The 43,034-nt window shown below is 63.9% G+C and carries 42 protein-coding genes and 1 pseudogene; 16 read left to right on the top strand and 27 right to left on the bottom strand.

What is annotated here, in order from left to right:
* The coding region (locus ASE52_RS25070) for a histone (protein ID WP_140426240.1) at positions 1–358 on the top strand (358 nt) is incomplete at its 5' end.
* Positions 359–496: 138 nt separating this feature from the next.
* Here ASE52_RS25070 and ASE52_RS11320 read toward each other — a convergent pair.
* The 8 genes and pseudogenes from ASE52_RS11320 to ASE52_RS11290 all read right to left on the bottom strand — a co-directional run bounded on the left by ASE52_RS11320 (position 497) and on the right by ASE52_RS11290 (position 7,244).
* Positions 497–1,393: a carbohydrate kinase family protein gene (locus ASE52_RS11320; protein ID WP_057226195.1), complete on the bottom strand. Its 897-nt coding sequence runs from the start codon at positions 1,391–1,393 to the stop codon at positions 497–499.
* A gap of 27 nt (positions 1,394–1,420) precedes the next feature.
* Positions 1,421–2,242, bottom strand: coding sequence for a DUF3426 domain-containing protein (locus ASE52_RS26285; protein ID WP_057226193.1), 822 nt, complete (start codon positions 2,240–2,242; stop codon positions 1,421–1,423).
* A gap of 645 nt (positions 2,243–2,887) precedes the next feature.
* Positions 2,888–2,992, bottom strand: a pseudogene (locus ASE52_RS26430) (zinc-ribbon domain-containing protein); the annotation flags it as partial.
* A gap of 56 nt (positions 2,993–3,048) precedes the next feature.
* On the bottom strand, positions 3,049–3,951 hold the full coding sequence (gene prmA / locus ASE52_RS11310; protein WP_057226191.1) for a 50S ribosomal protein L11 methyltransferase: 903 nt from the start codon (positions 3,949–3,951) through the stop codon (positions 3,049–3,051).
* 76 nt (positions 3,952–4,027) lie between these two features.
* On the bottom strand, positions 4,028–5,377 hold the full coding sequence (gene accC, locus ASE52_RS11305; protein ID WP_010466452.1) for an acetyl-CoA carboxylase biotin carboxylase subunit: 1,350 nt from the start codon (positions 5,375–5,377) through the stop codon (positions 4,028–4,030).
* Positions 5,378–5,384: 7 nt separating this feature from the next.
* On the bottom strand, positions 5,385–5,831 hold the full coding sequence (gene accB / locus ASE52_RS11300) for an acetyl-CoA carboxylase biotin carboxyl carrier protein (protein WP_010466453.1): 447 nt from the start codon (positions 5,829–5,831) through the stop codon (positions 5,385–5,387).
* Between the two features lie 235 nt (positions 5,832–6,066).
* The gene (locus ASE52_RS11295; protein ID WP_057226188.1) at positions 6,067–6,648 is read right to left on the bottom strand and encodes a TlpA disulfide reductase family protein; all 582 of its coding nucleotides are present in this window, start codon (positions 6,646–6,648) and stop codon (positions 6,067–6,069) included.
* Entirely contained in the window at positions 6,645–7,244 is a 600-nt protein-coding gene (locus tag ASE52_RS11290; RefSeq protein WP_029414336.1) for a hypothetical protein, read from the bottom strand. Before ASE52_RS11290 ends, ASE52_RS11295 begins: the two co-directional genes overlap by 4 nt.
* 174 nt (positions 7,245–7,418) lie before the next feature.
* Between ASE52_RS11290 and mpl the strand changes: the two genes are divergently transcribed.
* Positions 7,419–8,843 (top strand): UDP-N-acetylmuramate:L-alanyl-gamma-D-glutamyl-meso-diaminopimelate ligase, encoded by a 1,425-nt coding sequence (gene mpl / locus ASE52_RS11285; RefSeq protein ID WP_057226186.1) that lies wholly within the window; start codon positions 7,419–7,421, stop codon positions 8,841–8,843.
* A 48-nt stretch (positions 8,844–8,891) separates the two neighbouring features.
* Here the strand turns inward: mpl and ASE52_RS11280 are convergent, their stop codons facing one another.
* From ASE52_RS11280 to ASE52_RS11230, 12 genes are all read right to left on the bottom strand, one after another.
* Positions 8,892–9,203: a hypothetical protein gene (locus ASE52_RS11280; RefSeq protein WP_010466457.1), complete on the bottom strand. Its 312-nt coding sequence runs from the start codon at positions 9,201–9,203 to the stop codon at positions 8,892–8,894.
* A 101-nt stretch (positions 9,204–9,304) separates the two neighbouring features.
* Positions 9,305–10,426, bottom strand: coding sequence for a 3-deoxy-7-phosphoheptulonate synthase (locus ASE52_RS11275; protein WP_057226184.1), 1,122 nt, complete (start codon positions 10,424–10,426; stop codon positions 9,305–9,307).
* A 300-nt stretch (positions 10,427–10,726) separates the two neighbouring features.
* Positions 10,727–11,266, bottom strand: coding sequence for a hypothetical protein (locus ASE52_RS11270; RefSeq protein ID WP_057226182.1), 540 nt, complete (start codon positions 11,264–11,266; stop codon positions 10,727–10,729).
* A 125-nt stretch (positions 11,267–11,391) separates the two neighbouring features.
* Positions 11,392–12,531: an SGNH/GDSL hydrolase family protein gene (locus ASE52_RS25655; RefSeq protein WP_158004153.1), complete on the bottom strand. Its 1,140-nt coding sequence runs from the start codon at positions 12,529–12,531 to the stop codon at positions 11,392–11,394.
* A gap of 4 nt (positions 12,532–12,535) precedes the next feature.
* Positions 12,536–12,688: a DUF5989 family protein gene (locus ASE52_RS26030; protein ID WP_198928100.1), complete on the bottom strand. Its 153-nt coding sequence runs from the start codon at positions 12,686–12,688 to the stop codon at positions 12,536–12,538.
* A complete protein-coding gene (locus ASE52_RS11260; protein WP_057226178.1) occupies positions 12,688–13,107 on the bottom strand; it encodes an SxtJ family membrane protein in 420 nt (139 codons plus the stop codon). Before ASE52_RS11260 ends, ASE52_RS26030 begins: the two co-directional genes overlap by 1 nt.
* A complete protein-coding gene (locus tag ASE52_RS11255; RefSeq protein ID WP_057226176.1) occupies positions 13,107–14,936 on the bottom strand; it encodes a carbamoyltransferase in 1,830 nt (609 codons plus the stop codon). Before ASE52_RS11255 ends, ASE52_RS11260 begins: the two co-directional genes overlap by 1 nt.
* Before the next feature lie 95 nt (positions 14,937–15,031).
* Positions 15,032–16,021 carry a sialate O-acetylesterase gene (locus ASE52_RS11250; protein WP_082606841.1) on the bottom strand — a complete coding sequence of 330 codons (990 nt, stop codon included), beginning with the start codon at positions 16,019–16,021 and terminating at the stop codon, positions 15,032–15,034.
* Between the two features lie 24 nt (positions 16,022–16,045).
* On the bottom strand, positions 16,046–17,530 hold the full coding sequence (tldD, locus tag ASE52_RS11245) for a metalloprotease TldD (RefSeq protein ID WP_057226170.1): 1,485 nt from the start codon (positions 17,528–17,530) through the stop codon (positions 16,046–16,048).
* Positions 17,531–17,611: 81 nt separating this feature from the next.
* Positions 17,612–17,950, bottom strand: coding sequence for a YegP family protein (locus ASE52_RS11240; RefSeq protein WP_010466461.1), 339 nt, complete (start codon positions 17,948–17,950; stop codon positions 17,612–17,614).
* Between the two features lie 134 nt (positions 17,951–18,084).
* Positions 18,085–19,257, bottom strand: a complete 1,173-nt coding sequence (gene rodA / locus ASE52_RS11235) for a rod shape-determining protein RodA (RefSeq protein ID WP_057226168.1) — start codon at positions 19,255–19,257, stop codon at positions 18,085–18,087.
* A gap of 57 nt (positions 19,258–19,314) precedes the next feature.
* Positions 19,315–21,753 (bottom strand): serine/threonine protein kinase, encoded by a 2,439-nt coding sequence (locus ASE52_RS11230; RefSeq protein ID WP_057227177.1) that lies wholly within the window; start codon positions 21,751–21,753, stop codon positions 19,315–19,317.
* Between the two features lie 110 nt (positions 21,754–21,863).
* Between ASE52_RS11230 and ASE52_RS11225 the strand changes: the two genes are divergently transcribed.
* A complete protein-coding gene (locus tag ASE52_RS11225; protein WP_057226166.1) occupies positions 21,864–22,448 on the top strand; it encodes a YqiA/YcfP family alpha/beta fold hydrolase in 585 nt (194 codons plus the stop codon).
* Positions 22,449–22,489: 41 nt separating this feature from the next.
* Here the strand turns inward: ASE52_RS11225 and ASE52_RS11220 are convergent, their stop codons facing one another.
* Positions 22,490–24,070 carry a Wzy polymerase domain-containing protein gene (locus tag ASE52_RS11220; protein WP_057226164.1) on the bottom strand — a complete coding sequence of 527 codons (1,581 nt, stop codon included), beginning with the start codon at positions 24,068–24,070 and terminating at the stop codon, positions 22,490–22,492.
* 280 nt (positions 24,071–24,350) lie between these two features.
* On the opposite strand from ASE52_RS11220, the gene ASE52_RS11215 reads away from it, so the two are divergent.
* From ASE52_RS11215 to ASE52_RS25650, 5 genes are all read left to right on the top strand, one after another.
* On the top strand, positions 24,351–26,426 hold the full coding sequence (locus ASE52_RS11215) for an RNB domain-containing ribonuclease (RefSeq protein ID WP_057226162.1): 2,076 nt from the start codon (positions 24,351–24,353) through the stop codon (positions 26,424–26,426).
* A gap of 52 nt (positions 26,427–26,478) precedes the next feature.
* Complete coding sequence (locus ASE52_RS11210; RefSeq protein ID WP_010466467.1) at positions 26,479–27,339, top strand: TonB family protein; 861 nt, start codon at positions 26,479–26,481, stop codon at positions 27,337–27,339.
* 120 nt (positions 27,340–27,459) lie between these two features.
* The gene (gene aroE / locus ASE52_RS11205; RefSeq protein WP_057226160.1) at positions 27,460–28,308 is read left to right on the top strand and encodes a shikimate dehydrogenase; all 849 of its coding nucleotides are present in this window, start codon (positions 27,460–27,462) and stop codon (positions 28,306–28,308) included.
* Positions 28,309–28,341: 33 nt separating this feature from the next.
* Positions 28,342–29,076 carry a monofunctional biosynthetic peptidoglycan transglycosylase gene (gene mtgA, locus ASE52_RS11200; RefSeq protein WP_029414341.1) on the top strand — a complete coding sequence of 245 codons (735 nt, stop codon included), beginning with the start codon at positions 28,342–28,344 and terminating at the stop codon, positions 29,074–29,076.
* Positions 29,077–29,094: 18 nt separating this feature from the next.
* Positions 29,095–29,520, top strand: coding sequence for a hypothetical protein (locus ASE52_RS25650; RefSeq protein ID WP_140426216.1), 426 nt, complete (start codon positions 29,095–29,097; stop codon positions 29,518–29,520).
* Between the two features lie 29 nt (positions 29,521–29,549).
* Here ASE52_RS25650 and ASE52_RS11195 read toward each other — a convergent pair whose 3' ends face one another.
* On the bottom strand, positions 29,550–31,016 hold the full coding sequence (locus tag ASE52_RS11195; protein WP_241776981.1) for a cytochrome P450: 1,467 nt from the start codon (positions 31,014–31,016) through the stop codon (positions 29,550–29,552).
* Between the two features lie 76 nt (positions 31,017–31,092).
* Here ASE52_RS11195 and ASE52_RS11190 point away from each other — a divergent pair, with 76 nt between their 5' ends.
* The 4 genes from ASE52_RS11190 (at position 31,093) to ruvC (ending at position 34,546) form a co-directional block, all read left to right on the top strand.
* Positions 31,093–32,004 (top strand): helix-turn-helix domain-containing protein, encoded by a 912-nt coding sequence (locus ASE52_RS11190; protein ID WP_241776980.1) that lies wholly within the window; start codon positions 31,093–31,095, stop codon positions 32,002–32,004.
* 63 nt (positions 32,005–32,067) lie between these two features.
* Complete coding sequence (locus ASE52_RS11185; protein ID WP_057226156.1) at positions 32,068–32,841, top strand: lysophospholipid acyltransferase family protein; 774 nt, start codon at positions 32,068–32,070, stop codon at positions 32,839–32,841.
* 82 nt (positions 32,842–32,923) lie between these two features.
* The gene (locus ASE52_RS11180; RefSeq protein WP_057226153.1) at positions 32,924–33,916 is read left to right on the top strand and encodes a phosphatidate cytidylyltransferase; all 993 of its coding nucleotides are present in this window, start codon (positions 32,924–32,926) and stop codon (positions 33,914–33,916) included.
* Positions 33,917–33,997: 81 nt separating this feature from the next.
* Positions 33,998–34,546 (top strand): crossover junction endodeoxyribonuclease RuvC, encoded by a 549-nt coding sequence (ruvC, locus tag ASE52_RS11175; RefSeq protein WP_010466481.1) that lies wholly within the window; start codon positions 33,998–34,000, stop codon positions 34,544–34,546.
* A gap of 137 nt (positions 34,547–34,683) precedes the next feature.
* Here the strand turns inward: ruvC and ASE52_RS11170 are convergent, their stop codons facing one another.
* Together ASE52_RS11170 and ASE52_RS11165 are read right to left on the bottom strand one after the other, a co-directional pair.
* Positions 34,684–35,436: a M48 family metallopeptidase gene (locus ASE52_RS11170; RefSeq protein ID WP_029414342.1), complete on the bottom strand. Its 753-nt coding sequence runs from the start codon at positions 35,434–35,436 to the stop codon at positions 34,684–34,686.
* A 357-nt stretch (positions 35,437–35,793) separates the two neighbouring features.
* Positions 35,794–36,279 carry a CZB domain-containing protein gene (locus ASE52_RS11165; protein ID WP_010466485.1) on the bottom strand — a complete coding sequence of 162 codons (486 nt, stop codon included), beginning with the start codon at positions 36,277–36,279 and terminating at the stop codon, positions 35,794–35,796.
* Between the two features lie 202 nt (positions 36,280–36,481).
* On the opposite strand from ASE52_RS11165, the gene ASE52_RS11160 reads away from it, so the two are divergent.
* Positions 36,482–37,513, top strand: a complete 1,032-nt coding sequence (locus ASE52_RS11160; RefSeq protein WP_057227174.1) for an LLM class flavin-dependent oxidoreductase — start codon at positions 36,482–36,484, stop codon at positions 37,511–37,513.
* 4 nt (positions 37,514–37,517) lie between these two features.
* Here the strand turns inward: ASE52_RS11160 and ASE52_RS11155 are convergent, their stop codons facing one another.
* Positions 37,518–38,294 carry a hypothetical protein gene (locus ASE52_RS11155; RefSeq protein ID WP_140426215.1) on the bottom strand — a complete coding sequence of 259 codons (777 nt, stop codon included), beginning with the start codon at positions 38,292–38,294 and terminating at the stop codon, positions 37,518–37,520.
* A gap of 233 nt (positions 38,295–38,527) precedes the next feature.
* Positions 38,528–39,277: an SDR family oxidoreductase gene (locus ASE52_RS11150; protein ID WP_057226151.1), complete on the bottom strand. Its 750-nt coding sequence runs from the start codon at positions 39,275–39,277 to the stop codon at positions 38,528–38,530.
* Positions 39,278–39,507: 230 nt separating this feature from the next.
* On the opposite strand from ASE52_RS11150, the gene gspF reads away from it, so the two are divergent.
* The 3 genes from gspF (at position 39,508) to ASE52_RS11135 (ending at position 42,201) form a co-directional block, all read left to right on the top strand.
* The gene (gene gspF / locus ASE52_RS11145) at positions 39,508–40,740 is read left to right on the top strand and encodes a type II secretion system inner membrane protein GspF (protein ID WP_010466493.1); all 1,233 of its coding nucleotides are present in this window, start codon (positions 39,508–39,510) and stop codon (positions 40,738–40,740) included.
* A 4-nt stretch (positions 40,741–40,744) separates the two neighbouring features.
* Positions 40,745–41,677 (top strand): 5'-nucleotidase, encoded by a 933-nt coding sequence (locus tag ASE52_RS11140; RefSeq protein WP_010466494.1) that lies wholly within the window; start codon positions 40,745–40,747, stop codon positions 41,675–41,677.
* A gap of 146 nt (positions 41,678–41,823) precedes the next feature.
* Positions 41,824–42,201, top strand: coding sequence for an EF-hand domain-containing protein (locus ASE52_RS11135; RefSeq protein WP_082606838.1), 378 nt, complete (start codon positions 41,824–41,826; stop codon positions 42,199–42,201).
* Positions 42,202–42,289: 88 nt separating this feature from the next.
* Here ASE52_RS11135 and ASE52_RS11130 read toward each other — a convergent pair whose 3' ends face one another.
* Complete coding sequence (locus ASE52_RS11130) at positions 42,290–42,721, bottom strand: hypothetical protein (RefSeq protein ID WP_029414343.1); 432 nt, start codon at positions 42,719–42,721, stop codon at positions 42,290–42,292.
* Positions 42,722–43,034 lie beyond the last annotated feature (313 nt).

Genomic DNA, 43,034 nt, shown 5'->3' with positions numbered 1-43,034 from the left:
GAAGGCAGCAGCACCGGCAAAGAAGGCCGCTCCCGCCAAGAAGGCAGTAGCAGCGAAGAAGGCTGCACCCGCCAAGAAGGCAGCAGCACCGGCAAAGAAGGCCGCTCCCGCCAAGAAGGCAGTAGCAGCAAAGAAGGCCGCACCTGCCAAGAAGGCAGCAGCACCGGCAAAGAAGGCCGCTGCTCCCGCCAAGAAGGCAGCAACCGCCAAGAAGGCAGCCCCCGCAAAGGCTCCTGCAAAGAAAGCGGCACCGGCCAAGAAGGCCCCCAAGGCGCCTGCCCCTGCTGCCGCTCCAGCAGCCCAGACCACCCTGAACCCTCAGGCGGCCTGGCCTTTCCCCACGGGCAACAAGCCCTAATCCTGGCGTATCACACGCTCAACCCGGTGCCTGTGCACCGGGTTTTTTTATGCCTGTCGATATCTTGTGCACCACACGCAGCACAGCATCCGCAACCCATGCCTCACTGCGTTTCCGCAACCTCGCCAAAACGCAAGGCTACCCGGGGGTGAAATCCAGTGTGTAGTTCTGCGGGCCTCGCTGCGCGATCTTGAGGGCACCTACCCGGTTGCCCAATTCGGCACAACGAACCAGGGGCCAATCTTTTTCCAGGCCAAACAACAACGCACCGCGCCAGGCATCACCACACCCCGTGGGGTCCACCACCTGGGCTGGCACCACCGGTGGCACATGGGTTTTCTCTCCGTCGACCCACACCTCGCAACCTTCTGCGCCCAGCGTGACCACCAGCCCCAGCACCTTGCGCGATATCTCGGCAAGGGTCCAACCCGTGCGGTCGCAAAGCATTTTCCCCTCATAGTCATTGACCGCCACCCAGGACGCTTGACCAACAAACTGCGCCAACTCTTCCCCATTGAACATGGGCAGACCCTGGCCTGGATCAAACACAAAAGGAATACCCGCCGCTACGAATTGGGCGGCATGCTCCAGCATGGCGTCACGCCCATCTGGAGCAACGATACCCACTCTCACACCCGCATTGGCATCAATACGATTCAAATGCGCCTGCATCATCGCGCCAGGGTGGAATGCCGTGATCTGATTGTTGTCACGGTCGGTCATGATCATTGCTTGTGCGGTATAGGTGTCCTGCACCTGCCCTACATGCCGCGCGCTAATACCAAGCGACTCCAGGCGCTGCAGATATTCAGAGCCATCACTCCCTAGCATGGCCATCGGCAACGGTTCACCGCCCAGCAGTTTGAGGCTGTACGCGATGTTGCCCGCGCAGCCTCCAAAGTCACGTCGCAACGAAGGCACCAGGAAAGAGACGTTCAGGATGTGCAGTTGGTCAGGCAGTATCTGCTCGGCAAAACGCCCCTCGAAGGTCATGATGGTGTCGAACGCCAGAGAACCGCAAATGAGGGCAGCCATATCAGAAAGGTAGGTTGGTAAAAAATATCAGGGATAGAACGCCAGCAACCGATAGCCCGCGACGCGCGCGCCTCCAGTGGTCACGAGCACGGACACCGACGCGCTCCACTCACCACGTGCAGGCAGTTCCATCGGAGCCCCCATGTCGGTCGGCAGCAGCACGCGCCGAAGCACAGGCTGGTCCTGCGCATCGGTCAACGTCAACTCGACTGCAGGCATCGCCAAAGGTGTCGATGACTTGCTCTTCATGGTCAGGGCAAGTTGATAGCTGTCACCCCTGGCCTTGTTGAACGAGGAACTGTCGATGACCACATCCGCAATCTCGCGCTGCGGCGCAATTTCGCACCGCAGGGAAGCGCACAGCGCCATCAACCACGGCCTTGTTCGAACATCCATTGCTGCAAGGCGATCACGTTCCTGGACGGCGACCTGCAGCCCAAGCCCCACTACAGACAACAGAAGCAGCACGGCAAGCACCACGCGCACCATCGGTTTGCGCCAGAACGCCTTGCGCCGCGCAGCGACCACAAAGCTGACCTCTTGTCCGGCGTCCAGGCCTTCATCTTCGTCGGCAGGGTCCGCCCCCTCCCGGGCTGAAGAGGGCTTGCGGGAAGGTGCCTGCAACACGGTTGCCGGTGAATGGTCTTCGACCAGCGCGAGTGCCTCTGGCTCAGACTCCGTGATCTCAGGCGACGGCGAAAAATCCACCGGCGGCAGGGGCTCTGTCACTCCCTTCGCCGCAGACGGCGTCGCCGGGGCACCATGGTCCGGCTCCGTGTCTTGCAAAGGAACGAGCGGCGGCTTGATGGGCAACTCCAGCGCCGGATAGCCCATCGGGGTCAGCGCCACAGGCGCCACCGAATCAGGGGCTCCATCCCCGGCGTCTCGCAGAGCGGCAAAGGGCAGCTCGTAACCTGGCTCTCCATGGCCCACACCCCGCACAGCAGCTGGCGAAGGAGGAGAGGCGACCCGCATTTGTACCGCCTCCGACGAGGGCCCATGGTCACCGACAGCCGTCCCCGCAAAAACCACCGGGGGCGGGGAATCGCCCTGCAACGCTGTGCCCCCCCTACCAGTTGCAGGCACGTTGAATGCTGTGTCCGGCCGCCAGGCAAATGGCACGAGATGGCCCACACCAGAATTTTCACCAGAAGCGACCACCCCACCCGCTGCGGAGAGAAATGCGGGCACCGCAGGCTGAGGCACCTCCAGCACAGGGGATCCCACAGGCGTATGCACCTCCGAATACCCCCCAGCCGCCTCGGAGGGAACACTCACGGGGGAAAAAGAGAACGCTGCGGCATCTGCGACCCCAGGCCACCCCCCTAAGGGAGGGGAAGTCGGCGGCTGCGAGGGTGGTGGCTCACCCCAGGCCCGCCCAGCCTCCGCCTTGCGCGCTACAGGGGCAAGTGGCGGCCGGATGTCGGCCAGCGAGACATCCGGCAACAGTGCCGGAGGAGCTGCAGGAAGCAAGTGCGCCGAAGCATCAAAAACCTCTTTGCATTGACCACAACGCACCCACCCTTGCGAGATGCGCAATTGGTCCGCCACCACCTTGAATGAGGTAGCGCAGGACGGGCAGCGAGTGATCTGGCTCATCAGCGATGGATTGTAGAGGCGCGTGCGACCCCGCAGAGGCGGGCATCTTCCCTGTCTCAGCGACGGGCCGTCATCAAGATCCAGCCATCTTCTGCATCCGCGACATCCAGCTGAAGCCAGGGAGCGTAAGCCTCTTTCAGCTCATTGGCCTGGCGATCGAGAATGCCTGCCAGAACCAGATGCCCTCCGGGTGCGACATAGCTGCAGAGCAGGGGCGCAAGCACGCGAAGGGGAGTGGCAAGAATGTTCGCCAGCACCGTCTGGTATTCGCCCCGCACCTTGTCGGGCAGGCCCGCATGGAGCTGCACTTCATTGGCCTGCGCATTCAGCGCAGTGGACTCGACGGCCGCAGGGTCAATATCGACCGCATCAATGTCCATGGCTCCAAACTTGGCCGCGCCAATGGCGAGGATGCCGGAACCGCAGCCATAGTCCAGAACCCGGCCCAGTGGATTGCCCATGGAGGGTTCGGTTGCGCCATTGCGGGCAATCCAGCGCAGGCACATGCGGGTCGTAGGATGGGTGCCGGTGCCAAAGGCCAGACCTGGGTCCAGCCGGATGCTGCGCTTTGCCTGGGCCGGCAATTCATGCCAAGTAGGAACAATCCAGAAATCCGGCGTGATATCCACGGGCGCAAACTGCGATTGTGTAAGCCGCACCCAGTCCTGTTCGGGCACATGGGTAACCCCCAGCACCTGGCAGCCCGCAAAAAAGTCCTGTACGGTCAGAAGTTGCTGCGCCTCCCGTGCAGCCACCTCCGACGGAAAAAGCGCCACCACCCGGCTGCGTTGCCAACCATCCTTGGGCGGAGGCATGCCAGGCTCGCCAAACAAGGCCTGCTCGGCGTCGGTCTGGGCATCGGCATCCTCCACCGACACGCTCAGCGAATCCAGCGCATCCAGCGCATCGCTGACCGCTTCGATCCGGTCCTCGGGACACATCAGACTCAGCTCAAACATAGAAGCCTCTCAGAAAAAGTGAAATGCTGGCACCCGTTGCCAGGAGCCAGCATGCGAATGACTGCGCAATACGATTTCAGCGCTTGTGCTGCGACAGCCACTCTTCCAGGTAGTGGATGTTGGTGCCGCCGGCCATGAACTTGGCGTCCACCATCAGCTCGCGGTGCAGCGGCACGTTGGTGTTGATGCCTTCGATCACGGTCTCGTTCAGCGCCGTACGCATGCGGGCCAGGGCCTGCTCGCGCGTGTCGCCGTGCACGATGATCTTGCCGATCATCGAGTCGTAGTTGGGCGGCACGAAGTAGTTGGTGTAGGCATGCGAGTCCACCCGCACGCCCGGGCCACCCGGCGGATGCCAGGTGGTGATGCGTCCGGGGGATGGGACGAACTTGTAAGGGTCTTCCGCGTTGATCCGGCACTCGATGGCATGGCCGCGGATCTCGATCTGGCGCTGGGTGAACGGGAGCTTCTCGCCCGCGGCGACCATGATCTGCGTCTTCACGATGTCCACGCCGGTGATCCACTCGGTCACGGGGTGTTCGACCTGCACGCGCGTGTTCATCTCGATGAAGTAGAACTCGCCGTTCTCGTACAGGAACTCGAACGTGCCCGCACCGCGGTAGCCGATCTTCTTGCAGGCGGCTACGCAGCGCTCGCCGATCTTTTCGATCAGCTTGCGGGGAATGCCCGGAGCCGGCGCCTCTTCGATCACCTTCTGGTGGCGGCGCTGCATGGAGCAGTCGCGCTCGCCCAGGTACACCGCGTTGCGGTGCTTGTCGGCCAGTATCTGGATCTCGATGTGGCGCGGGTTCTGGAGGAACTTCTCCATGTACACCGCAGGATTGCCGAACGCGGCGCCCGCTTCGGCCTTGGTCATCTGCACGGCATTGACCAGGGCGGCTTCGGTGTGCACCACGCGCATGCCGCGGCCACCACCGCCGCCGGCGGCCTTGATGATCACGGGGTAGCCCACGGCCTTGGCAATGCGGCGGATCTGCACCGGGTCGTCGGGCAGTTCGCCTTCGGACCCTGGCACGCAGGGCACGCCGGCGCGGATCATGGCCTGCTTGGCCGAGACCTTGTCGCCCATCGTGCGAATGTTGTCCGGCGTGGGGCCGATGAACTGGAACCCGCTCTTTTCCACGCGCTCGGCAAAGTCGGCGTTCTCGGACAGGAAGCCGTAGCCGGGGTGGATGGCCTCAGCGTCGGTCACTTCGGCAGCCGAGATGATGGCCGGCATGTTGAGGTAGGACAGCGGGGACGGGGCGGGGCCGATGCACACCGCTTCTTCCGCCAGCTTGACGTACTTGGCGTCGCGGTCGGCCTCGGAGTAGACCATCACCGCCTTCACGCCCAGTTCATGGCAGGCGCGCTGGATTCGCAGGGCAATTTCGCCGCGATTGGCAACAAGAATCTTCTTGAACATGAGCGCCTTATTCGATCACGAACAGCGGCTGTCCGTATTCCACGGCCTGGCCGTTTTCGCCCAGGATGCGGGTGACCGTGCCCGACTTGTCGGCCTCGATCTCGTTCAGAATCTTCATGGCCTCGATGATGCAGATGGTCTCGCCTTCTTTGACCTGGCTGCCCACTTCCACAAAGGCCTTGGCGCCCGGGCTGGAAGAACGGTAGAACGTGCCCACCATCGGCGATTTGACGATGTGACCCGCAGGGGCTGCGGGTGCGGGCAGTTCGGCGACCTGGGCGGCGGCAGGTGCGGGGGCCGCAGGCGCCTGCATCGGGGCAGGAACGTACTGCTGAACCACGCCACCAACGCTCTTGACGATGCGGACTTTGCCCTCGGCTTCCGTGATTTCGAGTTCAGATACGTTCGACTCGGACACGAGATCGATGAGGGTTTTGAGTTTTCGCAGATCCATGGGAGCTCCAACGGCTATAAAACTGATAGGGCTTACGCACATCGGACGCAACAACCGCCTCGCCCTGGAGCGAACCGCTTGCCCGACCCTGCTTTGCGCAAGTCATGACTGAATAGGGCGCGAATTTACTCCAATTTCAGCCTATCTCCGTCTTCCACAGGTATTTTTGATGAACTACATCATGCCCATACGCGGCCGGCCCCTGCAAAAATGCCGGAATGGGAGGCTTGGCCGGTCAGCGCAAGGGGGCCCACAGCTGGAGATCTTGCGCGGTGACTTGCCCCATTTTACGGTGCAGGACGCGCCCATTCCCTCCGAGCACCACGGTAAACGGAAGCCCTCCCGTGAGGTTGCCCAGCGATCGGCCGAGGTCGGTGCCGCCCAGTCCGGCAAGGCCCACCGGGAATTCCAGGGGAATGCGCTGCAAGAACTTGCGCACGGCAGAAGGCTGGTCGATGGCCAATCCCAGAACTTGCCACCCGTTCTGCGCCTGTTGGCGATAGAAGGCATTGAGCATGGGCAGCTCTTCCACACAGGGTGGACACCAAGTGGCCCAGAAATTCAGCAGCAACGGCTTGCCTGCCAGTGCCTTCAGCGCCACCACGCCCCCTTCAGGCTTTTCGAACTCCATCGTCCAGAGCGCATCTTCCACCCCTTGCTCCATCGCATGGTGCTGGAACTTCCACCATGCCAGGCCTGCGCCACCCAACGCTGCTGCGCCCGCCACCCCTGCATACAGCAGGCGCCGACGCGCGGCAGACGGTTGTGCATCACGGGCTGCGGAGAGGGATTCAGGGCGATCGGAATGGGATGTCATGGGGCAGGGGCTTCCTGGAGCAGGCGCCGAACAGCGGTCATGTCGCCTCGCGGCACACGCCCTTTAGCGTCCGGACGAAGGGCGCCGCGCAGGTCATCAAGGTCATAGATCATCAGGTGCACCCCGATCATCTCATTGAGTTCAGGCGACTTGCTGCCCAGGCTCAATGCCTCGACCGACTCGCCATGAAAACCGGTGACCGTGCGCGGCTCGTAGTCCACATGGTGATCGATCAGTGCTATTTCTGCCGATTTAGGGTCATCGCAGAACAATTGCACATAAATATCGGACAGCCGTGTGGCCGTGCCATGCCAGACAGCACCTGCCAGGTGGGGGCGGAAGGCCGCCATGCGCTCCATCCACACCAGGGCCAGCTGGCGCAGTGCCCGCAGTTCACGCGGCTGCGTATCGGCACAAAAAAGCTCGATGTACTCCCGCACTGCGGCCTCGACCTGGTCGTTGTCCGGGAGTGGAGTACGGGCAGGCAGGCCCATCTGGCGCAGCGCACGGCGCTTGGCCGGGCCCCATTCCAGCCCCTCCTCCACCACCAGCCGGGCCGTGGTGTGGGCGATTTCGTCGCTCAAAGGTGTGTGCATGGCGGTCAAGGAAAGTCGCAACAGGGAATGAAACTGCATTGTGGCCTGAAGCACTGAACCGAACCACGGGTTACCCCCAGGCATCCCGAGGGTCACTATATTTTTCATAGCTCTTCGCGCTTACCCATCAAGCGCTGGGGGCTTGTTTTGTATTGAACCTTAGAATCTGCGCCCATGCATATACACATACTGGGCATCTGCGGCACGTTCATGGGTGGCCTGGCCGCCCTCGCGCGCGAAGCGGGCCACAAGGTGACGGGTTGCGACGCCGGCGTTTACCCGCCGATGAGCGACCAGTTGCGGGCCCTGGGCATCGACCTGATCGAAGGTTTCGGCGCCGACCAACTGGCCCTGCAGCCCGACATGTTCGTGATTGGAAACGTGGTCAGCCGCGTCCGCCTGCCCGACGGTTCGCCCAAATTTCCGTTGATGGAAGCCATCCTGGACGCGGGCCTGCCCTACACCAGCGGCCCTCAGTGGCTGGCCGAGCATGTGTTGCAGGGCCGCCATGTCCTGGCGGTTGCCGGCACGCACGGCAAGACGACGACGACCTCGATGCTGGCCTGGATCCTGGAAAGTGCCGGGCAGCAACCGGGCTTTTTGATTGGTGGAGTCCCCCTGAACTTCGGCGTATCGGCCCGCCTTGGAGCGCCCCGGCGACCATCGCCCGGTAGTTCGCCGCTGGGCGCTGCGCCGCTGTTCGTGATCGAGGCGGACGAATACGACACCGCCTTCTTCGACAAGCGCAGCAAGTTTGTGCACTACCGCCCTCGCACTGCGGTGCTGAACAACCTGGAGTTCGACCACGCAGACATCTTTGACGACCTGGCCGCCATCGAGCGGCAGTTTCACCACCTCGTGCGCACGGTGCCGCCATCGGGCCGTGTGGTGGTCAACGGTCTCGAAGAAAGCCTCACCCGCGTGCTGCACACGGGCTGCTGGAGCGAAGTGGCCAGCTTCGGCGAAGCCGTCAGCGACTTTTCGGCACAAGGCGACCCCCAGGCATTCGACGTGCTGCACCAGGGGCGCAAGGCCGCCCGGGTGGAGTGGGCGCTGACCGGCGTGCACAACCAGCTCAACGCACTGGCGGCCATTGCGGCCGCCCACCATGTGGGCGTGAGCCCTGAGCACGCCGCCACGGCACTGGCGACCTTTCAGAATGTGAAGCGGCGCATGGAGCTGCGCGGCACGGTGAATGGCATTGCGGTGTACGACGACTTCGCCCACCATCCCACGGCCCTAAGAACCACGCTGGACGGCCTGCGCCGCAGCCTGGGCCAGGGCGTGCGCATCCTGGCGGTGTTCGAGCCCCGCAGCAACACCATGAAGCTGGGGGCCATGAAGGCCCAGCTGCCGTGGGCGCTGGAGCCTGCCGACCTCGCGTTCTGCCACACCGCCGGGCTGGACTGGGACGCTGCGCAAGCCCTTGCCCCTCTGGGCGTGGGCCCGGGCCTGCGAGCACAAACCGCTGCCGACATCGACACCCTGGTGCAACAGGTCATCGCAGCAGCCCGCCCAGGTGACCACATCGTGTGCATGAGCAACGGGGGGTTTGGCGGCATTCACGCCAAGTTGCTGGAATCGCTACAAAATAAATAGCTGCTTGCGCTTATCTGAAAAGCGCTAGAGCCTGATTTCTCTTAAAAATCAGAACGATACCGCCATACCCGGTACGTCCACGCGCACTACCGGCTTGGCAAGTGCCGCACTGGCAGCACGCGCAAAGTCGCGGGACCATACCGGGTCGGCCAGCAACGAGGCCCCCGCAGCGCGGGCCACGGTGAGAACCTTGTCCGCCAGCAGCACCTTGCCGCTGGCGCGCAGGGGTTCGCAGTCGAGCGCGGTGAACTGATCATCCAGCCAGCGCCTGCCAGCCTCGTGGCCCATGGGCTCGGCGCCCTCCAGATCAAAACGGAATTCCTGGTTTCCGGCCAGACGGACCGACACTTCGCTGTGCATGATGGTTTGCCTTTCTTCTGAAACCGTGGCGGCGACTGCCGTGCTCCCTTGCACGGCCCGCCACGGGTTTCCAGTTTAGGGCCTCCTGCAACCGGCGCAGATCACCGCGCGCGGCGGGCCTTCACAGCGTCGGACAGTTCAGCCAGCGCCGTCAGCGAATCGTCCCAGCCCAGGCAGGCGTCCGTGATGCTCTTGCCGTACTCCAGCGCGCCGGGCAGGTCCTTGCCCGGTGAGAACTTCTGGGCACCGGCTGTGAGGTGGCTCTCGATCATGAGGCCGAACACACTGCGCGAGCCGCCTGCGAGCTGCGAAGCAACGTCGCGCGCCACTTCAAGTTGCTTTTCATGCTGTTTGCTGCTGTTGGCATGGCTGCAGTCCACCATCAGGGTGGCGGGCAGCTTGGCGGCTTCGAGGTCCTTGCAGGCGGCGGCCACGCTGGCGGCGTCGTAGTTGGGCGTCTTGCCACCACGCAGGATCACGTGGCAGTCCTTGTTGCCCTTGGTGTTGACGATGGCTACCTGGCCGTTCTTGTGCACCGACAGGAAGTGGTGGCCCCGGCTGGCCGACTGGATGGCGTCGGTGGCAATGCGAATGTTGCCATCGGTGCCGTTCTTGAAGCCGATGGGGGCCGAGATGCCGGAGGCCAGCTCGCGGTGCACCTGGCTTTCGGTGGTCCGGGCGCCAATGGCGCCCCAGCTGATCAGGTCGCCGATGTACTGGGGCGAGATCACGTCGAGGAACTCGCTACCGGCGGGCATGCCCAGGCGGTTGATCTCGATCAGCAGCTGGCGTGCAATGCGCAGGCCTTCATCGATGCGGTAGCTTTCGTCGAGGTACGGGTCGTTGATGAGGCCCTTCCAGCCCACCGTGGTGCGTGGCTTCTCGAAGTACACGCGCATCACGATTTCCAGGGTGTCGGCGTACTGCGCGCGCGCAGCCATGAGACGGCGTGCGTACTCGACAGCGGCAGCCGGGTCGTGGATGGAGCACGGGCCGATGATGACCAGCAGGCGGTCATCCTTGCCGGCCATGATGTTGTGGATGTTCTTGCGGGTCTGGGTGATCAGCGTCTCGACCGGCGTTCCGCGGATCGGGAAAAAGCGGATCAGATGCTCGGGAGGAGGCAACACGGTGATGTCCTTGATACGTTCGTCGTCGGTCTGGCTGGTTTTCTCGACGCTGCGGTACCAGGCATCGCTGGTCGGGGTGGTGGGGGCCGTCATGGTTGCTTCCTCGTGGAGTAAAAGTAGTGGGAGGGATGGAAAAACGGGAGGGCAGAAAAACAAAAACCGCCGGGCTTTGCAGCGTCGGCGGTTGGTATGGGGAGGTTGTGTTTGCTTGCGCGTTTTCCTCTCATCCGCCGGGGACCGAGATAAAAAACCAAAAATAAAACGCGCTGCGAACTTGCATGGAAAGCAATGTAGCACAGGAGTGCGGCAGTGCAGCTGCCCTGGATTGTTGTTTTTACGGTACAGGAGGGGCTTGAACAAGCCCTATCAACCCCCAGCGTTCACCGCAGAGGTTCAACGCCGCCAGCGATGAAACCAGGCACGCACGCGCTGCAACGCAGACTGCTTGCGCGGCGGCGCGGCATCCTGCAGGTCGCTGGGCGGATCGCTCTGGTGCTCATACATGTCGATGAGCAGCAATGCCTCGCCCAGCGTGCGCCAGGCGAGAAGTTCGAACTGGTCGAAGCTCGCACTTTCCTTCGGGCTGCGCCGCTCCAGCATCTGCTGCCAGTCCGTGATCGCATTGCGCAACTCCCTCAGCGCGCGCTGGTAGGCACCAAACTCGTACAACGCGTGCCAGGCCGAGCCCAGACCCGTCAGGAACAACTGGTGCTCGCGGGCGCAATGCGACAAGGCCAGCACACGCCGGGTGATGGCGGTGGTGTCGGTACTGGTGCGACGGGTGCGCACTGCCTCGTCGATCTGCGTTGACAGCGCGCTCAGGCTATCACGCAGTTGACGAGACTCCTCGTCGGCCACGCCTTCGCGCAGAAAGCGGCTGATGTCTCCAAATGATTGAAGGGTCAGTAGCTGGCTCGGGCGCGTAGCGGGCATGGCACATATTGTGCGCTCCACAGCCCTGCGCCACACACTCTGTCGCCCCAAGCGCACACGGAATGAGGCAGCCACGGAACCACGGTAGCCGCCTCCCTGCACCATGACTACGCTTTAAGACAAGATTAGGGCTTGCGCAGACTGCCTTCTATTTTCGGCGTCAATGAGGCCAGGATGGCATGAGCAATGACAGCATTACCCTTGTCCCCAAAATGAAACTGATCCAGAAACATGTCGTCCTCGGCCCCGTAGCGATCGAAGACCCCAGACAGATCCACAAACTTGAAGTTCTTCAAATTCACGCCTGACAGGCTGGCTGCAATTGCCTGATAGCACTGCACATAATATTCTTTCGAATTGGAAAGAAAATCTTTTTCACGTGAGCTCAAAGATTTTTTTGTCACAGAAAGAGTGGGCTGCAGGAAAAAGACCCAATCCACGTTCTGAAGAGCATGCGCTCCCAGTCGAGCATTTTTTTCGAGGCGAGAAGCAACCGTCTGCACGGGCACAGGCTGAGGCAGGGGACGTGCCTGCGGTAGATCCGGTAATTCCTTTCTACCAGCCGTCTTCAAACCCGTGTTGGCCAGTGTCCTGAAATAGTCATCTGCAAATGCACTGAACCACAGAACATTTCGACCAGCATCCGCCCAAAAAACATCGTTATTTCCGGACAATGAAATCACCAGATCAGGCTGGAGCTCAGAAAGATAGTTCTCAATGGCAATACGCTCTTGTGTGGAAGCCCAGGCTGGATTGGCAAAAGTAAAAACCTCGTAACGCACTCCGATTTTTGGTAGCTTTTTATTGAGCAGATCATTCAACAGGCTGCCAATCGTCTGCTCCTGACTCGGCGCACCGGATCCATATGCTGTGGAGCCGCCAGTGAGAAAGATGCGATAAACACCCTCCGGCTTGGGCATCTGAAGCTCCTCCCTGTTGCGCATTTGCCAGGAGTTGATGTATGCATTTTGGTGTTGCCCTGGTGACGGCGCAGTGCCGACAAAAGGAGTTGGCTGATTGGGGACAGACCAACTGATGGAGCGGGTATCCGGCGCAGAACTGGTGTAAGCGCGCGCATAGTGATTGCGCTGCTCATCCTTCAAAGGAGTCACTGCCAGCACTCCCGCCAATGTTTCTCCTTGCTCCACCCACTGGATGACTTTGTCGAACCGACCAGCCACCGTATACAGCCCAGCCCAATACCCCAAAGCTACAAGTGCGCACAGCACCAGTGAAGGAAGAAGAATATATATGAACTTCTTCATCGATCTAGAACAGAGTATAGATAAAAGGCGCAAATACCGAGCCATGCCCAAACACAATGAGAGCCCCCAGAAGCAGCAAAACTAACAGCACCGGGATCAGTGCATAACGTTTGTGCTCCCGAAAGAACAGAATGAGTTCCTTGATCAGTTCCAACATCAGAATTGACGCTCCATGTGATTTTCCTTCCTGGGTATTTTTTTGACCCGGTATGTCGCTGCCTGCTTATCCCAGTTTTTTTGCAGCGTATCTTTTCCAAGCAGTCGCATGATCATCCCCAAGGGCATGAAGACCAAGAAGAAGACAACCCCCAGAATAATTCTGACATTCACCCACTCCAGCACCCGGCCCAACCGCATCCAGCCCTTGTACACCAGACTCAAGGCCGCGGGTTTCAGAACGGAAAACACCAGAAATACTGTGGCGACACCCCAGGGCCAATAAGCCCATTTCAGAGACCACCACCAGGGCATAAACAGGCCAAAAACCACGGCAAAAAAACCTGCCATGACAAAGCCGAATTTCCGCAGCTCGCTGTCACTGGTGACGACTTCCGTATTATTTTTGATCATATTCATCAATCCAGCGCCAGTGCACCCTTGCGGGCGGCAATCTTGACATCCTTTTGTGCACCTTTGAACAGCAGAACATTGCCCAATACCAGGTAGTCCATATCCGTGCCCATGAAACAGCGGAATGCGTCTTCCGGGGTGCAGACGATAGGCTCCCCGCGCACATTGAACGAGGTGTTGACCAATACCGAACAACCGGTCTTGCGCTCAAAAGCACTCAACAGGCGGTGGAATTCGGGATTGCTGCTTTCACTCACTGTCTGTACGCGTGCCGAGTAATCCACATGGGTGACAGCGGGAATCGTCGAGCGGACCTGATGCAGCTGTGCCAAGCCATGCAGGGGCTGATCCGGCCGGGCCTGGATGTCTTCATGGACCTGCGCCACCAACAGCATGTAGGGGCTCGGCCGGTCCAGATGGAAGTACTGGCCCACGGCCTCTTCCCTGACGGCGGGGGCAAAAGGCCTGAACGATTCACGAAACTTGATTTTCAGGTTCAACTGCGACTGCATGGCACTCGAGCGCGGATCCGCAATGATCGACCGCGCGCCCAGCGCCCGGGGGCCGAACTCCATCCGGTTCTGAAACCAGCCCACGACCTTCTCACTGGCCAGCAGGTCCGCCACCGTGTCAGACAGTTGGTCCGGCTCCACCACGGTGTAGTGCGCCCCCAGTTCATCGAGTTTCGCGACGATCTCGGCCTGTTCATAACGCGGCCCGAGCAAGGAACCCTGCATCTGATCGACACCCGGCACATACACGCGGTCTTGTTTGCGGTAGGTGTGATAGACAGCGTAGGCGGCGCCCAATGCGCCCCCTGCGTCTCCGGCTGCGGGTTGAATCCAGATATCCTTGAAAATGTTCTCCCGCAAGAGGCGACCATTGGCCACACAATTCAAGGCGACCCCGCCCGCCAGGCATAGAAACTCGGCCCCCGTGTCTTTCTGGAGCTGCCGGGCCAGTTTGAGGATGATGTCTTCCGTCACCACCTGGATGGATGCCGCCAGATCCATGTCCCGCTGGGTCGGCACGCTCTCCGGATCTCGCGGCGGCCCACCGAACAGGTCGGAGAACTTCTGGTTGGTCATCCGCAATCCGGCGCAGTAATCAAAATAGTCCAGATTCAGGCGGAAACTCCCATCCTCCTTGAGGTCAATCAGGTTATCCCAGATCAACTGGGTATAAATGGGTTTTCCATAGGGCGCGAGGCCCATGAGTTTGTACTCCCCCGAGTTCACCTTGAACCCGAGGTAATAGGTGAATGCCGAATACAACAAGCCCAGCGAGTGCGGGAAGTCGATTTGCCACAAAGGGGTTAATTCCGAACCTCTCCCCAGCCAGGCCGACGTGGTCGCCCACTCACCTACGCCGTCCAGGCACAACACGGCCGCCGTTTCATACGGGCTCGGATAGAAGGCGGATGCCGCATGCGACTCATGGTGCTCGGCAAACAGGATGGGAGGAAGCTCCGACTCCTTGCAGGAAAGCAGACCGGCCAGCTCCTGCCGGAGTGTCCTTTTCAGATACAGCTTTTCCTTGAGCCAGACAGGCACGGCCATGACAAAAGAACGAAATCCACGAGGCGCATAGCTCAAATAGGTATCGAGCAAACGCTCGAACTTGAGAATGGGTTTGTCATAGAAAACGATGGAGTCCAGTTCGTGGACCTGAACATTCGCCTGCGCCAGGCAATACTGGACCGCGTTCCTTGGAAACCGTTCATCATGCTTTTTCCGTGTGAAACGCTCTTCCTGGGCCGCAGCAACGATCCTGCCTGATCGCAATAGCGCTGCCGCGCTGTCATGATAGTACGCAGATATTCCCAATATGTTCATTGCATTCCACAAAAATAATCTTTTCCATTCGCCAACCCGGGAAAACCCGGCCGCACCCCATGATTCACCGGATTGGCTGCTTCAGTCCACAGTCCTCACCGAGGAGGAAAAAAGGCCTGGTAGACCCGCTTGCCCAGATGGGCCTGACCATACTCATTAAAGTGCAGCCCACTGGTGTCAAGCCATCGAGAAAAATCATCCGTGTTCACCAAGCTGACACCCGGCAGTTCCCTCGCCGCGTTCTGCTGGCCACTACGCACGGCTTTCGCATGCGCCCACGCAGAATTTTTCTGAATCCTCCCCAGCACGACGGGCACATCCTTGGTCCCCGCACAGTTCATAACGTGAATGTCCTTGCGGAAGCGCCGTATAAACTCCTTAACGTTCTTTTCGTAGTTCCTTGCCGATATCTCATGCATCGCATCGGTCTCGCCTTGCATGAAAAATATACCGGCCACCCTCAGGTTCACGTCCGCACGCCTGGAATTGTGGGCATCCGCGATCATCTTCATGAGTTCCTGATACAACCGGCTGTCTGGAGACCAGTTGTCGGCATCAGCGACCGGACTCAACGAAGTGTTTGAAATCGCCAATTTCACAATGTAATGATCTTTCGGCGATCGATCGTTCAAGTAGCGCGCAAGGTACAACTCAGGCCCGAACATGTCCTGTGCGCCGGAGCCTGGGGGGAAATACTGGGGCACATTGGCGACGTTTTTGTAGCCAAAACCAGGTCGCGCGGTCTGCCATGTCGCGAAACGGCTCCAACTGACCGTGCGGGACTGTATGGCATCGTCCTTGCCCGCAATGTCCGGCTCCGCATTGAAGATGCCATAGATCTTCACATTCGGGAAAACAGTGTCTTCCTGAACGTAATTATTGGGACCCTGCGTGATGTCCTTGACAGACGCCAAGCCCACAGCGTTGGACTGCCCAGCGATGACAAAAAGCTTGCGCACCGGCGCCAATGGGTTGTCATTCGCGGCCAGGCATTGCTGCGCGAAGCCGGTGCCGCTCGTACAGGCCAAGCCACACAGGCAGGCCACCCGGCCCAGCCCGCGAAGAATGCGTTGTCGAAATGCCACACAAGCCTTCTGTGTCCGCCTTCTTCAGGCCGTTCCACCCACCGTCAGTCCTTCGATGCGCAACGTAGGCTGGCCCACGCCCACCGGCACGCTCTGGCCTTCCTTGCCGCAGGTGCCTACGCCGCTGTCCAGGCGCATGTCGTTGCCGATCATGGTGACCTTCTTGAGCGACTCAGGGCCACTGCCGATGATGGTGGCGCCCTTCACGGGATACTGGATCTTGCCGTTCTCGACCCAATAGGCCTCGCTGGCCGAGAACACGAACTTGCCGGAGGTGATGTCTACCTGCCCGCCGCCGAAGTTGCTGGCGTACAGACCCTTCTTGATGCTGGCGATGATCTCCTGCGGGTCTTTGTCGCCGCCCAGCATGTAGGTGTTGGTCATGCGCGGCATGGGGATATGGGCATAACTCTCGCGCCGACCGTTGCCGGTGGGGGCCACGCCCATAAGGCGCGCATTCAAGGAATCCTGGATGTAGCCCTTCAGGATGCCGTCCTCGATCAGCACGTTGCGCTGACTGGCATGGCCTTCGTCGTCCACATTGAGCGAACCCCGGCGATCGGCAATCGTGCCGTCATCCAGTACCGTCACACCCTTGGCCGCCACCCGCTGGCCGATGCGGCCACTGAAGGCGCTGGAGCCCTTGCGATTGAAGTCCCCTTCCAGCCCGTGGCCAATGGCCTCGTGCAACAGGATACCGGGCCAGCCCGAGCCCAGCACCACGGTCATCTCACCCGCAGGAGCAGGGCGCGATTCGAGGTTGACCAAGGCAGCGTTCACTGCCTCGTCGACGTATTTGCCCATTTGCTCGTCGTCGAAGTAGGCCAGGCCAAAACGACCGCCACCACCGGCAGAGCCCATCTCGCGCCGGCCGTTTTGCTCGGCGATCACAGTTACCGACAGCCGCACCAGCGGGCGCACGTCGGCCGCCAGCGTGCCATCGGCCCGGGCCACCAGCACCACATCGTATTCACTGGCCAGCCCCGCCATGACCTGCGCAACACGCGGGTCCTTGGCGCGGGCGCGCTGCTCCAGCTTTTCCAGCAAGGCCACCTTGGCCGTGCTGTCGAGCGATGCAATCGGGTCCACACCTGGATAGAGACTGCGGCCAGCTGCTACCTTTTTAGGAGCTACTCGCACCTTACCAGCCTGCGCTACTGCCGAAATAGAGCGCACAGTGCGGGCTGCGTCCAGCAAGGACGCCTCTGAAATGTCGTCCGAGTAGGCAAACGCCGTCTTCTCGCCGCTGACCGCGCGCACACCCACGCCCTGATCAATGCTGAAGGAGCCCGTTTTGACAATGCCCTCTTCCAGGCTCCACCCTTCGCTGCGCGTGTACTGGAAGTACAGGTCGGCGTCGTCCACCTGGTGGGTCCGGATCTCGGCCAGGGCCCGCGCCAGATGGCTTTCATCAAGCCCAAACGGGGTCAACAGCAATTCGCGAGCGACATCAATGCGCTGGCTGGTGGCCGCACGCTGGGGCGCGGCAGTGGTGGAGCGGAAAGTCATCGGGGCATTTTAGGCGCGCAGCCCCGCCCCGCGGCACAAGGGGGCACATGCCCCTATGCCGCCGCGCAACCGGCCGCGGCGTCAGGCTGCCGCCTGATCATCCAGGACGGCTTGTGGCGCGTGGGTTTGCACAGACTCGATGCCTGCATCGCGCGCCTTGGCACCGGAGTACATCTGGCTTTGCCCGATGACCTGGCCATTGCCCGCCTTGAGCGTGAAATAGGGCGATCCGTCCTTGGCGCTCAGGCGCCCAAAGCGGCCATCGTCCGGGGCGTTCTTGCGCACGGATTCAATGCCATTCAGCGCGCTGGCCCGTGATTCATACAGCTCGCTGGTCAGGATGACCTGGCCATTGGTGGCCAGCAGGTTGAAGACAAATTTATCGTTCTTCGACTTCTTCAGCTCGAACTTCGCCGCCATAGGGAATCCCTCCGGTTGCATGGGCCAAGGCACAGTTGGCCTGCAGGTTTGTACCCTCTTGCCGCCACGCGCGCAACGCCTGGACAGAGACCCTAGAACCTGTTCACGATCCCCAGGGAATCGCAAGCACGGCCTTACAGCGCGGGCCGAGCGTCCTTGGGGTCCTGCTTCTGCGCCCGGGCCACCGACATCAGGATGCCCAGCGCCAGGCCCAGGGTCACCATGGCAGTGCCGCCGTAGCTGATGAAAGGCAGCGGCACACCCACCACGGGCAGGATGCCGCTGACCATGCCCATGTTCACGAAGGCATAGGTGAAGAAGATCATCGAGACCGCCCCGGCCATCAAGCGCCCGAACAGGCTGGTGGCACCTGCGGCGATGGCCAGGCCACGCCAGACGAGCATCAGGAAGCAGACCAGCAGAAAAAGGTTGCCTGCCAACCCGAACTCTTCGGAGAAGGCGGCAAAGATGAAGTCGGTGGTGCGCTCGGGAATGAACTCCAGGTGCGTCTGCGTGCCGGCCATGAATCCCTTGCCCCACACCCCCCCGGAGCCGATGGCGATCATGCCCTGGATGATGTGAAACCCCTTGCCCAGCGGGTCGCGCGTGGGGTCGAGCAAGGTACAGATGCGCTGCTGCTGGTAGTCGTGCAGCACCACCCAGCGCACGCCGTCTGCGCACAGCTGGTCGCCCAGCAGCACCAGCGTGAAGATGCCTGCGCCGCCAATCAGCACGGGCGGCAAGATCAACTTCCACGACAGGCCTGCAAAAAATATCACCGACAGCCCTGCGGCCAGAACCAGCAGCGAGGTTCCCAGGTCCGGCTGCTTCATGATCAGCCCCACCGGAATGGCCAGCAGCAGCCCCGCCGCCGCAAAATCGAGCGGGCGCAGGGTGCCCTCGCGCTTCTGGAACCACCAGGCCAGCATCAGAGGCATGGCGATTTTCAGGATCTCGCTCGGCTGGATGACGATGCCTACATTGACCCAGCGCGTTGCACCTTTTTTGGTGATGCCGAACAGCGCCACCGCAAAAAGCAGCGCCACTCCGGCCGCATACAGTGGTACGGCAAATACCATGATTTTCTGCGGCGGCACCTGGGCCACCATGAACAGGATGGCGCCCGCTATGAGCATGTTGCGCCCATGGTCGGAAAAGCGCGTCCCATGGTCGAAGCCCGAGGAATACATGGCCACCAGCCCGGCGCAGGCGAGCAGCAGCACCACCAGGATAAGCGGCAGGTCGAACCCGCGGAACAGGGGAAGAAAACGCTGGGCGAGCGAGGGCTTTTCAAAAACAACGGCCATCGCGAGATTATCGGGGCGCTGGGTCACCCCTGCACCAGAACCCGCGCCCGGCGGTCGTCATCCCGCCTGGCGGAACGCCATCACGGCCTGGTTGCGCAGTGTGCGCAGCAGGCCCAGGGCCTTGTCATCTACCACGATGCCCCCGGCCGTGGACTGGTCGGCATAGATGAGTGCAAACGTCTGGCCCTTGATCTGCAACGGAAGCAGCAGGAACGACGGGGCATTGAGCCCCGTGCGGTACCACTCGGGCAGGCGGGCCTGCATCCTGGGCTCTGTCGCATCGTTGATGAGCGTGTCTGCGCCGCGCAGGCAGACGGCCGCAAACAGGTCGCCCGGCGCCTTGAGCGGGACTTTCATGGCGCGCACGGCGGCGTCGCTGCCCTCGCCCAGGCCAAAGCGGCCGGTCAGCATGTCGGTGCGCGCCTCGCGCAGGCAAAACACCATGCGCCGAAACCCCAGCGCGCGGAACATGGTCTCCAGGATCATGCGCAACACGTCATTGAGCTGAAAACTCTCGACCATGGCGTTGGTGATGTCCTGGATGCCCGCTGCCAGCACCTCATTGACCTGCGCAACCGACACCACACCACTGGCCTGCGATTCGAGCACCGCTGGCAGGGGCTGGGTTTCGCTGGCCCGCAACTCGTGCGACCCCAGGGCGTCGTCCTGCGCGGGCCCGGTACCGGCGGCCGGAGGCAGTTGCAGCAGCCGTGCGGCAGGCGTCCCGGGGTCCACGCGCAGGTCCAGCGCCTCGGCCAGCGCCACGAGCTTGTGGCGGGCGCGCAAGGTGGCCTCGGAAATAGCGGCGGCGGACAGCGCCAGCGTGCGGGAATAGCGTGTGCCGATCTGCCCCAGGCGCGACTCCAGCGACGCCGCCTCGCCGAGCAGCAGGGTGCTGGCCACCTCATTGGCCGCCATCGCCACCCACCGCAGGCGCTCCACGCCCTGCTCCGGCGCGCGTTGCATGGGCGAGCCCATGGGCTTGCGCATGCAGCGCTGCAGGCTTTCGGGCAGACCCCAAACGCGGGCCACGCCCACTCCCAGGTCCTCGAACCCCAGGCCCAGCACCTGGAGCGCGGCCGACTCTTCGCCCCCCTCCACGCGGCCAGACGCCAGCAGGGAGCGCACCTGCCGCGCCTCTTCCGGAAAGTAGAACTCGCACAACATGCGGCCCAGGTTCTGGAACATCGCGCCAATGAAGGCTTCTTCGGCCGCCTGACCGGGCTCGCACAGCTCAGCAGCCACCGACCCTGCCATCATGGCGCGCAAAAACTCCTCGCGCATCTGGCTTGCATGGGCCTTGTCCTGCATGTGGTCCAGCAGCACCAGGCTGAGCGCCATGTTGCGCACGGCGTTGAAGCCCACCAGGCTCACGGCCCGCGACACGGTGCTGATGGTGCCCCGGCCCGCATGCGCAAAATGCACGCTGTTGACCAGGCGCAGCAGCTTGTTGGTGAGCGCCACGTCCTTGAGGATCTCGTGCGTGAGATCGCTGATGCTGTCGTCCTCCGAGTTGGCCACGCGCTGGATACGGGCCACCGAGTCCGACAGCGCCGGAAAGTCGCTCTTGTGGCGCATGCGCCGCAGCAGGAAATCCAGCGTGGCGTTGCTGGCCGCCGTGGGCGCGCTGGCGGGTGCGGCCCAGGCACGCAAGGCATCGCGGAACTCCGCCGCCGACGGGTAGCGCTGGCCCGGCTCGCGCGCCATCGCACGTTGCAAAACGGCCCGCAGGCCGTCATCCACGCCCGGCCCGAGGTCTTCGGGCAGCACCAGGGTTTCGTTGGCGATGCGGTACAGCGCCTGCCAGGTGTCTTTCTGGTGGATCAGCGGCTGGCCCGTGAGCATCTCCACCAGCACCAGGGCGGCCGAATACACATCCATGGCCGGCGCGGGGGCCTCCCCGGCAGCCGCCTCGGGCGCGAGGTACGCCGGGGTGCCACTAGCCAGCTGTGAATCCGGCGCGGCCTGCACCGGTGCCGCCATGCCAAAGTCCATGACCCGGGCGTGGCGCTGGGTGTCGATCATGATGTTGGAAGGCTTGAGGTCGCGGTGCACGATGCCGGCCTGGTGCGCTGCCTGCAGACCATCCAGCACGTCCACCATCAGCGCCACCGCGTCGTGCGGCGTGCAGCGCCCCTGCTGCGCCAGGTGTTCGGCCAGGGTCTTGCCTGGCACGTACTCGAAGACGATGTAGGGCTGGCGGCCCTGCACATCGGCCTCGAACACCGGCACGATGAAGGGGTGCGCAAGACGCCCCACATGCCGCGCCTCGCGCAGCCAGTGTTCGAGCACCGACGGGTCCTGGTCCTCCACGGGGCGCATGAGCTTGATGGCCACCTCACGCTGCAGGCGCGGGTCCAGCGCCAGCCACACCGTGGCCTGGGCGCCCCGGCCCAGCAGCTTCTTCAGCTCAAAGCGGCCCAGCGACGTGGGCGGCTTGTCGGCGGATCCCTGGGCCCAGCGTCTGGCGGTGGAAAGCGGGGCAAAATCAGTCATGGTGGGGATCAAGGCAGCGGGCGCACCGCGCGGCGCCCATGCCATGCATCTTATGTCCCGGCCACCCCCTTCGCAGCAGTGATTCCCCTGCCCTGTCGTTTTCCCCATCCATGACCACCACCCACCTCCTGTACCTGCACGGTTTTCGCTCTTCGCCCCAGTCTGCCAAGGCCCGGCAGATGGCAGCGCATGTGGCGCAGCACCACCCTGGCGTCACCTTCTGGAGCCCCCAGTTGCCCCCGTCCCCCAAGGCAGCGATGGACCTGGTGGCGCAAGGCATTGCCCCGTGGCCCGGCGCAGCGATGGCGGTGATCGGCTCGTCGCTCGGCGGCTTTTACGCCAGCTGGGTGGCGCGGCACAAGGGCTGCCCCAGCGTCATGCTCAATCCAGCCGTGCACCCGGCGCGCGACCTCGCGCGGTACATCGGCGAGCAGACCGCCTGGCACGACCCGGCCGAGCGGTTTTACTTCCAGCCTGAATACATTGACGAGCTGCGCGCGCTCGACACCACGGGCCAGCCACCCGCCGCGCCGGAGATGGCCATCATTGCCAAAGGCGACGAGGTGCTGGACTGGCGTGAAATGGTGGCGCGATACCCGCAAGCACGGCTGGTGGTGCAAGAGGGCGGAGAGCACGCCCTCGCCAATTTCAGCGACTACCTGCCCCAGGTGACGGAATTCCTCGACCTGGCCTGACATCGCCCAGGCGCCAGGGGCACCAGCGCATCAGAAGCTGTTCAACGTGCCTGGGATGCCCGGTTGCCTCCCGCCCCCATCCAGCGGGCATAGTCGTCCGGGTAGGCGACGCGGTAGCGCTTCATGTGGAAAGCCGCCTCGTCGTCCTTGCCCAGCATGACGGCGCTTTCGACCAGCGCCTCGATGATGCGGGGCTCGGGCGAGTAATGCAGCAGCTCCTGGGCCAGGGCGTTCATGCGCGCTGCGTTGTCCCGGGTCAGCCCCGTGGTGGTCAAGCGCGCAAAGTCCAGCTGGCTTGAAAACAGCAGCGAATGGGACACCTTGGCTTGCGTGTCCTCGCGGTACGCCGCAGCCCGCTGCGCGCTGGGCTTGTAAAGCTGGCTCACGCGGTGGTAGTCCCAGGCGGCAACGCCACACACCCCCAGAATCGCCACGGCGGCCACCAGCGCAGCCGCCCCCGCTCGCCATACGTGTCCTTCCGATTCTTCGTCGCGCCGGGGCCAGACCAGGATTGCCACCGACAACAAGGCCACCAACTGGAACGGCCCATACCACAGCGGGTATTCCAGCATGCTGTGCAATCCGATGATCGCCAACACCCCCCAGGCCAGCTGGCGCACAGGCTCCGTTTCGCGCCATGGCCGGGCCCACAGGCACCATGCAACGACGGCCCCGCACAACGCCACGGCTGCGGGCAGACCCAGCTCTACGGCCAGGTGCAGGGGCAGGTTGTGCGCGTTGTCCAGCAGCACACAAAAGCGCTCGCCGGGGAACAGCGTGATGTAGTGCGCGTAATCCAGCTCGCCCCAGCCCCAGCCCAGCCACGGCTTCTGCGCCATCAGGGTGAGCACGTTGGACCACAACACCCGCCGGCTGGTGCAGGCGTGCGACCCATCGGTGAAGCGATGGAACAGGGCATCGGCACGCACGCCCTGGAACTTCCAGAGCGCCTCGGGCAACACCCAGGCAGCCACCAGAAAAACCGCAAAACCCGCAATGCCCAGGCGCAGCGCCCCCCCACGGCCCGCGCCACGCCACAGAGCCAGAAGCGCCAGGATGAGCAGCCATTGCACCACCCCGGTCCGCGATGCCGTGGCAGCCCCGCCGACAGCGATCCACATCAGGACCACGGGGGCCAGCATGTTCCACAACCCCGAGAAAGGCAGGCGGCCTGGACCTGCAGGCGCCCCGATCAAGTCCGCGCTGCCTTGCGGCCGGGCATGCAGCGTCCACCACAGCCAGGCCCATGCGCCCAGGCTGAGCAGGGTGGCCTGCTGGTTGCGCTGGCGCAGGTTGCCCACCGCCTGGCCCGGCACCGAGGCGTGAATCCACGGCCCCAGCCCCACGTCGCCGACCAGGTACTGCACCAGTCCGATGACGCTGGCCACCAGCGCAGCCAACCCCAGCCCACCCGCCAGCAGCCCACCCCACCCCACAGGCCCCTGGCGCCGCCATACCCCGGCGCGTGCCCACCCGGCAGCCAGCAGCAAGAGCACCGCCCCACACACCCAGGACGTCAACAGCGGCCAGAAGTTGGCGATCGGGGCGTCGGTGACGGCAAACAGAAACGGCAAAGCCACTGCGAGCAAGGCCAGCGGAACGGCAATGGCATCAAAAAACATGTCGAAAGAACCGGGCCATCGTGTAAAGCCCTGGATCATAGGGGCGGCCTAGGAGCCTGTCGGACTCTGAGCGTCGATAGCGGAAACCGGCCCCAGCGAGGACAGTTTTTGCCGAATTTGCAGCCCCATAGCCGAGCTATGGGGCAAAAAGACGGTGTTCTCGAAGAGCGGCGGAGCCAAAAATGGACTGCTGCGGCCGATTTACAGCCGACGATTTCCAAATCCGGCAGGTTCCTATGGGCCGCCGGACCGGCTTGGCACCCATGGGACAATGCCGCCCATGCATGCATTGTTTGAAGAAGCTGGCAAATTCATGGCCGGCCGTATCCTGTCCGAAGCCGACACATCCGCCCAGGTCGAGCTCGACTCCGGCAAGCGGGTCAAGGTCAAGGCCGCCAACATCCTCCTGAAGTTCGAAAAGCCGGCCCCGGCGGAACTCATCGCCCAGGCGCAGGCCGTGGCCGAGTCCATCGAACTGGACCTGGCCTGGGAGTTCGCGCCCGAAGACGAATTCGGCTTTGCCGACTTGGCGCGCGACTATTTCTCCGAGAACGCCACCCTGGTCCAGCAGGCCGGCGCCCTGTTCCGCCTGTACGACGCGCCGCACTACTTCCGCCGCGCGGGCAAGGGCCGGTTCAAGAAGGCATCGGCCGAGATCCTGCAGCAGGCGCTGGCCGCCATCGAGAAGAAAAAAGCCCTGCTTGCGCAGATCGACGAGTGGGCCGCAGCCCTCGGACGCGGCGAATGCCCGCAGCCCATCCGCGACCAGCTCTACAAGATCCTGTTCAAGCCGGACAAGAACGCGCCCGAGTACAAGGCCGTGGTGGACGCCAGCCGCGCCACCCATACCGCGCCGCTCGACCTGCTGCAAAAGGCCGGCGCCATCGACTCGGCCTACCAGTTCCACTGGAAGCGCTTTCTGTTCGAGAACTTCCCCAAAGGCACGGGCTTTCCGGCCGTCACCGCGCCCGTCATTGCCGACGAGCTGCCGCTGTCCACCGCGCAGGCGTACTCCATCGACGACTCGCAGACCACTGAAATCGACGATGCGCTGTCGGTGCAGGGCCTGGGCACGGGCACGGTGGTGCTGGGCATCCACATCGCCGCGCCGGGCCTGGCGATCCAGCCGGGCAGCGCCATCGACCAGCTCGGCCGCGCACGCCTGTCCACGGTGTACATGCCGGGCTACAAGATCACCATGCTGCCCGACGATGTGGTGCAGACCTACACGCTGGACGAAGGCCGCGCCAACCCGGCCGTGTCGTTGTACGTGACCATCGACGAAGCCACGCTGGAGTTCAAGAGCTCCGAGACCAAGCTGGAGCGCGTGCATGTGGTCGCCAACCTGCGCCACGACCAGCTCGATGCAGTGGTGACGGAAGAATGGCTGTCCAACCCCGCGTTCGAGCATCAAAACGACCCGCAGCGCCTGTCTGACCTGCGCCCCCAGCTATCATTTTTGCACCGCCTGGCCAAAGACCTCAAGGCCCGCCGCGAAATCGTGCGCGGCAAGCCCGAGAACTTCAACCGGCCGGACTACAACTTCCGCCTGGTTGGCAACCACGGTGCCGAGCCCACGGGCGACGAGCAGGTGAAGATCAGCGTGCGCCAGCGCGGCGCGCCGCTCGACCTGATCGTGGCCGAGGCCATGATCGTGGCCAACAGCACCTGGGGCAGCTGGATGGCCGAGCTGGGCGTGCCCGGCATCTACCGCAGCCAGGCCAGCATGGCGCCGGGCGTGAAGGTGCGCATGGGCACCAAGGCGCTGCCGCACGCGGGCATTGGCGTCAAAGCGTATTCGTGGGCCACCTCGCCCCTGCGCCGCTACACCGACCTGGTCAACCAGTGGCAGATCATTGCCTGCGCCCGCCATGGCAAGACGGCCGCGCTGGCTGCCCCTTTCAAGCCCAAGGACGCGGACCTGTTCTCCATCATCAGCAGCTTTGACGGCGCCTACAGCGCCTACAACGGCTACCAGGGCGGCATGGAGCGCTTCTGGACGCTCAAGTACGTGGAGCAGAACGGCATCACCGAGCTGAACGCCACCGTCTTCAAGGAAGGCCCGGGCGGCAGCTTTTTGGTGCGGGCGGACGACATTCCGCTGGTCTTCCCGGTGCTGGGCGCGCAGAACCTGCCGCGCGGCGCGCGCCTCCTGGTCAAGCTGGGCGACGTGGACGAGATCACGCTGGACATCCATGGCACCGTGATCGAGCGCCTGGACGACCCGGCCGACACCAGCGATGACGGCCCGGTGGACGATGCCGAGGACGACGACACCGTGGCCGGCCCGATCGCCATCGCGGTGGATGTGAACGAGGCCCCTGCCGAAGCCACTGTGGCAGCCGCGGCTTCCTGACTGCGCCAACAGCCACGGACAGTCCCGAAATACCCCCTGATAATTGCCGGCGATGAAACTCCCCGCCTTCCTCCGCACCTTCAGCACGCTGCAGCTCGCGCTGGGCGTCTCGGTGGCCGTGCACGCCGCGCTCATCTCGGTGCGCTTCATTGACCCCGAGGGTTTCAACCGCGTGTTCCAGGACACGCCGCTCGAAGTCATCCTGGTCAATGCCAAGTCCAACGAGCGCCCCGACAAGGCCCAGGCGATTGCCCAGTCCAACCTGGCAGGCGGTGGCGATGCCGAGAAGGGCCGGGCCACCAGCCCCCTGCCCTACTCGGCCCTCACGGCCATCGGCGACGACTTTGAGGAAGCGCAGCGCAAGATGGATTCCATGCAGGAGCAGCAGGCGCAGCTGCTGGCCCAGCTGCGCAAGCAACTGGCCACCATGCCCGAGCCCGATCCGCGCCAGGCCAGCCAGAGCACCGAGCAGGCGAACGAGCAGGAAAAGCGCCGCCAGCTCGTCAAGCTGCTGGCTGAGATCGAAAAGCGCATCAACGAAGAAAACTCGCGCCCCAAGAAGCGCTACATCAGCCCCGCCACGCGCGAAGAGGCCTACGCCATTTACTACGACGGCCTGCGCCGCAAGGTGGAAGACAAGGGCACCGAAAACTTTCCCGAACAGGGCGGCAAGAAGCTGTATGGCGAGCTGACCATGATCGTCACCGTCAACCACGACGGCCGCGTGTTGGAGACCGAGGTGGTGCAAGGCTCGGGCAACCCCACGCTGGACCGGCGCGCCGAGGCCATTGCCCGCGCAGCCGGCCCCTTTGGCGCATTTGGCGCCGACATGCGCAAAAAAGCCGACCAGATCGCCATGGTGGCGCGCTTCAAGTTCACGCGCGACCAAACTCTCGAAACCAGTGTTCGGTAACCCCCCTGAGTCGCCTGCGGTGCCTTCCCTCCTGGGGGACGCCGCCAGCGGCCTGGCAAAGCCAGTTCCGCGGCAGCCCCGGCCTGACCTCGCTCCCTGCATGCAGCCCTTGTTGTTCCCATGACCTCTTCGCCTCTCGCCCCCGACCTGTACTGCGTGATGGGCAACCCGGTGGCACACAGCCGCTCGCCCGCCATCCACGCCCGCTTTGCCCAGCTCACGGGTGAGCACATCGCCTACGAGCGCCGCCTGGTGCCAATGGATGGTTTTGCGCAGGGCGTGCGCGACTTCGCGGCTCAGGGCGGGCGCGGCTGCAATGTCACCGTGCCTTTCAAGACCGAGGCACCCGGTCTGGCCACCGAATGCAGCGAACGCGTGCAACTGGCCGGTGCGGCCAACACCCTGACCTTCCGCGCCGACGGCAGCATCTATGCCGACAACACCGACGGCCTGGGCCTGGTGGCCGACATCACGCGCAACGCGGGTGTCTCCCTGGCGGGGCGCGATGTGCTGCTGGTGGGCGCCGGTGGCGCCGCAGCGGGCGTGCTGGGCCCGCTGCTGCTGGCCGGTGCCCGCCACGTCACCGTGGCCAACCGCACGCTGGCCAAGGCGCAGGCCCTGGCGCATTCGCACAGCGCACTGGCATCGCTACAAAAATCAGAGCTACTAGCGCTTGCCCCACAAGCACTAGATGCCAATTTTGATGTCATCATCAACGCCACGGCCAGCAGCCTGGCCGGTGCCGAAGTGCCGGTGCCCGCCCACGTGCTGCGCCCGGGCTGCCTGGCCTACGACATGATGTACGGCCCTGCCGCCCAGGGTTTTCTGGACTGGGCCCGGCGCCACGGCGCCATTCCGCGTGACGGCCTGGGCATGCTGGTGGAGCAGGCCGCCGAAGCATTCTTGCTGTGGCGCGGCGTGCGCCCGCCATCGGCGCAGGTGCTGCAGGAAATGCAGCAGGCCATCTAGACAACAACACCGAACACGGGGAGACACACCGCAATGAGAGCCGTGCTGCGCTGGCTGGGACTGGTGGTGCTCGCCTTCGTGGCGCTGCAGCTGTTCTTCGTGGTCCGCATTGCGGCCATGGTGGTCATCGACCCGGAATCCACCAGCTTTCAGCGCTCCGAGGCCTGGACACTGCTCACCACCAAGGGCAGCGTCCCCTGGCGCCAGCAGTGGGTGCCCTACGCCAGCATCTCGGACCCGCTCAAGCGCGCAGTCATCGCCTCGGAAGACGATGGTTTTGTGAGCCACGACGGCGTGGACTGGAACGCCATCGAAAAAGCCTGGGAACGCAACGCCAAGGCCGAAGCCCTGGCCAACAAGGCCCAGTCCCGCGCCCCCGACCGCCCCGTGCGCGCGCCCAAGATCCGGGGTGGCTCCACCATCACGCAACAACTGGCCAAGAACCTGCTGCTGTCGGGCGAACGCACCCTGCTGCGCAAGGGGCAGGAATTTGTACTGACGCTGCTGCTGGAGCAACTGCTGAGCAAACAACGCATCCTGGAGATCTACCTCAACAGCGTGGAGTGGGGCGAAGGCGTGTTCGGCGCCGAGGCGGCCGCGCAGCATTACTTCCGCAAAAGCGCCTCGCGCCTCACCGCCGCCGAAGCTGCGCGCCTGGCGGTGATGCTGCCCGCACCCAAGCGGTTTGAGAAGACGCCAGGGTCGGCGTATCTGGCGGGGCGGACGCGGACCATCCTGGCGCGGATGGGGGGGGCGGAGCTGCCGTGAAGAGGGAGAAATGCGTCTATGAGCAATACAGGATCAACCTTGGCTAAAACTGACTCGAAAACAAAACGAGTCATAAGGGCGTCGGCTCTGCTTGCCGCTGCGGCTGCAGCTGCCATTCCTGGACTGGTGGCATATGGTGCGTTCATGAACTACACGATGCATCAAACCATCGAATCCGAATTTTCCCGAAATGCGGAAATAAGAGCACGTATCGGCATATTCAGGCACGCAAAAATTCTCAGCAGTGGCTGCGAATTCAAGCTCACCTGCACCAGCTCATTTCAGGTGTCGGGCGACACAGGTTGCATATGGGCCTTGGTCGTCACGACCGAGAGTTTTCCCAATTACGAAATGTTGTCCGTCTCACCTGAAAAATATACTTCGACCACACGAAGCAACGGTGGCACACCAGTGACTGCGGTCGAAGTCCGACGCTGCCTATAACGTTCCATGCTCACGAACTGACGAGTTGGCTAAGGGGCGCAAGCACCCGACCGCCTTTGCAACCACAGCATCACCGGCATCTCCGGCCGTAAAGTCACCTGCAGCTTCGGCGCACAGGCTGGCGCCCCCTCCGGCAGCCGCAACCGGTACCGCTGCAGCAGCATGGCCGCCAGCAGCGTCATCTCCAGCATCGCAAAGTGCTGACCGATACACACGCGCGGGCCCAAGCCAAACGGTATCCACGCGCCTTTGGGGATGGCCGGGGCATCGTCCAGAAAACGCTCCGGTACAAACTGGTCGGCCCGGGCAAACCAGCGTTCATCCCGGTGCAGCACCCAGGGCGTGATGCGCAGCATGGCACCCTTTGGCACATCCACCCCGCCCAGCGTGATGGGTGCGGTGGTGCGCCGGGTCATCAGCGCGGCGATGGGGGGGTACAGGCGCAGTGCCTCCTTGAGCGTGGCTGCCAGAAAGGGCAGCCGGGCCAGGTGCTCGGGGCCAGGCGTCTGGCCCGGGGGCAGCACGCTGTCCACCTCGGCCTGCGCGCGCTGCGCGGCCTCAGGGTGTTCGGCCATCACGCGGCTCCACCACAGCAGCGTGGTGGCGCTGGTCTCGTGCCCGGCCTGGAAGCTGACCATGCACTGGTCGAACACTTCCTGCGGCGACAGCGGCTCGCCAGTGCCTTCGTCGCGCAACGCCAGCAGCATGTGCAGCAGGTCGGTGCGCGGTGGTGGGGCACCGGCCGGGTCGTTCTCTTCCCGTCTGCGCGCATCGATGTGGCGCTGCACCAGCGCCTTGAGCGCCTTGAGCGCGCGGCGCTTGGCGGCCTTGCCGGGCAGGGGCAGCCAGTCGGGCAGCGTGAAGGGCATGAACATTTCCCGGAACGCCGTCTCCGACAGCGTCTGCGTGGCCCAGGCGGCATCGCGCGCATCGGCCTTTGCCGACTCACTGAACAGCGTGCGCAGGATCACGTCCATGGCCACATCGGTCCAGAGTGTGTCCATGGGCACCAGGGCTTCGGCCTGGCCTGCGGGCACGGCCGCGTCGAGCGCGCTGCGGGCCGCATCGGTCATCAGTTGCGCATAGCCCGCCACGCGTTTGGGGCTGAAGGCTGGCATCAGCATGCGGCGCTGGCGCTGCCAGGTGTCGCCCTCGGTCACCAGCACGCTTTGGCCGAACACCTGCTCGAACACGGCAATGCCGCGTTCCCAGCGGATCAGCTGGTCCGCGTGGGTGACCAGCGCCTCGCGCACGAGATCGGGCGACAGAAGATCCCTGGCGTCTTCGTTGCCCAGGCGCATGCGGGTCAGGTCGCCATGGTCGCGCTGCAGGCGGGTGACAAAACCGAGGTAATCGGCACGCATCTCCCTCAGCAAGGGCAAGCCCCACCAGCGACTGACCGGGCCACCGGGCTGGTGGCCCCGGGTTGGTGCAGTCTGCGCAGAGGGGGAAGGTGCCGCTGGCATCGATGGGGTGGCGGTGGTGGTGTGGGTCATGGCGTGCATGTTGCGGTGCAACGGCGGCCGGGTATTGAACGAATTCGACATCGCAACTCGCCTACACTCGCGGCGCATGGCAACCTTGGTCCCACCTTCCGCACGGCATCCACAGGGGCTGATCCCCTCGGGCCAGCTGTGGCTACCGCGCGCGAGCCTGTCGGCATGCCTGCGCGGCACGCTGGTGCGCAGCACGGTTGGCCATGTTCTCAGTGATGCACAACGCATCAACCGCTTCCCGGCCACCCCCCTGTGCAGCCTGAGCTGGTGGTTTGAGGGCCGCAGCGAATGCCTGGTGCCCGAGCACCCCGACACCATGGCCGACCTGAACAGTCCGCGTGACCCCATCCCCGGCCGCTGGGTGCTGGCCGGCCCGCACACCCGGCCCAGCACCAGCTATTGCGCCGAGCCTACCCACGCCATGATGGTGATGTTCATGCCCGATGCGCTGCACCAGCTCACCGGCCTGGAGCCTGAGGCGCTGACCGACCGCATGCTGGACGCGCAAACCCTGCTGCCGCCCGACTGGATAACGATGTGCGAGGCCGTGCAGCACCAGCCCGATGACGCCGCCCGCATGGAGTACCTGGAGGCGTTTCTGGAGCCCCGCTGGCAAGCCTGCCGACCCGTGCAAGCAATGCAGGCGCAGCGTTATGGCGACTGGGCCATGCACCTCGCGCAACGCGCCGCCGTGTCGGCCCCAGGCCGCAGCCTGCGCCAGCTGGAGCGCCGCATCAAGCGCTGGGCCGGGCTGCCGCTGCGCGAGCTGCGCGGCTTTGGCAAGGCCGAGCAGGCGTTCTTCGACACCATCGCAGCCGACGCCGCCCACGGCACGGTGAAGTGGGCGGATGTGGCGGCGGGCGCGGGTTTCTCGGACCAGTCACACCTGTGCCGCGTCACGCGGCGCATCACCGGCTACGCCCCGCAGGCACTGTATGACGGCATTTACGGTGACGAAGCGTTCTGGGCGTATCGCATCTGGGTGTAGTGGTTTTGGCCGCCCGGCGGCAGCCCTTCGCCACGGGGCACACCGCCACGTATCATCCGCGCCATGCTTGCCAAGTTGATGAGTTTCCTTCTGCTGGGGATCGTGCGGTTTCTGACCGGCTCCCAGGCCCGCTGGTACGGCTGCCCGCCCAAGGCCGAGCAGCGCATTTATTTTGCGAACCACCAGAGCCACGCCGACATGGTGCTGATCTGGGCGGCGCTGCCCGAAGAGCTGCGCAGCATCACCCGGCCCATTGCCGCCAAGGACTACTGGACCAAAACACCGTTTCGGCAATGGATCACCACCGCCGTGTTCAACGCCGTGTATGTAGACCGCCAGGCCACGCCCGCGCGCGCCCCTGTGCCCGTGGCGGCTGAATCGGCCGGTGGGCTGGACGCGATGGCCGTCGCCTCTGCCAGCACGGACACCGCCATGGCCGGAGGCCCCGACCCCTCGCCCGAAGCCCCGCCCCGCACGCCCAGCCCCGAGGAGCTGCGCGCCGCCCTGCCCGAGTCCGACCCGCTGGCCCCGCTGGTGCGCGCGCTGGAGAGCGGCGACTCCATCGTGATCTTTCCCGAAGGCACGCGCGGCCATGGCGACGAGCCGCAGCCGTTCAAGTCCGGCCTGTTCAAGCTGGCGCAGATGTTTCCGCAGGTGGTGCTGGTACCCGCCTGGATCAACAACGTGCAGCGCGTGATGCCCAAGGGCGAAGTGGTGCCGGTGCCCATCCTGTGCTCGGTGACCTTTGGGGAGCCTGTTCAGCTGGAAGCGGGCGAAGAACGTCGCCCGTTCCTGGACCGCGCACGCCGCGCCGTGATCGCCTTGCGGGAAGTTTAAATATGACCCCCACGCTCATCGCTTCGCGGTTCGCTGCCCAAGGGGGCGCGTCGTTGCCTACGGGCGGCCGGGCGGCAACGACATGAACAACTTCCTCCGCAATCTCACGGCCACCCAGCAGATCGGCGCCCTGTTCCTGGTGATGTTTGGCATCCTGTCCGTTGTCACCGTCTGGGCCTTTGTGCGCAATCTGCGCGAGCACGCCAACGACGACCCCGAAGCGGAAGCACGCGTGCTGGAGGCCAAGCGCTTCTGGGGCCTGCTCAAGACCTCGTGGGCCATGGCCACGGTGTTCTGGATTGGCTGGGTCCTGGGCGATACGGTGGCCACGGTGCTGTTTGCCATCGTGGGTTTCTTTGCGCTGCGCGAGTTCATCACGCTGTCGCCCACGCGGCGTGGCGACCACCGCAGCCTGGTGCTGGCGTTCTTCGTGGTGCTGCCGCTGCAGTTCTGGATCGTGGGCAGCAAGCACTTTGACCTGTTCACGGTGTTCATCCCCGTCTACGTGTTCCTGGCCCTGCCTGTGGTGAGCGCGCTGGCCAACGACCCGCAGCGTTTTCTGGAGCGCAACGCTAAGCTGCAGTGGGGCATCATGGTCTGCGTGTATGGCATGAGCCATGTGCCCGCGCTGCTGCTGCTGGACTTTCCGGGCTACCGCGACAAGGGCGCATTCCTGGTGTTCTTCCTGGTGTTTGTGGTGCAGACCTGCATGCTGGTGCAGCACCTGCTGGGGCGGCGCTTCCCCCACAAGCCCGTGGCGCCGCAGGTGAGCCAGAGTTTTCAGTGGACGAGCTGGCTGGCCGGTGTGGCGGCCGGGGGTCTGGCCGGCGGGCTGCTCACGTTCATCACCCCGTTCAAGCCAGGCCAGGCGCTGGGCATGGCCCTGCTCGCCTGTGTGGCGGGCAGCCTGGGGCACCTGGTGATGAAGGCCCTGAAGCGCGACCGTGGCATCACGAGCTGGGGCATGCAAGGGATGTCGGTCACCGGCGCGGGCGGGCTGCTCGACCGGGTGGATGCGCTGTGTTTTGCGGCGCCGGTGTTCTTCCATTCGGTGCGCTGGTACTTCGGTCTCTAGGTGATCGGCAGTCAATTTACAAGCAAAAATGACCGCTAGCGCTTGATGGATAAGCGCAAAAAGCTATCAAATAATGAGCAAATGCGCATCTTAGGTATCGACCCCGGCCTGCAGACCACCGGCTTTGGCGTGGTGGACATGGACGGCCACAAGCTCAGCTACGTGGCCAGCGGCACCATCCGCACCACCACGCTGGCGCTGGGCGATCTGCCCGGGCGCCTGAAGATCCTGTTCGACGGCATCACCGAAGTGGCAGCGCGCTACGAGCCCGACGTGGCTTCGGTCGAGATCGTGTTCGTCAACGTCAACCCGCAGTCCACCCTGCTGCTGGGCCAGGCGCGCGGCGCCTGCATCACGGCCCTGGTGGCGAGCAACCTGCCGGTGGCCGAATACACCGCGCTGCAGATGAAAAAAGCCGTGGTCGGCCACGGCCGCGCCGCCAAGAGCCAAGTGCAGGAGATGGTGCGCCGCCTGCTCAGCCTGCCCGGCCTGCCGGGCACCGACGCCGCCGACGGCCTGGGCATGGCCATCACCCACGCACATGCCGGGGCGGCCATGGGCCGGCTGGGGGAAGCGGCCACGCTCAACCGGCGCCAGCATGCGATGTACAAGGGCGGGCGCAGCTACTGACCCCCAAGGCGTCCCCGGAGCATCGGGGCGGCTGATTCACCCGGACACGGCCTGCCTACGGCACAAAAGCCGGGCAAAAAAATACCGCGCCCAAAAGCGCGGTACAGCCCCACCAGGGTTTCCGCAGCAGCGAAGGGTCAGGCGACCTGCGTCTTCAGCCGATCAGCACGCTCCTTGGGCGAAGGATGCGTGGACAGGAAGCTGGTGGAATCTCCGCTCGACATGGCGGCGAGCTTTTCCAGGGCCGTGACACAGGCGGCGGGCTGGTAGCGCTTGGCTTTCATGAAGCCCATGGCGTAGTCATCGGCCTCGCGCTCATTGCTTTGCGAGTGCTGGGCGCGCACCACTTTCTCGAACAGGTCACCCAGCTGCGAGCTGGCGATGGCACCGGCCTTGCCGTTGCTCGACGCCACGGCATTGCGCAGCGCGCTGGTGCGCAGGGCGGTCTGGATGCGGGCCTTGGTGTGGCCTGCCTTGACGTGGCCGATCTCGTGGCCGATCACGTAGCGCACTTCGTCGTCGGTGAACTTGTCCATGAGGCCCGAATACACGCGGATGGTGCCGTTGGCCATGGCGAAGGCGTTGATCTCGGGCGTGAGGTAGACCTTGAAGTTCATCTTGAGACCGTCGTACGTGCCCAGGCCCGAGGTGAGTTTGGTGAGGCGGGTGGCGTAGGGGTTGCCTGCGGGGGCCACCTTGTTCTGGCGGTCCATCTCGGCGGACATCTGGTCGAACGTGCTCTTGAGTTCCTCGTCCGACAGGCTTTCGGACTTGGCGAGGTCCTTGCCCGCGTCCAGCATCTTGCCCAGGTCAAACTGCGCCCACACGGGCGATACGGCGCTCACGCCGGAAGCCAGGGTCACGAGCGTCAACAATTTACGGCGGTCCATCGGGGTTCCCTCTCTGACGTCAGTCAGTTTTTTGATTGGTCTTGAATCGATTGTGTTTTTGCGCAACCAACTGCAAGCAATGGTTGGCGCGCGCCGAAGGATAGCCACGCAAGTGCCGTTTCTCACGGGCGGCCGTGTCTTCAGATGTAAGAACTGTGTGCCGATGCTGGCGGGTGGACCGAGGCGGCAAGGCCTGGCGCAGGCGTGGTGGCGGAAACCACCGCAGAATTTGACGTGGAAATGGCTCTAGCGCTTAGCTGAAGAACATTTTTCGCTATTAAAAAGTGAGCTTGTCCAGCACGCGATGGCAGGGTGGGCACCGCCCCTGTCTGCGCACGCCGACAACACTCCAGGGTGTCAGCGCCCCAGGCCCCGCTTGAGTTCCTTGAGCAGCAGCAGCACCTGGTTGGACGCATGGCGGCAGCTGCTGTTGAGCAATTGCACAGACTTTTGCTGCTCGCCCGCCTGGAACGCGGTCACCACATCGGCCGCCTGCTGGTGAAAGTATTTGTGCCGGGCCACCAGCATGTCGAACGCCGGGAAATGCCCCAGCCGCACGCGCCCCGTGCCATAGAGCCACCGGCCCAGGTCGCAGCGGTCGTCCTGGCAGATGCGCTCGGGCCGCATCACCTCCTGCGAGCGGCCATTGACCATGTCCTGCAGTTGCAGGCGCCAGCGCTCGTGGCTGGCGATGGCCGCATCGATGTCGATCTCGGTCATGAGCATGGATGCGTACTCTGCGTCCAGCACCAGCTCGCTGCCGTTGTCTTCCATGGCCCAGGTCGTGTCGGGGCTGGTGGGGTCTTGCTCCCGGATCTTGAACAAACGGCTGAAAAAACCCATGCTTGGTCCCTGTGAAGGCGCCCCGCCCGCAGCACCGGAAATGGTCCCGCCGGAAGTGCCTTGAAACATTCTGTGGGTGCGGCGCCATTTTGGCTACCAAAAAATCACCCACTGGTAAAAACTGCGCAAGGCAACCCTTCTGTTCCTGCCAGCTCTGCGCCGGGAGCCAGCACCGATGTGGTGGCCGCCGGACAATGCGCAGATGATGTCCAACGCCACCCGCCCCGCCCTGTCCATGCTCGACCTTGTCGCCGTCCGAGAGGGCGGTACCGTGGCCGACGCGCTGCAGATTGCCCTGCGCACCGCGCAACACGCTGAAAAGCTGGGTTTTGTCCGTTACTGGCTGGCAGAGCACCACAACATGGCGGGTATTGCCAGCTCGGCCACCGCCGTGCTGGTGGGCCACATTGCAGGCGGCACCTCGCGCATCCGCGTGGGCTCGGGCGGCGTGATGCTGCCCAATCACGCGCCGCTGATAGTGGCCGAGGCCTTTGGCACGCTGGCCGAGCTGTACCCCGGCCGCATCGACCTGGGCCTGGGCCGCGCTCCTGGCACCGACCCCACCACCATGCGCGCACTGCGACGCAGCCGGGTGGAAACAGCCGACGACTTTCCGCAGGATGTGGCCGAGTTGCAGCGCCTGCTGGCACCCGCCGAACCCAACCAGCGCCTGATCGCCATGCCCGGCGCGGGCACCAACGTGCCCATCTGGTTGTTGGGCTCCAGCCTGTTCTCGGCGCAGCTGGCGGCCGAGCGCGGCCTGCCCTATGCCTTTGCCTCGCACTTTGCGCCGCGCCTGCTGCACCAGGCCATCGACCTGTACCGCAACCTGTACCGCCCGTCCGCCGCCTGGCCCAAGCCCTATGTGGCGATCGGGGTGCCGCTGATTGCAGCGCCCACGGACGAAGAAGCGGAGTTTCTGGCCAGCAGCACCTACCAGCGGGTGCTGGGCATTTTGACGGGCGACCGCCGCCGCCTGCTGCCGCCCATCGAAAACTATGCGGCGCACCTGCAGCCGCAGGAGCGCGCCGCGATTGGCGATTTCTTGGCCGCCGCTGTCATTGGGGGTCCAGACACGGTGCGCACCGGCCTGGAGCGACTCAGCGAGGCCACCGGGGCCGATGAACTCATGCTGGTGAGCGATGTGCACGACCCGGCGCTGCGCCTGCGCTCACTGGACATCGCGGCGCAGGCCCACGCCGAAGCGTGGGAGCACCGCCACCAAAGACCGTGAGGACTTAGGTTTTCTGCCCTGTGTAGAAGAAGGTCTGCGCCTTGCTAGCGCTCTGACCCATGATCACGATCGCTTGGGTCGTGTCGTTGTAAAGAACGACGTTCTGGATGACCACACCATCGCCCACCGGGCAGCTGGTCCCACTGAAGGTCAGTGGCAGATCAAACACATTCCGGCCGCTGGCGCGTGGCACCACGGTCCCACGCACCGAGCAGCCTGGGTAGGAAGGAATTGACACCAATCCGCCCGTGGTGATGGCGACGGATATCAGGGGCTCCCTGACCTGGTTGCCAATGCCCGTTCCCGTGAAATTACCCAGCAACTCGCTCACGACAGCAGGCTGTTCATAGAGCACGCCATAGGTGCCTGAGAACTTCACGCCATTGGAAGCCGTGACTTGCACCGAGTCCCGCACCGCGTATTTGCCGGTGTAGCTGACAGGCTCCGTCTTCCGGTTGGCAACGTTTGCCTCATCGACCACATTGAGAAAACGCCCGCTGCCAGAGACGACATCTGGGCCCGCTGTCTGGACGGTGCCGAGCGACATACCCACCACAGTTCCGACCGTGTCGGTCAGAATGCTCCAGCTTTCACCATTCTCCAGCACCACACCCTGCACATTGAGTGGGTCGGTGGTCGCCCCGGTCCACAGGCCTTCCACGCCCGTGACCACGGTTGCGGGAGGTTTGGCCGGGGGCGCCACCACGTCATCTCCGCCTCCGCCACACGCAGATAACACCAAAGCGGCAAAAACCCCTCCCAGGGCAGTCGTCTTGTTCACGTTTTTCTCCTTAGTGAGTCAATACTGGGGCCGGCGCCATGGCGGCAACCCTAACTGCCGCATATTAAGCGCAAGCACCGCAAGTGGCACAGGCCTAGATTGCATACTACGGCGGCCCGTCTCGCCCGCGCCACATCCGAGCCCACGGGAAGCATTCCGCCCCGAGACACGCCAGCGCCATACCGCCATTTGCCGCCATCCGTGGTGGACGGACCAGACACCGAACCGGCGCTTCACCGCGCCAGATATCCGCCATCCACCGGGTAATAAGCCCCGGTCACAAACGAAGCCCTGCCGGACGCCAGCCAAGCCACCAGCTCGGCCACCTCTTCGGGCAGCCCCAGGCGGCCGATGGGGTGTGCGCCCACCAGCATGGCATGGATGCCCGCATCCTGCTCCAGCCCGCTGATCATCGGCGTGTGGATAAAAGCGGGCCCGACAGCATTGATGCGCACGCCATGGCTGCTGTATTCAAGGGCTGCCGCCTTGGTCAACCCCACCACACCGTGTTTGGCGGCCGTGTAGGCCGGCGCGGTGGCAAACCCCACGGAGCCCAGGATGGACGCCATATTGATGATGGCGCCGCCACCGTTCTTGAGCATGGCCGCGATCTGGTACTTCATGCCGTAGAACACGCCCGACAGGTTGATGTTGATGACCTGCGCCCAACCCTCCAGCGGGTAGTCGGCAGTGGCCGCCTGCGGGCCGCCGATGCCAGCGTTGTTGCAGGCAACGTCCAGACGGCCGTAGTGGGCAACAGTACGGTTGACCAGCGTTTCGCAGTCCTCAGGCTTGCCCACGTCGGCCGCCACAAAAATGGCGTCACCACCCGCTGCACGCACCAGCGAAGCCGTTTCTTCTCCCGCCTGCACGTTCACATCCGACACCACCACCTTGGCGCCTTCGCGCGCCCACACGAGCGCAATGGCACGCCCAATGCCCGACGATGCCCCCGTGACCAACGCCACCTTGTTCTTCAGCATGAAAGACTCCTGGTTCCTTCAGAACACCTGCAACCCGATGCCACAGATCCGTTTTCATTCTGCGCGCCCGGCATACCGGCACCTTGACCTGGGTCACGCCGCTGACAGAGGGACCCACCGCGCGGCAAGTGCCCTCGGGTAGCGGCTACCATCACGGACTGCAGGGCAGTTTTGCCCCCACCCGCCGTTGTCTGATTCCCTGACGCCCACGCCTTACCGCCCACGCCCGCATGCCCGCTTTTTCCTTTGAAGCCCTGGACGCCCAGGGCCAGACCCGCAAGGGCCTCATGGAGGCCGACACCGCCAAGGCCGCGCGCAGCCTGCTGCGGGCCCAGGCGCTGGTGCCGCTGGCCGTGGAGCTGGTGCAGACCGGCCAGTCGCTGGATGGCCGCTCGGCCAGCCTCGGCCAGCGCCTGTTCACCCGGCCTGTGTTCAGCGCAACGGCCCTGTCGATCTGGACGCGGCAGATTGCCGGGCTCGTGTCGTCTGGCCTCCCGCTGGAACGCGCCCTCACAGCGCTTTCCGAAGAATCTGACGACGAACGCCAGCGCCATCTGGTCGCCGCGCTGCGTGCCGAGGTCAATGCGGGGGCCACGTTTGCGCGCGCCCTGTCGCAGCACCCGCGCGAGTTTTCCGACATCTACTGCGCCGTGATCGGCGCGGGCGAGCACAGCGGCAATCTGGGCCTGGTGCTGGAGCGTCTGGCCGACGACCTCGAAGAACGCCAGGCGCTCAAGGCCAAGCTGGTGGGCGCTGCGCTTTATCCCGCCATCGTGACCATCGTGGCCATCGTGATCGTGCTGTTCCTTGTGGGCTACGTGGTGCCCCAGGTGGCCAGCGTGTTTGCAGGCACCAAGCGGGCGCTGCCTTTCCTGACGGTGGCCATGCTGGGCATCAGCGCTTTTGTGCGCAGCTATGGTTTGATGATGCTGATTGCTTTCGTTTTGATAGCTTTCGGCACACGCTGGGCGCTCACCATTGGCCACATTCGCGAAAAATTCGATGCCGCCTGGCTCAACCTGCCGCTGGTGGGCAAGCTGGCGCGCGGCTACAACGCAGCGCGTTTTGCGGGCACCTTGGCCATGCTGGCAGGTGCGGGCGTGCCCATCCTCAAGGCCCTGCAGGCCGCCGCCGAAACACTGAACAACCGCGCACTGCGCGCCGACGCGCTGGAGGCGCTGGTGCTGGTGCGCGAAGGCGCGCCCCTGGCCTCGGCGCTGGCGCAGAAAAAGCGCTTCCCCGGCCTGCTGTCGATGTTTGCGCGCCTGGGCGAGCAAACCGGGCAGTTGCCGGTGATGCTGCAGCGCGCCGCCCGGCAGCTTTCCACCGAGGTGCAGCGCCGCGCCATGGCGCTGGCCACCATCCTGGAGCCTTTGCTCATCGTCGGCATGGGCATGATCGTGATGCTGATCGTGCTGGCCGTGCTGCTGCCCATCATCCAACTCAACCAGTTCGTGAAGTGACTCTATGGCCGTGACCCTGGACGACAAGCTGGTGGTGGCGATCTCTTCGCGGGCGCTGTTCAACTTCGAGGAAGAAAACCGCGTCTTCGAGCACGAGAGCGATGACCGAGCCTATGTGGACCTGCAACGCCAGCGCTTGGACGTGCCCGCCGCACCTGGCGTGGCGTTCTCGCTGGTGCGCAAGCTGCTCGCCTTCAACACCTCGGAGCACCAGCGGGTGGAGGTGGTGCTGCTCTCGCGCAATGACCCGGTCAGTGGCATGCGCGTGTTCCGCTCCTGCAACGCCCATGGGCTGCCGACCATCCAGCGCGGCGTGTTCACCCAGGGGCGCGACCCTTTTCGCTATCTGCGTCCCCTGGGCGCGCACCTGTTCCTGTCGGCCAACGAGGCCGATGTGCGCGAGGCACTGCACCTGGGCTACCCCGCCGCGCGGGTGATCACCGAATCGGTGCGGGCCGGCGACGCGAACCCGCAGGAAGTGCGCATTGCCTTTGACGGCGACGCCGTGCTGTTCTCCGACGAGGCCGAGCGGGTGTACCAGGCCGAAGGCCTGGCCGCCTTCCAGCAGCACGAGACCGACAAGGCCGCCCTGCCCCTGCCCGATGGCCCGTTCAAGCCCCTGCTGGCGGCGCTGCACCGGCTTCAATCCGCCGGTGAGGCTGGCGGCACCACCGGCATGCGCATCCGCACGGCCCTGGTCACGGCGCGCAGTGCCCCCGCGCACGAACGCGCGATCCGCACGCTGATGGACTGGAACATCGACGTGGACGAAGCCATGTTCCTGGGCGGCTTGCCCAAGGGCGAATTCCTGCGCGAGTTCGAACCCGACTTTTTCTTCGACGACCAGACGGGCCATGTGACCTCGGCGGCCCGCCATGTCCCTGCCGGGCACGTGAACAGTGGCATCTCCAACCCCCTGCGCCCTGCAGGCGGGTAAACCGGCGCCGAACGCGGGCCTGCGTTGCTGCGAAAAGTTCTGCACACCCCTGCAACACCGGGTGAAAGCTGCAAAGCTTGGGTTGCATTCCGCCCGCGCACGCTCAACTGTGCCAACATCGTTGCCAGTCCACAAAGGAGCCTGTTTTGCGCATCAGATTTTCCCTGGCGGTGAGCGCCATGGCGGCAGCCTTGGGCAGCGCCGCACTGGCCACACCTCCTGCCGCTGCGCCGGTACCACCTGCCGTCAGCGCCCCGGCAGAGTCACAGGCGGCCCTGAGCAAGGGAGAGATCAAGGCCATGCGCGAATTCAAGATGCTGGACTTCAATGGGGATGGAAAGCTCAGCCGCACCGAGGTCAAGCTCTTTCCCCGCCTGGCCGCCGCGTTCGACGATGCAGACACGGACAAGGATGGCTATGTGTCGTACGAGGAAGTGCGGGCCTTTGCCGCCAAGTACCGCGCGGAGCGGGAGCACCAGCGGGCGGCCCAGGCAACGGCTCCCGCCTCATCGCCCCGGCCTTGACGCCGGAAATGCTGCAAAAAATGGATGAAATTTGGCCTTAGCGCTTATCTGAATTGCGCCAATAGCTATTATTTCAGGAGCACACCCTTCACAAGCCGCCTGTGCGCTTGATCTTGGGGTCCGAGTAGGTCAGCGGCTCATTCTTGACCTGCTGGGCCATGCGCTCCTGCAGGGTCATCTTGTTGATGTCCTGCGCCACCTCCACCGCACTGCCGCTGGCCCGCCACATCGACTGGATCAGCTCCAGCAGTTGTTTGTAGATGGGCTCCTTGGGCGGCTCTGGCGGCTCCTCGACGGTGTCCTTTTTCTTGACCTCGGTCCAGTCCCGGTTGGCCACGTCGGGCGCGGAGGGCTTGTCGGGCTCGCGCACGATGGCGCCCTCCCCCAGCCGGTCCATGGATTCGACGGGGTTGGACGCATTGATGGGCCGCACCGGCGGCGCGCCAGAGGCGCCAGTGGAATACAAATCAGCGCCCTGAGGACGCCAACTCGGCGATCGGTCGACAGGTGGCATTTGCATGGCAGTGGCCCCAATGGTTGAGAGATGTGCTCGGAATTCAGAGGCTTTTTCGCCGTCTTCGTAATTCATTACGGCAAAAAGAAGGGGAAATTTAGGTCTTTTTCACCGATTGACCCAAATTTAGGGTTTTCCCTAGTCTTTGTCACGCCCTGGCGAGCGCCGGCGCAATAGACAGACACCCACCCCGCCCCCTGCCTGTCACTGACACTTGGCTCGAAACAGCTGGACCGCCAGTGAAGCGGGCGCGGCGTGGCCTGGCACCACGGTGGCACCTGTTGATGAAACCTCAGGGGAAGGCCCGCGCCGGACCAGC

Origin of the sequence: Acidovorax sp. Root275 (genome assembly GCF_001428965.1) — a bacterium.
GTDB lineage: Bacteria > Pseudomonadota > Gammaproteobacteria > Burkholderiales > Burkholderiaceae_C > Acidovorax > Acidovorax radicis.
The sequence above is the reverse complement of the archived record's forward strand: the minus strand, read 5'-3'. Positions and strand labels throughout refer to the sequence as shown.

Coding starts and splice junctions, on each gene's coding strand:
- ASE52_RS11320 (WP_057226195.1), bottom strand. CDS start 1,393: ATGGCTGCCCTCATTTGCGGTTCTCTGGCGTTCGACACCATCATGACC.
- prmA (WP_057226191.1), bottom strand. CDS start 3,951: ATGTTTGAGCTGAGTCTGATGTGTCCCGAGGACCGGATCGAAGCGGTC.
- accC (WP_010466452.1), bottom strand. CDS start 5,377: ATGTTCAAGAAGATTCTTGTTGCCAATCGCGGCGAAATTGCCCTGCGA.
- accB (WP_010466453.1), bottom strand. CDS start 5,831: ATGGATCTGCGAAAACTCAAAACCCTCATCGATCTCGTGTCCGAGTCG.
- ASE52_RS11295 (WP_057226188.1), bottom strand. CDS start 6,648: ATGACATCCCATTCCGATCGCCCTGAATCCCTCTCCGCAGCCCGTGAT.
- ASE52_RS11290 (WP_029414336.1), bottom strand. CDS start 7,244: ATGCACACACCTTTGAGCGACGAAATCGCCCACACCACGGCCCGGCTG.
- mpl (WP_057226186.1), top strand. CDS start 7,419: ATGCATATACACATACTGGGCATCTGCGGCACGTTCATGGGTGGCCTG.
- ASE52_RS11280 (WP_010466457.1), bottom strand. CDS start 9,203: ATGCACAGCGAAGTGTCGGTCCGTCTGGCCGGAAACCAGGAATTCCGT.
- ASE52_RS11275 (WP_057226184.1), bottom strand. CDS start 10,426: ATGACGGCCCCCACCACCCCGACCAGCGATGCCTGGTACCGCAGCGTC.
- ASE52_RS11270 (WP_057226182.1), bottom strand. CDS start 11,266: ATGCCCGCTACGCGCCCGAGCCAGCTACTGACCCTTCAATCATTTGGA.
- ASE52_RS25655 (WP_158004153.1), bottom strand. CDS start 12,531: ATGAAGAAGTTCATATATATTCTTCTTCCTTCACTGGTGCTGTGCGCA.
- ASE52_RS26030 (WP_198928100.1), bottom strand. CDS start 12,688: ATGTTGGAACTGATCAAGGAACTCATTCTGTTCTTTCGGGAGCACAAA.
- ASE52_RS11260 (WP_057226178.1), bottom strand. CDS start 13,107: ATGAATATGATCAAAAATAATACGGAAGTCGTCACCAGTGACAGCGAG.
- ASE52_RS11255 (WP_057226176.1), bottom strand. CDS start 14,936: ATGAACATATTGGGAATATCTGCGTACTATCATGACAGCGCGGCAGCG.
- tldD (WP_057226170.1), bottom strand. CDS start 17,530: ATGACTTTCCGCTCCACCACTGCCGCGCCCCAGCGTGCGGCCACCAGC.
- ASE52_RS11240 (WP_010466461.1), bottom strand. CDS start 17,950: ATGGCGGCGAAGTTCGAGCTGAAGAAGTCGAAGAACGATAAATTTGTC.
- rodA (WP_057226168.1), bottom strand. CDS start 19,257: ATGGCCGTTGTTTTTGAAAAGCCCTCGCTCGCCCAGCGTTTTCTTCCC.
- ASE52_RS11230 (WP_057227177.1), bottom strand. CDS start 21,753: ATGACTGATTTTGCCCCGCTTTCCACCGCCAGACGCTGGGCCCAGGGA.
- ASE52_RS11225 (WP_057226166.1), top strand. CDS start 21,864: ATGACCACCACCCACCTCCTGTACCTGCACGGTTTTCGCTCTTCGCCC.
- ASE52_RS11220 (WP_057226164.1), bottom strand. CDS start 24,070: ATGTTTTTTGATGCCATTGCCGTTCCGCTGGCCTTGCTCGCAGTGGCT.
- ASE52_RS11215 (WP_057226162.1), top strand. CDS start 24,351: ATGCATGCATTGTTTGAAGAAGCTGGCAAATTCATGGCCGGCCGTATC.
- ASE52_RS11210 (WP_010466467.1), top strand. CDS start 26,479: ATGAAACTCCCCGCCTTCCTCCGCACCTTCAGCACGCTGCAGCTCGCG.
- aroE (WP_057226160.1), top strand. CDS start 27,460: ATGACCTCTTCGCCTCTCGCCCCCGACCTGTACTGCGTGATGGGCAAC.
- mtgA (WP_029414341.1), top strand. CDS start 28,342: ATGAGAGCCGTGCTGCGCTGGCTGGGACTGGTGGTGCTCGCCTTCGTG.
- ASE52_RS25650 (WP_140426216.1), top strand. CDS start 29,095: ATGAGCAATACAGGATCAACCTTGGCTAAAACTGACTCGAAAACAAAA.
- ASE52_RS11195 (WP_241776981.1), bottom strand. CDS start 31,016: ATGACCCACACCACCACCGCCACCCCATCGATGCCAGCGGCACCTTCC.
- ASE52_RS11190 (WP_241776980.1), top strand. CDS start 31,093: ATGGCAACCTTGGTCCCACCTTCCGCACGGCATCCACAGGGGCTGATC.
- ASE52_RS11185 (WP_057226156.1), top strand. CDS start 32,068: ATGCTTGCCAAGTTGATGAGTTTCCTTCTGCTGGGGATCGTGCGGTTT.
- ASE52_RS11180 (WP_057226153.1), top strand. CDS start 32,924: ATGAACAACTTCCTCCGCAATCTCACGGCCACCCAGCAGATCGGCGCC.
- ruvC (WP_010466481.1), top strand. CDS start 33,998: ATGCGCATCTTAGGTATCGACCCCGGCCTGCAGACCACCGGCTTTGGC.
- ASE52_RS11170 (WP_029414342.1), bottom strand. CDS start 35,436: ATGGACCGCCGTAAATTGTTGACGCTCGTGACCCTGGCTTCCGGCGTG.
- ASE52_RS11165 (WP_010466485.1), bottom strand. CDS start 36,279: ATGGGTTTTTTCAGCCGTTTGTTCAAGATCCGGGAGCAAGACCCCACC.
- ASE52_RS11160 (WP_057227174.1), top strand. CDS start 36,482: ATGATGTCCAACGCCACCCGCCCCGCCCTGTCCATGCTCGACCTTGTC.
- ASE52_RS11150 (WP_057226151.1), bottom strand. CDS start 39,277: ATGCTGAAGAACAAGGTGGCGTTGGTCACGGGGGCATCGTCGGGCATT.
- gspF (WP_010466493.1), top strand. CDS start 39,508: ATGCCCGCTTTTTCCTTTGAAGCCCTGGACGCCCAGGGCCAGACCCGC.
- ASE52_RS11140 (WP_010466494.1), top strand. CDS start 40,745: ATGGCCGTGACCCTGGACGACAAGCTGGTGGTGGCGATCTCTTCGCGG.
- ASE52_RS11130 (WP_029414343.1), bottom strand. CDS start 42,721: ATGCAAATGCCACCTGTCGACCGATCGCCGAGTTGGCGTCCTCAGGGC.